Consider the following 57527-nt stretch of genomic DNA (forward strand, 5'->3'; position numbering starts at 1 on the left):
ACGGCCTCGGCCTCGAACCCGGCCGCAGCCTCCAAGAACTCCAACACCGCATCCTCGAACACGACACCAAAATCCAGGTACCGGCGTTGGTGGGGTGAGCGACACCCACGCGAGGGCCGTGGCCGCCTCCGCCACGCGGACGCGTCGACCCGGCCTTCTCCCCCGCGCCGCCGCGACGACAGCCGGGCACGGTCAGGCGCGGCAGTTCCCGGCGGTCGGTCGACCGTCGCGTGCTGCCGCGCCTGACCGTGCCCACGCCACCGCCCCGGCCCGGGTCCCCGGGCCGGGGCGGCGCGGTGGTCGCCTAACCGTGTCGCAGCAGCACCGGCAGCGACGCCACGTCGTTCGCCATGAACGAGCGCAGCGGCTCGATCTCGTCCGGCGGCACGGCCAGCGCGAGGTTCGGGAAGCGCGCGAACAGCGCCGGCACCGCGACGGCCGCCTCCAGTCGCGCCAGGCGGGCGCCGGGGCAGAAGTGCGGGCCCGCCCCGAACGCGAGGTGCTCCTTGTTCTCCCGGTCGATGTCGAACACCCCCGGGTTCTCGTGGACGGCCGGGTCGCGCCCGTGCGCCAGGTAGCTGATGAGGATGGCGTCGCCCGCCCGGATGACGATCCCCTCGCCGAGGTCGATGTCCTCCTTCGCCCAGCGCATCGGCAGCGCCGCCACCGGGCAGTGCGCCCGCAGCGCCTCCTCGATCGCGTCCGGCCAGCGGGCCGGGTCGGCCAGCAGGGTGGCCAGCTGGTCCGGGTGGGCGAGCAGCTCGCGGACCGTGTGGTCGATCAGCGTCACGGTCGTCTGGCTGCCGCCGCCGATGAGCAGCAGCAGCATGTCGACCAGCTCCTGCTCGCTGAGCGGCTCCTCGCCCTCCACCCGGGCCGCCATCAGGAAGCTCGTCAGGTCGTCGGAGGGCTCGCGGCGCTTCAGGTCGATCAGCGTACGCATGGCGACGTTCATGTCGACGTAGACGGCGGCCGACTCCTCCTCCGGCACGTTGTCGGTGTTCAGCACCACGCGCAGGATGCGCAGCACCTCGGACCGCAGATCGTCCGGCACCCCGAAGAGGTCGCAGATCACCCTGGTCGGCAACTGCTGCGAGTAGATGGTGTGCAGGTCGACCGGCTCGTCCGACGGGCGCGTGGCCAGGTCGTCGAGCAGCCGTTCGGCGACGAGCTCCACGTGCGGGCGCATCGCGTCGATCCGCTTCGGTGTCAATGCCGGCGCCACGAGCTGCCGCAGGCGCTGGTGCTCGCGGCCCTCCGCCGTGGACATGGACTCGACGTCCACCCACGGCGACAGCCACTTGATCTCGCCGGGGGTGTAGCTGGGCACGTTCTTCGTGACGTTGCGGGAGACCCCGGGGTGGGTCAGCAGGCGCCGGACCACGTCGCCGCGGGTGATCGACCAGGCCAACATGCCTTCCGGCAACTCGACGGCCACCGCGGGGCCGGCGGCGCGAAACTCGTCGATCTGCGCGTACAGGCACTTGCCGCCGCGGCTGTCGATCTGGGTGGTGGGGGCAGCGCTGAAGTCGACCATAGTGCGCCTCCTAGCTGATGAGTTAACGCAAAAAAAGGTAACTGTCGATCGGGAACTGCCGGGTAACGACCTTCTCGCGCCCGCCACGAATTCGACTGGACAAAGGCGCAGATCATTGCGTCGGCACAGCGGCCCAACCTATCGTCCTTCCACGACACTTGTCAGGGAGCGGCGATCCCGCCCTACTCACCGAAATCCGCGGCAAACCATTTGTTAACGCGTGTGCGGAGGCAGAAACATGGACAGGATTCGCCGGATCGGCGTCGTCGGGTGCGGGGTCATGGGCGCCGGGATCGCCGAGACGTGCGCGAGGGCCGGGCTGGACGTGCTCGTCGCGGTGTCGCGACCAGCCTCCGTCGCGCCGGGTCGGGCGCGGCTGACCGCGTCGCTGGACCGCGCCGTGAGCCGGGGCAAGCTGAGCGAGGCGGACCGGGACGCGGCACTGGCCCGGATCGCCTTCACCGCCGACCTGACCGACTTCGCCGACCGCCAGTTGGTGATCGAGGCGGCGTCGGAGCAGGAGTCGATCAAGCTCGACGTGTTCGCCACGCTCGACAAGGTCGTCGAGGACGAGGAGGCGATCCTCGGCTCGTGCACGTCGTCCTTCCCGATCGTGCAGCTCGGTGGCGTCACCAACAGGCCCGAGAAGGTGGTGGGCATCCACTTCTTCAACCCCGCGCCGGTGCTCGCGCTCGTGGAGGTCGTCGGCTCGGTCCGCACCGACCCACGGACGGTCGACACGGTGGACGCCTTCGTCACCGACGTGCTCGGCAAGCAGGTCGTCCGCGCCAAGGACCGGGCGGGCTTCGTGGTGAACGCGCTGCTGATCCCGTACCTGATCGCCGCCGTCCGGATGGTGGAGTCCGGCATGGCCTCGGTCGCCGACATCGACAAGGCGATGACGCTCGGCTGCGCGCACCCGATGGGCCCGCTGCGCCTCGTCGACCTGATCGGGCTCGACATCGTGGCCGCGGCCGGCGAGTCGCTGTACAAGGAGTTCCGGGAGCCGCTCTACTCGCCGCCGCCGCTGCTCGCCCGCATGGTGGCCGGCGGTCTGCTCGGCAAGAAGTCCGGGCGGGGCTTCTACGAGTACGGGCGATGAACACCTACCAGCGGCTGACCGGTCTGCTGGAGTCGCACGACGCGCGGTTCCGGCTCATCCCGCACGAGCCGCAGGGCGTCACCTCGCCGGCCAGCCGGCTGCGCGGCCACCCGCTGTGCCAGGCGGCGAAGTGCATCGTCGCCCGGGTCAAGCTCGGCAAGAAGGTGAACCGCTTCGTGCTGGCCGTCGTCCCCGGTGACCGGCTGGTCGCGCTCGACGCCGTACGGCAGATGTGGGACGGCACGTACGTGTCGTTCGCGACCAGGGAGACGGCGGAGGAGTTGTCCGGCTGCGTCAGCGGCACGATCATCCCGTTCAGCTTCCGCGACGACCTGGAACTCGTGGTGGATCCCCGACTGCTCGACGAGCCCGAGATCTACTTCAACGCCGCCCGGCTCGACATGTCGATCGCCCTGGACACGCGGGACTACGTACGCCTGGCCGGGCCGCGGATCGCGTACATCGCCGGGACGTCCCTCGCGGAGGTGGGCTGAACCATGGACCTCGCCGACCGGCTGCACCGCGTCCTCACCGGCGCGAAGTACCTGTCCCTGTCCACGCTGTCCGCCGACCGCCGGCCGTGGACGTCCGTGCTCCAGTACGCGTGGCTGCCCGACCCGCTGCGCTTCCTGTTCGGCTCCGCGACGCGGTCGCGGCACAGCAGGCACGTGGCGGCCCGGCCGAGGGTCAGCGGGGCGCTCTTCGTCACCGGCGGCGGGCTCACCGAGGTCGACGGCGCCCAGTTCACCGGCACCTGCCGGGAGCTGACCCCCGACGAGGTGCGCACCCACCACGCCACCTTCTACGACGCCCTGCTGCCCGACGAGGCGAGCAGGGCGGAGTACACGCTGCCGGTGTCGGCCCTGCTGCCGCCGGCCGAGCACCGCATCTACCAGGTCACGCCGGACCGCGTGTGGCTCGTCGACACCAGCACCTGGATCGAGGACCGGATCGACCGCCGGATCGAGGTGGACCTGCCCTGATGGCGGGTCCACCCCGGTCCCGGCCTCACCCGGTCATCGTCGCCCAGAACACCGCCTCGTAGGCGTGCACCATCCGCGCCGCGCGCAGGGCCTCCACCGGGTCGTCGCCCGCCGCCAGCCCCGCCGACACCACGCCGGCCGCCTGCTCCAGCACCTCGGCCGGCGTCTCGGCGAAGTAGCGGAAGTGGGCGACCGCCGCGTCCGAGAAGCCGTACCGCGCCTGGAGGGCGTCGGCCACCCGGGCGTAGAAGCCGCCCGACTCCTCGACGTTGACCAGCAGGGCCAGCGGGATCGCCGAGCGCGGCCCGAACACGGCGGTCCGGACGATGAAGGAGGGGTACGCCTGGGCCAGCGGCCGCGGCTCGTACGCCCGCAGCTCCTTCTCCCCCACTCCCACGGCGGCGGCGAAGTCCGGCAGCAGCCCCAGCGCCTCCTCCTCCGCGCCGGCCATGGCCAGGAACAGCGGCTCGGGGAAGCGGGCCGCCAGGAACGCGAAACTGCTCCGGTCGCTGGACACCAGGTGGTGCAGCTCGCCGGCCAGGGCGGCCAACCGGTCCACCGGCACCTCGCCGCGTTCCAGCTGCTCCAGGAACCGGTTGGGCGCCATCTCCAGCGACCGTCGGCCCTGCGCCACCAGCTCTGCCACGTGTTCGTCCACGGGTCACCTCCGAATCGTGCGGTGCAGGTTCGGGCGGGTCGCCGGTCCCGGTGCGGGCTCGGCGATCCACGGCCCCTCGATGGACGCGTCGAGCACGCCCTCTTCCAGCCAGGTGAAGTCCCCGCCCAGCACCCGCCGGGCGAGCGCGACGTCGTCGCCGTCGGTGTCGTCCCGCAGCCGCCGGCGAAGCTCCGCCACCCGCTGCCGGGACTGCCGGCAGAACGCGTCGGCCAGCTCGGGCGCGGTGCCGCCGAGCGCCCTGGCGTACACGCAGGCGGCGGTCATCGCGTACAGCTCGGCGGCCACGTCCACGACGCGGCCGAGGAACAGCTGCCGCTCGGCCACCGCCTCGCCCCACCGCTGCCGGCCGTCGGCGAGGTGCCGGGCCAGCTCGGCGCTTGTCGCGTCGACGAACGACAGGTGCCCGGCCAGGTCGCCGAAGCCGGGCGGCGGCGTGACCGGCGCGCTCCGCTCGCCGGGGGTCTCCTCCTCGTCGGCCAGCGCGTCGGTGGCGACGAACACCCGCAGCGCCTCGCTGGAGCCGTCGAAGATGCGGCCGACGCGCAGGTCCCGGAAAAGCTGCTCGACGGGGACGCCGCGCTCACCGCGCGCAGCGGCGGACTCCGCGGTCTCGTACCCACGGCCGCCCCGGATCTGCAGGAGCTCGTCGGCGACGCGCCACGCCTGCTCCGAGGCGAACAGCTTCGCCAGCTCGGCCTCCGTGTGCGTGTCCAGCAGGCCGGCGTCGGCGTGCCGGCCGGACACCTCGACCATGGCCTCCAGGGCGAAGGCGGTCGCCGCGATGTACGCGATCTTGCCCGCCACCGCCTCGTGCTCGCCGATGGGCCGGTCCCACTGCACGCGTACGCCCGACCACTCGCGGGCGATCTTCAGGCTCCACTTGGCGGCGGCGGCGCAGACGGCGGGCATCGACAGCCGGCCGGTGTCCTGCGCGGCGAGCGCCACCTGGAGTCCCTGCCCCTCCGGCCCGATCCGGCGGCCCTGCGGCACCCGGACCCCGTGCAGCCGGACGACCCCGTTCTCCAGGCCGCGCAGGCCCAGGAAGGAGCTGCGGTGCTCCACCGTGACCCCCGGCGCGTCGGCCTCGACCACGAACGCGGACATGCCTCCCGGGCCGCTCTCCGACGGCGGGACCAGTGCCATCACCACGATCAGGTGGGCGATGGTGCCGTTGGTCGTCCACAGCTTCACCCCGTCGAGGCGGTAGCCGCCGTCGTCCGTGGGGGTGGCGGTGGTCCGCATCCGGAAGGGGTCGTTGCCGATGTCGGGCTCGGTGAGGGCGAAGGCGGAGATCTCGCGTACGCACCTCGGCAGCAGCTCGCGCTTCTGCGCGTCGGTGCCGAACAGCCGCAGCGGCTGGATGAGGCCGATCGCCTGGTGCGCGCCGAGCAGCTCACCGAGCGAGGAGTGCGCGCTGCTGACGATCATCAGGGCGCGGTGGTAGCAGACCCCGGACAGGCCGAGCCCGCCGTACTCCCGGGGGAGCTTGATGGCGAACGCGCCGAGGTCGCGCAGGCCCTCGACCACCTCGTCGGGGATCCGGTCGTCGCGCTCGATGAGCCGGCCGTCCACCTTATCCGTGCAGAACGCGCGCAGCCGCGCGAGGAACGCCTCGGCGTCGGCGTCGATCCCGGCGTCGGGCAGCGGGTCGAGCAGGTCGATCCGCAGCCTGCCGCGCAGCAGTTCCTTGCCGAAACTCGGTCTGGACATCGTTGCCTCCCCGTCGGCGGGTGCTCTGGTGCGGGACGCGCACGGGCCACGTCCGCCCGCCGGGGCGGTGCGGACGTGGTCCGTCGTCGACGCGTCAGCTGGCCGGCACGGCCTTGATCAGCGAGAGGGGGCCGGCGGCGCCGTGGCCGCACCACTCGACGGTGAAGCCGGTCTCGGCGAGCAGGGACCGGAACTCGCTCTCGGTCCGCTCCCGGCCGCCGGCGGTCACCAGCATGTTGATGTCCGTGTAGAACATCACCGGGTTGTCGGTGTTCGCGGTGTCCGGCAGCACGGATCCGACGATCAGCAGGGTCGCGCCGGCGGGCAGGTGCGCGCGCACCGTGGCCAGCAGCTTGCGGGCGTTCTCGTCGTCCCAGTCCTGGAAGACGCTCTTGATGATGTACAGGTCGCCGTCGCCCGGCACCGACGAGAAGAAGTCGCCCGCGACGATCTCGCAGCGCTCGGAGACCCCGGCGGCGGCGAGCACGCCGGCGGCCTCGGCCACGCCCGCGGCGCTGTCGAAGCACACCCCCCGCAGGTGCGGGTGGGTGCCGAGGATCGCGGCGAGCAGCGTCCCGTCGCCGCCGCCGACATCCACCACCGTACGGACGCCGGAGAAGTCGTACCCGTCGGCGACGAGCTGGGCGGACGCCCTGGACTCCTGGCCCATCGCCACGTTGAACAGCGCGGACAGCTCGGGGTGCTCGGCGAGGTGCACGTAGGCGTTCCTGCCGTGCACGTGGTCGAAGGCGCACTCACCGGTCTCGATGGAGTGCCGCACCTGCTGCCAGGACGAGAACAGCGTCGGGTTGGTGAAGAACCGGGTGAACGCCCACAGCGAGTTCGGCGAGTCGGTGCGCAACTGCTCGCCCACCTCGGTCAGCCGGAACTCCCCCGGCGTCGGCTCGGTCAGCACGCCGACGGCCACGAGGGTCCGCAGCAGCCGGTGCAGCGACGGCGCGTGGGTGCCCGTCGCCTCGGCGAGCTGCGCGCTCGTGACGCGGCCGTCGTGGATGTGGTCGGCGAGCTTCAGCTCGGCGGCGAGCGCGAGCGACTGCGAGGCCATGTACCCGCCGATGATCTCGATCAGCGCGGCACGGTTACGGATCTTGGAGGCCAGGGTGGCCGGAACGGTGCTGGTCATCGGTCATGCCTTTCCGCGAGAGGGTGTCGAACCCACACGTTGGGCTCGACGTAGACGGCGTGGTCGTGCTCGACGTTCACCGCGACCGGGGTCAGGGCACCCGGCACGACGACCGGTCCGCTGGTGTCGAACGGCAGCCCCGTCCAGGCGCGCCACTGCGCGAGGCTGCCGGAGATCGTCATGGAGGCCGGGCAGACCTGGAGCACCCGCCCGCCCGCCCGGACGTGCACGCGCAGCCACGGGTCGACCGGCAGCCCGTCGTCGCGGGTCCGGGCGGCGTACCCCGTCATCGGCTCGTGCGGCTCGGCGTGCTTGCCGCTGGGCCGGACCGGGCCCACGACGTCGCGCAGGCCGTGCCGGCGGGCGTTGTCCTTGACCGCCGCCAGGACGCGTCCCGACATGTTCCGCGCCTGCATCCCCGGCACCACGGCTATCTCCAGCGCGCACAGCGCGGTGAGCTCGCGGCCGGCGGCGGTGTCGAGCATGCTCAACCCCAGCACCGCGTCCCAGCCGGTGTCGGGCAGGCTCGCCGGGTCGCCGTCCCAGGCGAACGGCACGCTGGCCGCGCGGGCGATCACCGTGTCGTCGGCGTCGAGCACGACGAGCTGGTGTTCCGGGTACCGGTCGAGGGCCCAGCCGACCACCATCGGCTCGGGCGGGATGTAGTCGGGCCAGGACGCCTCCATGTGGAGCATCCCGTCGCGCAGGTCCGGTCGCTCGGCGAGCGTCAGCACGCGCATGCGGGTCACCTCCCGTCGGTCAGGCGGCCAGGCTGCGCGCGGGCAGCGGGTCCGCGGGCATGGCGCAGTTGTCGTCGGCGTGCTTGCGCAGCAGCGCCAGGTATTCGGCCCGGGGCACCGCGACGGCGCCGATGAGCTTCGCGTGGTCGCCGTCGTGCTGGACGTCGACCGCAGCGCCGCCGCTGTCCGCGACGCGCCGCACCAGGCACGCGACCGCGACCTTCGCGGCGCCGCTGCGCAGGGCGAACTGGGAGTCGGCGCTGAACAGGCCGCCCACGCGTACGCCGAAGGTGCCGCCGACCAGCTCGTCGCCCTCCCACACCTCGACGCTGTGGGCGTGCCCGGCCGCGTGCAGCTCGCGCAGCGTCGAGACGAGCCGGTCGGTGAGCCACCGGGGCTCGCGGCCGGCGCGGCAGTGCTGCACGACCCGGTCGAAGCAGGCGTCGAGCGTCGTCGTCCACTCGACCTTGTTGCGCAGCTGCCGCCGCAGGCTGCGCTGGATGCGGGCCTGGTCGACGTGGATGACCGGACGCGGGTCGGGCGAGCACCAGGCGACGGCGTACGGGTCGGCGCTGCCGGCGAGGACGGCGATCCGACCGGCGGCGACGTCCGCCTCGTAGGTGAACTCGCTGACGATCTTCCGTTCCTCGGTGTCGGCCGGGAACGGGAACAGCCCGTGCCGGTACGCGTCCAGCAGCGTCGTCGCGGACAGGTCGTCGCCGAACGCGACCGGCCCGTCGGCGGGGGCCTCGGTGAGGTCGAGCGTCTCCCAGCCCATCACGCGGCCCGCAGGAACTCGGTGCGGGTCAGGTAGCCGATGTAGCGGTCGAGCATCCCGGCGTCCACGGTCGGGATCTCGATGCCGCTGCCGTGCAGCGCCCGCTCCACGTTGGTACGCGAGAAGACCGGGAACGTCGTCTCCAGGTACATCTCGGCGACGCTCATCTGGCCGGTCGCGCAGCGGTCGATGAACAGCGGCGCGAAGGGGGTCATCGGGTGGTCGGGCTGCTCCACCGCGACCCGCACCATCTCGTCGAGCCACTCGGCCCACGGCACCTCGCGGATGTCGTGCCCGTGCGCCCGCAGGCGCTCGACCAGCACCGAGATGTTGACCTTCCCCGGGTTGGTGAGGTGGTAGACCTCGCCGGCGGGGCGGGACGCCCGGGCGATGTGCGCGACCGCGGCGGCGAAGACGTCGACCGGCGTGTAGTCCAGCGGCAGTTCCGCGACCGGGGCGGTGCCCGTGTCCACCACGAACTTCTTCATGGCGCACATCTCGGTGGCGATGTTCCACGCGCCGTTGACCCGGTCGCCGGAGATGTCGGCGGCCCGGTAGATCGCCACCGGCAGCCCCTGCTCGGCCGCCCGGTGCAGCAGCGCCTCGGCCACCCACTTGCTCTCCACGTACCCGACGGAGAGGTGGTCGGCGTACGCCAGCGGGGTGTCCTCGTCGACGTGCCGGACGCCGCCGGTGCCGAAGCCCGCGACGACCGCCATGGTCGACGTGTAGTGGATCGGGACGTTGCGGTGCCGGGCGGCCATCCGGATGATCTCGCGGGTGCCGTCGACGTTCGCCGGCCGCATGTGCGAGTACGGGTAGATGAAGTTGACGGTCCCGCCGGGGTGGTGGATGACGTCGACGGTGCGCGCCAGCTCGTCGAAGGCCGCCTCGGACAGGCCGAGCCCGGGCGTCGCGAGGTCGCCGGGGACGGCGACGATCCGGCCCGCCGCCCGGTGACCGGCGAGGTCCTCGCCGAAGTAGTGCCGCGCGTTGGCCTGGATGCGGGCCAGGCCCTGCTCCGGGCCGCCGGCGCGGACGAGGCAGTGCACGACGGCGTCCGTGGTGTCCAGCAGCTCCCGCAGCAGGTAGATGCCCAGGAAGCCGGTGGCGCCGGTGAGGAACACGTGGCGGGGGTCCTGCCAGCGCGGCTCGTCGGACACGTCGCGCCGGATCTCCACGTCCAGCCGCGTCTCGGCGGCGAAGTCGACCCGCTTGCGGGTGTCGTCGCCGGCGAGCGTGCCGGCCCGCGCCTCGCGTACCGCCCGGGCCAGGCCGCGCGGCGTCGCGTCCTCCAGCAGCAGCCGGATCAGCGGGCGCACCTGGGTGATGAGCACGCCGAAGGAGCCACGGATCTTCGCGAGCAGCTCGGCGGCGAGGATAGAGTTGCCGCCCTGGGCGAAGAAGTTGTCGTCCGGCAGCACCCGGGGCACGCCCAGCACCTGCCCCCACAGCCGGGCCACGCCGCGCTCCACCAGGTCGACGGGGGTGTCGTCCACGCTCTCCGCCGCGACCGCCGTGGCCTGCGGCGCGGGCAGCGCGGCCAGGTCGACCTTGCCGTTCGCCTTCAGCGGCAGCTCGTCGAGGGCGACGAACGCCGTCGGCACCATGTAGTCGGGCAGGTAGCGGCCGACGAACCCGCGCAGCTCCGCGACGTCCAGCGGCCGTGGGCCGGTGTGGTACGCGACCAGGCGCCGCTGGCCGTCGTGCTCGTACGTGGTGACCGCGACCGTGTCGACGCCGTCGTGCGCCGCCAGCGTCGCCTCGATCTCGCCGGGCTCCACCCGGAAGCCACGGATCTTGACCTGCCGGTCGATGCGCCCGACCACCTCGAGGTTGCCCTCGGCGGTCCAGGCGCCCAGGTCGCCGGTGCGGTACATCCGCGCCCCGGGCTCGGGGGCGAACGGGTCCGGCCGGAAGCGGCCGGCGTCGTCCTCGGTCAGGTAGCCGCGCGCCACGCCCCGGCCGCCGATGTGGATCTCGCCGCGCTCGCCGGGGGCGACCGGTCGGTCGTCGGCGTCGAGGACGTACACGGCGGTGCCGGGCAGCGGCCTGCCGACGGGGGCGGCGCCCCGGTCGGGCAGCACGTCGGCGGTCAGCTCCATCAGGCAGGAGGTGATGGTGGTCTCCGTCAGCCCGTAGGCGTTGACCAGCCGCACCCCGGGCATCAGCGCCAGCGCCGTACGGCAGTCCTCCGCGTTGACCGCCTCGCCGCCCACGATGACCATGCGCACCGGCAGGTCACGGGCCTCCGCGCCGGCCTCGGCGAGGAAGCGTCGCCAGTACGCGGGGGTCAGGTCCATCACGGTGACGCCGTGGTGCCGCAGCCGCTCCGGCAGTTCGCTGGGCGCCCAGCTCAGCTCCGGCAGCACGAGCGTCGCGCCGCCGAGCAGCGCGACCGTGATCTGCTCGATGGAGGTGTCGAACGAGAGCGCGCCGAACTGCAACACCCGGTCGTCGGGCGTGACGCCGTAGCGGCCGGCCAGCTCCCCGCACAGGTGGCTCAGCGAGTGGTGCTCGACCACGACGCCCTTCGGCGTACCCGTGGAGCCGGAGGTGTAGATGACGTAGGCGGCGTCCCCGCCGCCCACCGCCACGGCCGGGGCCGTCGCGACGCCGGCCGCGACGGTCGCGGTCAGCGCCGTGACCGGCAGATCCGCGAAACGCGCCACGTCCCGCTCGTGGGTGATGACGATGGTGCAGTCGGTCTCCTTCACGAACGCCTCGACCCGGCTGTCCGGCAGCCCCGGGTCCACCGGCAGGTAGGCCGCGCCCGCCTTCCAGGTGGCGAGCAGGCCGACGACGGCGTCGATGGACCGTTCCAGGTGGACCATGACCACGGAGTCCGCGCCGGCGCCCCGGTCGACGAGGTGCCGGGCCAGGCCGTTCGCCCGGCGCTCCAGGTCCGCGTAGCTGATGCGCGCGTCGCCCTGCACGACCGCGATCCGGTCGGGCTGCGATGCCGCGCGGACGGCGATAAGTTCGTGGACACGCGGTTGCGTACGGATGTTCATGTTTTCCCTCGGGTGTGAGCACGGTCGTACCCGTGGATTTACCTGCCGCTGACCCAACGAATTTCGATACGGGCGACACTACTGCCTGGCGGCGGTTCCCCCGACTACCAGAATGAGCACCCGACCGATTCGGCACTACTCATCAGGGTAGTCATTCCGGCACGGTCGAACCCAGGTCGAATTCGGCTTGAACGGCGCCGGAAAACGCGATGTGGCGGTGGCGCCCGGAGGGTCGGACCGCCGCTACGCGGCGGAGGAGAGCGGCACGTGACGCACGAGTTCCGCCCGCGAGGAGATGCCCAGCCGGCGGAACAGGCCACGCAGGTGGTAGTTGACGGTGTGCGGCGACAGCCGTACCCGGGTCGCGATCTGCCGGTTGGTCATGCCCTCGGCGACCAGGCGCGCGATGGCCCGCTCGACGCCGCTGAACGACTCCCACGCGCCGCCGGCGTCCGGGCGGCGCTCCCGGGCGGCGGACGCGGAGCGCAGCCCGATCCTGCGTCGCAGGTCGGCGGGGGCCACGGGCTCCGCCGACGGCTCGGCGACGCGGGGCGCACCGGCCACGGCCCGGCGTCGGCGCAGGCGTTCGCGGTCGGCGCGCAGCGCCTGCCGTACGGCGGGCGGCAGGGCGTCGAGCACCGCCCACCACACCAGCTCGTACCGGAAGGCGAGGTCGTCACCCGCCCAGTCGAGCAGGCCGGCGTCGAGCAGCGCGTCCAGGTCGGGCAGCATCTGGGCGGTGTTCCGGCCGGTCATCGCCGCCAGCTCCGCGAGCTGGCAGCGGCGGCCGAGCACGGCGGCCACCCGCAGCAGCTGCCAGGAGCCGGTGGGCGTGCCGCGCAGCATGGCCCGGACCACCTCCTGGACCCGTCTCGGCGTCCGCGCCCGCCCGGGCCCGTCGGTGACGCCCTCGGCGCGGATCCCTTCGAGCAGCGCCGTCAGCAGCAACCGGTTCCCCGCCGCGGCGGCGACGAGCACGTCCACGGTCGGCTCCACCGCGATCCCCGACGCGTCGGCGACGAGCCGACCCACGGCCGCCGCGGGCAGCGGGCGGCCCGCCTCGGCGAGCGTCCCGACCATCTGCGACACCTGCTCGTCCTCGTACGCCACAACGCAATGGTGCATGTGAATGTCTGTCGCTCTCAACATTGCCTTACCGCCAGGTGCGTCGAGCAATTACCCACACATGGGGGAGGCGGGGTCGCGGCGAATTCCCGGCCGGTGACCGGGGATTGCTTCGATCAATGTATTGACATCGCTAGAGAGGCGGGCAGCTGTGGAACCCGTTGTGGTCCAGGATTTCGTACCGGCGATCGACCTGTCGGGCCGCGCCACCGCTGAGGGGCGCGCCGCCATCGCGGCGGCCATCGGCAAGGCGTGCGAGAGTTCGGGGTTCTTCACCGTCGTGGGGCACGGCGTGCCCGACGACCTGGTGAACCGCATGTACACCACCACGAAGGGCTTCTTCACCCGCCCGGAGGAGGAGAAGGACCGGAGCGCGAACCGCGGCTCCGGGGTGTCGGGGCTGCGCCGCCCCGGCGGCCCGTACGAGGCGTTCGCCGCGCACGTGACGGGCGACCTGAGCGACGAGGAGCGCGCGGCCCTCGGCACGCACCCGGCCACCTGGAAGGTGGCGAACATCTGGCCGGACGACGACTTCAAGGCGGTCTGGCACGAGTACATCGCCGCCATGACCGAACTGTCGGCGGACATCATGCGGCTGTTCGCGCTCGCCCTCGGGCTGCCGGAGGACTTCTTCGACAGCAAGTTCGACGAGCACGTGTCGCTGATCATCGCCAACTACTACTACCCGGCACCCGACGACGGCGTGCTGCGGCGGGAGATGCACACCGACTGGGGCAGCCTGACGGTGCTCTACGTGGAGGACGAACTGGGCGGGCTCCAGGTGCGGCGGGACGACGACGACTGGCTGGACGTGCCCGCCATCCCCGGCAGCTTCGTGGTGAACATCGGCGACCTGATGGCGTTCTGGACCGGCGGCCGGTGGGCGTCGACCGTGCACCGGGTGGTCAACCCGGAGGGGACCGACGCGCCCTCGCGCGTCTCCATCCCCTTCTTCTACCTGCCCAACCACGACACCACCATCGAGCCGATGCGCCCGCTGGCGCAGGAGAGCGCCGAGGCCGGGCTCGACCGGGTGACCGTCGGCGAGTGGTTCTCGCACAAGATGCAGTCGACGTACCAGGCGTCCGCGTAGCCGTACCGGCCGGAGCGCCCTCCCGCGCTCCGGCCGGTGGCGGGCCGGGTCGCCGGTGGGCCCGGGCCGTCGCCGACCCGCGCCACGCGGTCGGCACACCCGCCGGGCGTACGCGTTCGCGCTATCCGTCGACGCGGTAGGCGGCGAGGACCGTCTCGGAGATCAGGCGCGGGGCGTCCGCCCGGTCCACCTGCCCGCTGGCCACGTCGACGGCGGCGCCCTTCATGATGTGGTGCAGGACGCTGGTCAGCCAGCTGGCCGGCAGGTCGACCCGGAACACCCCCTCGTCCTGGCCCCGACGGATCAGCTGGTCGACGCGCCGCGCCGGCTCGGCGTGCAGCTCGTGCACGCGCTCGGGCGGCAGCGACGCCTGCGCCGCCTCCAGGACGGCGCTCGACTGGGCGATCAGCAGCCAGCTCGACCGGATCAGGACGCGCAGCGCGTCCCGCGGGTCGCCGGTCAGGTCGAGGCCCGCCAGGAGCTCCTCCCCCTCGGCCAGCACCCGGGTCAGCGCGGCCTCGACCAGGGCGTCCCGCGACGGGAAGTGGCCGTAGAGGGTCACCCGCCCCACCCGCGCCGCCTGCGCGATCTCGCTGACGCTGGCGTCGGGGTCACGGCTCAGGCAGCTCACCGCCGCCTCCAGGATTCTCTCGACGTTGTGCTGGGCGTCGGCCCGACGGGCCGGCTTGGCGAGTGGGCGTGTCATGGAACTTCCCCTAAGTCGAACAGGCGTGCATGAGTTAACGTGTCTCCGTAACTTGAACACTACCGTTCAACTTGGCGGAGGAGCCTGGCAGCCATGGCGGAACCTGTGACCGCAACCGAAACCACCACACCCGCGAGCCCGCACCCGCAGCGCTGGCGGATCCTGGGCCTCGTCGGCATCGCCCAGCTGATGCTGATCCTGGACGTCACCGTCGTCGCGATCGCCCTGCCGCACATGGGCGCGGACCTGGGGCTGGAGCGGGAGGCCCTCACCTGGGTCGTCAGCGGGTACACCCTCGCCTTCGGCGGCCTGCTGCTGCTCGGTGGCCGCGCCGCCGACCTGTTCGGCGCCCGACGCCTCGTCCTCGCGGGGCTCCTGCTGTTCAGCGCCGCGTCCCTGACGGCCGGGCTGGCGACGAGCGGCCCCCTGCTGTTGGGCGGTCGCGTCGGGCAGGGTGTCGCCGCGGCGATCCTCTCCCCCGCCGCCCTGTCCCTGATCGTCACGATCTTCGACGGCGACGAGCGCAACAAGGCGCTCGGCATCTGGTCGGCGCTCGGCGGCGGCGGCGCCGCCCTGGGCGTGCTCCTCGGCGGCCTGCTCACCGCCGGGCCGGGCTGGCCCTGGGTGTTCTTCATCAACGTGCCGGTCGGGATCATCCTGCTGCTGGCCCTGCGGATGCAGCTTCCGCCCCAGGCGCCCACCGGCGCGACGGCCCGACTCGACGTGCCCGGCGCGGTGCTGGTGACGGCCGCCACCGGTGCGCTGATCTACGCGCTGATCCGGGCCGGCGACGTCGGCTGGGGCAGCCCGACGATCCTGCTGCTGCTGGTCGCCGCCGTGCTCCTCTACGCCGCGTTCGTCGTCCGCCAGCGCCTCGCCGCGAGCCCGCTGATGGACCTACGGCTCCTGCTCCGCCGGCCGGTGGCGGTCGGGGCGCTGCTGATCCTCGTCGCGACCGCGTTGATGATCAGCGTCTTCTTCCTGGGCACGTTCTACCTCCAGGACCACCAGGGCTACGGCGCCCTGCGCACCGGGCTGCTCTTCCTGCCCGTGGCGATCACGACCATGTTCGGCGCGAACGCCGCCGGCCGCGCCATCGGCCGGACCGGGGCGCGCACCCTCGGCGTCCTGGGGCTGCTCGTCGCGGCGGCCGGCATGGCGGTCCCGGCCTTCGTCGACGGGACCCTGGCCCTCGTCGTCGGGGTGGCCGTCGCCGCCGCCGGCACGGGCGTCCTCTTCGTCGTGGCCTCCGCCGTCGCGCTCGGTCAGGTCGCGCCGCACGAGGCCGGTCTCGCGTCCGGCATCGTCAGCACCTTCCACGAGTTCGGCGCCTCGCTGGGTGCCGCCGTGGTGTCGAGCATGGCCGCGGCCAGCATCGCCGGCACCAGCACCGCCGGCTTCTCCCGGGGCTTCACCACCGGCGCCGTCATCGCCGTCGTCGCCGCGGTCCTGACCTTCGTCCTCACCCCGCGACCGGCCCGCTGACCCCGGACCGGTGGTCGGCGGGGGCCCGCCCGCCGACCACCGGTTCGGACACCCCGCGCCGACCGTACGCCCGGCCCGCCGTGCGCTCCGGCCCTGCCGGCGCCGAAGCAGCCCCGCGATGCCCGACAGCACGTGCCTCAACTCCCGGAAGCCCACGACCACCGACCACCCAGCGGCCGGCAGCGATCACCGGCGGACCCGGGGGGCGATCCAGGCGCCGATGCTGTCGCCGTGGCACTGGTCGAGGTTGTCTGCCGCACCGGACAGGTGGTCAGGCGGTCGGTTGCGACAGCGCCACGGCGATCGCCGGTCCGAACGCGACGCTGAGCAGGTAGGCGAGGTTGAACAGACCCAGGGCTTCGGCCCGCCGGGCGGCGGGCACGACGCCGGTCGCGTGCAGGGCGAGTACGCCCTGGCCGGTCGCGGCGGCCAGGGAGGCGAGCGTCATCGCCACCAGCAGCAGCGGTACGGCGGTGGTCACCGCCGCCAGCAGCGGCGCGGCGGCGCCGGTGGCGAGCAGCGCGGCGGCCGCGACGCGGCGTGGCACCCGCGCGGACGCCGCGACCAGGAACCCGGAGCAGAAGCCGCCGATCAGGTACGGCGCCAGCAGCACCACCCCGCTCCGGGCGCCTGCCCAGCCCGCGTGCTGCCGCAGCAGGTCCGGCGCGGCGTAGAGCAGGGCGAAGTTCACCACTCCCAGCGCGAAGGCCAGCGCGCACGCCGCGAGGAACCGGCCGTCGCGCGCCACCGCGGCAGGCAGGAAACCGTCCGGACGGACCCTGATCCAGGCCACCAGCAGGAGCAGCAGCGCGACGGTGGCCGGGCCGGTCACCAGCGGCCGGTGCGGGACGAGGACGGCTGCGGTGACCAGCAGCGCCAGGAGAGCCATGCCGAGGGGATCGAACGGCGTCGGCGCCGCGTCCGGCGGGGCGCTGCCGCGGCGGGCCGCGGGCACGGCGAGCACCGCCAGCAGCGGCAGCGCCAGCGCCGCCTGCCACGAGGAGATGTCGGCAACCAGCGCGCCGGTCAGCGGACCGGTGGCCCCCACGACCGCCAGCGACGCGGCGACCACCCCCATCTGCCGGGCGGAGTCGGCCAGCTTCATCGCGGTCACGGTGAGGCCGGCGGAGCCCAGTGCCTGCACCGCCGCCCCGATGACCAGCGCGGGCACGGTCGGCACCAGCACGAGGACGAGCGTTCCCGCGGCCACCAGCGCGGCCGCGGCGGTCAGGGCCGCCCGTACGCCGCGACGGGCCAGCAGCGCCGCCAGCAGCGGCGTACCCAACGCGATCCCCCAGCCGAAGGCCGTCACGCCGGCCGCGGCGGCCCGTTCCCCGGTCCCGGTCGCGCGCGCCAGGTCGTCGAGGAGCAGGGCCGGTGCGGCGATCCCGTACGACAGCGGACCGGCCAGCAGGGCGAGCCAGGGTGTGGTCACCCGCCCCGGTGCGGGCTGCCCGTGGCCGTGAGCGGCTCCGCGCCGCTGAAGACGATCCATCTCATTCCTCCGGTGTCGGGTCGGTCGAGCCTGTCCGGCACCCCTTACCGCCGACTGATCGTCGGCTGACGGACGCGTCGGTGACGCCGGCACCGAGCCCCGGTGGGCGGCCCGGCGGCCGACGGACGTTCGCGGAGCTGGGAGAGCTGGCTGGCTAATGTGAGGCCGTGAGGTTCGGAGTGCTGGGCGAGATCGCGGTGTGGACGTCGGACGGCACACCCGTCCCCGTGCCCGGCCTGAAGGTCCGTGCCCTCCTGGCCGACCTGCTGGTCCATGAGGGACGGCCGGTGAGCGCCGACCGGCTGATCGAGGACCTCTGGGGTGACGCGGCGCCGGGCAACGCGCTCGGGGCGCTCCAGACCAAGGTGTCGCAGTTGCGTCGGGCGCTGGAGGCGGGTGAGGCGGGTGGCCGTGCGCTGGTCGAGTCCGGCGACGCCGGCTACCGGCTGCGGACGTCGTCGGAATCGGTCGACGCCGGCCGCTTCGCCGCTCTGTTGGCACGTTCGGGCGCGCAGCGGGAACCGGTCGAACGGGCGGCGGCGCTGACGGAGGCCCTGTCGCTGTGGCGCGGTTCCCCGTACGCCGACTTCCGTGACGAGCGGTTCGTGCGCCAGGCGGCCGAGCGGCTCGACGACCAGCGCCTGGCCGCGCTGGAGGAGCTGGCCGAGGCTCGGCTCGATCTCGGTGAGCACCACCTGCTCGCCGGGGAGCTGGCCGACCTGGTCGAGCGCCACCCGTGGCGGGAGCGGCTACGGGCCGCCCACCTGCGCGCCCTGTACGGCTCGGGACGCCAGCGGGAAGCCCTGTCCGCCTACGAGCGGTTCCGTCGGCAGCTGCGCGACGAGCTCGGCATCGATCCCGGGCAGGAGTTGGCCGAGCTGCATCGGGCGATCCTGCGCCAGGATCCCGCCCTGCACCCCTCGGCGCCGCCGACGGCTCCGGCCCGGACCAACCTGCCGGCACCGCTGTCCCCTGGCCCGTACGGCGGACTGATCGGGCGCGAGACGGCCGTCGAGGCGGTACGGGAGCGGCTGACGAGCGGGCGGCTGGTGACGCTGACCGGCTTGGGCGGGGTGGGAAAGAGCAGGCTGGCGCTCGAGGTCGCCCGCGTGCTCGCCGGCACCTTCCCCGCCGGAGTCTGGCTCGTCGAGCTGGCCGGCCAGCCGCGCTGCGGCGATGAGACGACCTGCACCGACATCGTCGACACGGTGGCGGCGACCCTCGAGATCCGCGACGACGGCCTGGCCGGTGACCGACCGCGTGAGCCGATGGACCGCCTTCTCGCCGCGCTGCGGGACCGGCGGATGCTGTTGCTGCTCGACAACTGCGAACACGTGGTGGCGCCGGTCGCCCGGCTGGCCGAGAGACTTCTCGGTGCCGCGGCCGGCCTGCGCATCCTGGCGACGAGTCGCGAACCGCTCGGGATCCCCGGCGAGGTCGTCCTACCGGTGCCGCCGCTGGCCCTGCCGAAGCCCGGAGCTGACGCGGAACAGATCGCCGTGGCCCCGGCGGTCCGGCTCTTCGTGGCCCGCGCCCGCGCCGCCGAGCCAGGGTTCACCGTCGACCAGCGGAACACCGACACGATCGCCACCATCTGCCGGCGCCTCGACGGCGTACCGCTGGCGCTGGAACTGGCCGCGTCCCGGCTGCCCGTGCTCGACCCCGGCGAGCTCGCGGCGCGGCTCGACGACCGTTTCCGGCTGCTTTCCTCCGGCCGGCGTACCGCGCCCGCCCGCCAGCAGGGCCTCCGCGCCGTGCTCGACTGGAGCTGGGAGCTGCTGTCGCCTCCCGAACGCGCGGTGCTGCGCCGGCTGGCGGTCTTCGCCGACGGCGCCACGCTGGCAGCCGCCGAGCAGGTGTGCGCGGGCGGGCAGGTGGCCTCGGACGAGGTCCTCGACGTGCTGGCGCGGCTGATCGACCGGTCGCTGGTCATGGTGCGCCACGGCGAGAGTCCGCGACGCTACCGGCTGGCGGAGACGGTGACCGCCTACGGCCTCGATCAGCTCGACAGCGCCGGCGAACTGCCCGCGACCCGTCGCCGGCACGCCACGTGTTTCGCGCGCCTCGCCGAGCGGGCCGCCGGGCGGCTCCGTGGTCACAACCAGAGTCTTGCGCTACGCGAACTCGACGCCGAGAACGCGAACCTGCGGGCGGCCCTCGACGTCGCCGCCGCCGAGGGCCAGGCCGGCGTGGGCCTGACGCTCGCCACCTCGTTGGCCTGGTACCGGCTGCTGCGGGGCCGGTACGGGGAGATGAGCAGGTCGCTGCGTGCGGCGTTGGACATCGTCGCCAGGAGCGAGGACGACCTCGCACCGGACGCGCTGCGGCGGCGTGCCGACATGTGGCTGGCCGCTCTCGCCACCCGTGACGGGGACCCGACCGCCCCCCGGCAACGGATCCTGAAGTCCTACCAGGACGCCGACGGAGCAGAGAGGGCGTTCGCGCAGTGGTTGTTCGCGTCCATGATGCTCGGTTCCGGAGATCCGGACGAGGCCGGCGTCCTGGTCGACGCGGCGCTGGCCGCGTTCCGCGCCGACGGGGACCGGTGGGGCATCGCAGCCGCCTGCGCCACCCGGGCGGACCTCGCAGTCGTACTCCGCAGCGACCTGGCCGCCGCGCAGCGCGACTGCGAGACCAGCCGGTCGTTGTTCGGGCAGCTGGGCGACCGTTGGGGACAGGTGCATCCGACGAGCCTGTTGGGCACCCTGGCCGAGATCCACGGCGACTACGACCGCGCCGCCGCGCACTACCGCGAGGCGCTACGCATCGCCGAACACCTGCGGCTGTGGACGTCGGTGTCCCGGCAGCTGGCGTGCATCGGCCGGCTCGCCCTGTTGCGCGGCGACCTCGACGAGGCCGCCGCCAGTCACGACCGCGCGCTACAGGTCGCGCGGGAACAGTCGAGCCGCTCCGCCGCCGCCTTCGCCGGCACGGGCCTGGCAATGATCGCGCGACGGCGGGGCGACCTCGACGCCGCCGAGACCCGGCAGCGGGACCTGCTCGACTGGAACCGCAGCGCCGGCTACCTGCCGGGCTGCGCGCTCGCGCTGGCCGAGTTGGGGTTCATCGCGGAGCATCGCGGTGATGCCGTCCTGGCCGAGCGCCGCCACCGGGAGTCGCTCGACGCGGCGCGCGCCACCGGGGACCACCGGGCGGTCGCCCTGGCCTTCGAGGGCCTGGCCGGGGCCACCAGCCTCGGCGGTGACCATCGCGCCGCCGCGCGGCTGCTCGGTGCGGCCCGGGCGCTGCGCGAGGCCGTCGGAGCGCCGCTGCCCCCCGGCGAGCAGCATGACGTCCAGCGCATCACCCGCCGCCTCCGGGAGGCGCTCGGCGGCGAGGACCTCGCCGCCGAGACGAGTCGCGGCGCACAGCTCGAACTCGACGAACAGGCGCTCGGCGGCGGCGGTGAGGGGATGGTCAGCGAACGGTAAGCCTGCTCGGCACGGTTGACCGGGAACCGAGCCGACCCCGGAGGAAACCATGCAGACCCGCGCCAGGATCGCCGTCATCTACTACTCCGCCACCGGCACCGTGCACCGCCTCGCACAGGCATTCGTCGACGGAGCCGCCGACGCCGGCGCGGAGGTCCGCCTGCGCCGGGTGGCGGAGCTGGCACCGGAGCACGTCGTCGAAGCCAAACCGCAGTGGCGGGCCCACCTCGACGCCACCGCCGACATCCCGCTCGCCACCCTGGACGACCTGCGGTGGGCCAACGGGTACGCCTTCGGCACGCCGACCCGTTTCGGCAACGTCTCCTCCCAACTGCGCCAGTTCCTCGACACCACGACCGCCCCGTGGCAGGCGGAGGAGCTGGCCGACAAGCCGGCGACCGGCTTCACCGCCACCTACGAGGAACACGGCGGCCAGGAGGCGACCCTGCTCAGCCTCTACCAGACCTTCCACCACTGGGGAGCGATCGTCCTGCCCACGGGCTACCTCAACTACGACACGGCGCACGCCGCTGGCGGAAACCCGTACGGCGTCAGCCTTGTGGAGAGCCGCGCCGGCCGGGATCCCGAGTACGCCAAGGCTGTCCTCGAGACGGCCCGCTTCCAGGGCGCGCGCCTCACCCGCCTGGCAGCCGCCGTCGCCGCCGCACGAGCGGACGGCCAGCCCGGTGCTACCTGATGGACCGCCGGACCGCTGGGATGGGTCGGGTGGACCCCGGTGAGTCGGGCGGGCCGACGGCAGGGCTGCCGCACCGGCACGACGGTTAGTCTGCCGTCATGGCGAGCGGGGAACTGGATGAGTTGATCGTCGCGGACGCCGAGGCGCTGCGCGCGTGGTTGTCGGCCAACCACGCCACGTCGCCCGGCGTCTGGCTCGCCCTGACCAGGAAGGGCGGCACCGTCACGAGCCTGACCTGGCAGCAGGCGGTCGACGAGGCCCTGTGCTTCGGCTGGATCGACGGGCAGGCCCGCAAACGGGACCAGGAGACCTCCTGGATCCGGTTCACCCCTCGCCGGCCCCGCAGTTCCTGGTCACAACGCAACGTCGCCCACGTGGCCCGGCTGGAAGCCCAGGGGCGGATGCTGCCCCCGGGCCGGGCCGCGGTGGAGGCCGCGAAGGCGGACGGGCGGTGGGCGGCCGCCTACGCCCCGCCATCGGAGGCCGAGGTGCCGGCCGACCTCCTCGCCGCCATCGCCGCCGAGCCCGCCGCCCAGGCCATGTTCGACGTCCTCACCAAGACCAACCGGTTCGCTCTCATCCACCGCCTCAACGCCGTCAAGCGGGCACAGACCCGCGAGCGGAAGATCGCCGAGTTCGTCGCCATGCTCGCCCGCCACGAGACGATCTATCCGCAGAAGGCCATGCCTCCGCGCTCGCCGTCATCGTGATCAGACCCGCTCGTTCGAGGCCTCACGCACGGGCAGGGCACTCTGCGTGGATACCAGGGCAACGGTAAGGTACCGCGGTCAATGTGGAGCGGGCACTGGGACGGGGTATCACCGTTGAGAGAACAACGGCTTGCGCAGCTGCGGGACCGCGTGCAGCGGCACCTCACCACCCGCGCCCCGGAGCCGGTACTCGCGCCGGAGGCGATCGGCGAGTTGGTCGACCTACTCTGCTCGGTGCCGGACCCTCTCGACGACCTCCCGGTCACCCAGGCCGCAGGGCTGTTGCTGCTGACCCAGGTCTCCGCCGCTGCCAACGCCGATGCGGTGCCAAAGGCGATGGTGGCGCTGGAGCTGCTCGCCCCTGTGTACCTGTGCGGGCATGAGGTGCCGGACGTGGTCCGCGAGCAGTTCGAGCGCCATCCGCCGGCAGAGCCGGACACGGCCTCGACGCTGGCGTCGCTCGGCCGACTGCTGTACGGGCGGACGCTGTCCAGTCCTGACGAGAGAACCCTGGACCAGGCCGTCGCCCTGCTGACCCGCGCCGTCGCGCTGGCCGAGCCCGACCACCCCGAGTATGCGCGCAGCCTGACCAACCTGGGCAGCATGCTGCTGACCCGATTCGAACGCGCAGGCGACCTGGACGACCTGGAGTTCGCGATCAACCTCACCGGGGCGGCCGTCGACGCCACCGCACCCGACGACGCCGAGCGCGGAACCTATCTGAGCAACCTGGGCAACGCCCTGCTGACCCGGTTCGAGCAGCTGGCGAGCGAGGCCGACCTGGACGCCGCGATCGAGGCGCATCAGGCGGCAGTGACCGGCTGGCCCGACGATCCGGAGCACGCCGGAATGCGGGCCAACCTCGACCTCGCTCTGCGGGCCCGGGCCCGGTTCCGCGACCAGGTCAGCGAGCTGGACCGGATGATCGAACGAGCGCGGACCGGGTCGGCGGAGCAGTTGAGCGATCTGCTGCAGACCCGGTTCGACCACGCCGGCGATCGAGCGGATCTGGAGGAGGCGATCCAGGTGCGTCGGGCCGCCCTCGCCGCAGCGGTCAACGACGCCGAGCGGGCCGAACACCGGTCCCGGCTCGCCGATCTCCTCCTGAGCAGGTTCGTTCACCTCGGACACAGCGAGGACATCGAGGACGCGGTCGCCCACGGCCGCGCGGCGGTGGCGGCGACCCCGGCCGGGGATCCGGAGCTTGCCGGGCACCAGTCGCGTCTCGCCAACGCACTCAATCGCCGGTATCGGGTGACCGGTGGGCTGGATGACATCGAGGAGGCCGCCGTGCTCGGCCGCAGGGCCGTGGACGGCACGCCCGCCGCCGACCCCAGCCGCGCCGCGCGCCTCTCGTCGCTTTGCGTAACCCTGTGCTCGTTGGCCGAGCGCACCGGCCGAACCGCCGACCTCGACGAGGCGATCGCGGCGGGGCGGACTGCCGTCGACATCGCGCCGCCGCACACCCCGCACCGGTCGGCGTTCCTGGGCAACCTCGGCGCCGCCCTGCTGGCCCGGTTCCGGCAGACGGGCGGTCAGGCCGACCTGGCCGCATCGCTGGACGCGCTGCGCCTTGCCGCGCTCGCCGCGCCTGCGGCCAGTCCCGAGCGGGCGACCGTGCTGGCCAACCTCTGCGGCGCCCTGCAGATCAGCTACGAGTCGCTGCGCCGACGCGAGGATCTCGACGAGGCGATCGACGCGGGCCGCTCGGCCGTCCAGCTGACGCCGGCCGGTCACACGGCCCTCGGAACGCGGCTGTCGAATCTCGCCGTCGCGTTGCGGGCACGGTTCGAGGTGGGCGCGGACGTCGCCGACCTGGACGAGGCGGTCGACGCGAGCCGGTCGGCGGTGCGGGCGCTGCCGCCGGGCCATTCGGGCCGGCCCGCCGCACTGTCGAACGAGTCACTCGCCCTGCGCAGCCGATACGAGCACCTGCACCGGCCGGACGACCTCGACGAGGCGGTGCGGGCGGTGCGGGCCGCGATCGGCGAGACGCCGGCCGATCACCCGTACCACACCGCGTATCTGCTCAACCTGGGCCAGACGCTGCGCCAGCGCTGGACCCGGACCGGCGACCCCGCCGATTTCGACCAGGCCATCGCCGTGTCCCGGGAAGCGGCGTCCGCGGAGGTGGGACCGACCCGGTTCCGGGCGGCGGCAGCGGCGCTCCAGGCGAGCCTCGCCGCCGCCGCGGGCCGCTGGGCCGACGCGATGACGGGGTACGCGGCCGCCGCCGACCTCACGGCCCGGACCGTTGCCCGGCACATCACCCGCAGCGACCGGGAACACCTGCTCGACGGCATGGGCGGCACGGCGGCCGACGCCGTCGCGTCGTGCGTGCGGGCCGGTGCGATCGGCCGCGGCGTCGAGCTGTTCGAGCAGGGACGCGGCATACTGCTGAGTCAGGCGCTCGACAGCCGCACCGACCTCACCGCGCTCGCCGAACGCCACCCCGAGGCGGCCGAGCGGTTCACGGCGCTGAGCCAGGAGCTCGACTCACCCGGCCCGGCGGGCGACGCCGTGGCGCTGCGCACGGCGGCCGCGGCATTCGACCGGCTCGTCGCGGACATCCGGGACCTGCCGGAGTTCGGCGACTTCCTGCGTCCGCCAACGGTCGAGCAGCTCCGGCCGGACGAGGGCCACGCGGTGATCGTGACCGTGTCGGCGTTCGGCTCCTACGCGGTCGTCCTGCCGGCCGCCGGCAACCTCACCGCCGTCGCGCTGCCCGAACTCACGCCGGACGGCCTGCTGACGGAGGTCCTCGCGTACCTGGACGCGTTGGACGACATCGACGCGAACGCGGCACGGCAGCGGGCGCGCGGCCAGGCGCAACTGGGCCGGACGCTGGGCTGGCTGTGGGACACCATCGCGGGCCCCGTACTCGACCACCTGGGCATCACCGGGGCGCCGGTCGCCGGGCAACGCCCGCCGCGGCTGTGGTGGTGCCCGGCGGGCCTGCTGACGCTGCTGCCCCTGCACGCCGCGGGCCACCACGACACGGCCTCGGGCGCGGCGCCGCGGACGGTGCATGACCGGGTGATCGCGTCCACCACGCCGACGCTGCGAGCCCTCGCTCACGCCCGCCGCACCGGCGCGGATCGGACCCGGAACCTCCGGGGACTCGTGGTGGCGATGCCATACACCCCCGGCGGCACCGCCGACCTGTTCGGCGCGGAGACGGAGGCGGAGATCGTCGAGGAGTACTGCCCCGGCAGCGTCGATGTCCTCAGCGGTACGGCGGCGACGCGCGACGTCGTGCTCGCCGCCCTGACCGAGGCGCGGTGGGCGCACTTCGCCTGCCACGGCTACACCGACCTGTACGACCCGTCGAGCAGCCGGCTCCTCCTCGCCGACCACCACGACCGGCCGCTCACCGTGGTGGACGTGGCCGGGCTGCGGCTCGGCGGCGGCGAACTGGCATACCTGTCCGCGTGCTCCACCGCGCAGCCCGGCGCCCGACTGAACGACGAGGTGATCCACCTGGCGTCAGCGTTCCAGCTGGCCGGCTTCCGGCACGTCGTCGGCACGCTCTGGCCGGTCGGCGACCGGCACGCAGTGGACGTCGCCGAACTCGTCTACGCGGCACTCGCCGACGGCGCAGACATCGCCACCGCCGTGCACGGCGCCACCCGGCGCATGCGCGACCGCTGGCCCGACAACCCATCGGTCTGGGCGTCACACATCCACATCGGCCCCTGACCTACGGCCCAGCACCAGCGTCGCCACGCACTCCGCATGGTCCTCGTCCGCGGCCGACAGCACCATCCCCCCGGTAGTGCCACCCTCGACATAGGCCACGAGGGCCGGGTGCGCACCAGTCCCCGACGTGCGGTGTACGAACACGAACCGGCCCTCCACGACCGTCACCAGGGCGATCCCATGGGCCCGCGCGAACGCGACCGCCCCGGACTGGTACGGCGCGGTCGCCACCATGACGCCCTTGTGCGCGCCGACGCTCTGCACCTTCTGGTAGAGCACCTGGACGAGCTCGCGCTTGATCGGATTGCGGTGCAGCTTCGCCTCGACGATCACCAGGAACGCCAGGCCCGCGAACCGGTACCGGACGGTCCCATCCAGCTCGTAGCCGCCGTCCAGACCGGTGACCTTGTCGTGCAGCGTGACCACGAGGTCGTCCACCTCCGGCCCGGCGGATCGCAGCAGCTCCTCGGCGACGAAGGCCTCGAACCGCGCCGGGGTGATCTCGGCCGGCGGAAATCGCACCACGGCGTAGTCATCCTCGATCACACGCGAACGCTACCCGTTTCGCCGCACCGCAGTCAGGACAGGACGATCCCGGCGCGACCGCCCGGTCAGCCGGACACATGGCATCGACATCGACACCTGCCCTGTCGGCAGCAGTCCGCCACGGATCCGAGACCGAAGCCGGTCCTGGCACGACCAGCGACACTCCGCCTGAGGCCCGGTGCGGGCTGGCCACCTCAGAAATGACGATGAGCGCGGGCTTGCACGGAACAACGACGTGCCCCGGCAGCGCCAGCCCGGCCCAACGACTCCCGAGCACCCACCGAGCGACCACCCACCGCCCACGTACGCGAAAAAGGCTCCGGCCGGGTGGAAACCACCAGGCCAGAGCCTTTATTGCTGGTGCGCCGCCAGGGACTCGAACCCCGAACCCGCGGATTAAGAGTCCGCTGCTCTGCCAGTTGAGCTAGCGGCGCTCGTTGGCAACGGGGAGAAGATTAGCACGCCTCCCGAGCGGGGTTCCAATCCGATCCCCGGGTCCCCCCTTCGGCCGAGCTTAACGGGCATCCACGGACAAAACCTCCCGCCGGACGATGACAGGGGGCGGACAAGGGGCGAGCATGCGGCACGATGTGCGCCAGGTACGCGAGAACAGAGGTGGGGATGGGCATGTTCGCGCGGGCCGGGGCGATGGTGGGCGCCCTCGGCCTGGTGGCGTCGCTGGCTCTGACGGGCTGCGGCACGGAGCAGAAGAAGAACGCGCAGTTCGTCGGCGGCACGCCGGCCACGTCCGCTGCGCCGGATGCGTCGGGCACGCCGGCGGAGCCGGGCACCCCGGCCGCGCCGAGCGGGCCGCCGCTGACGGTGAGCCCGGCCGACGGGGGGAAGAACAGGCCGGTCAGTTCCGAGATCAGCGCCGAGGTGCCCGGCGGCGGCAAGGTGTCCAGCGTCACGCTGACCGCCGCCAACGGCAGCCGGGTGGAGGGGCGCCTGCGCGCCGACGGCTCCTCCTGGGTGCCGTCGAAGCCGCTGAAGTTCGGCACCCGTTACACGGCCACGGTCACCGCGACCGGCTCCGACGGGGTGACCAGCCAGGGCACGAGCACCTTCACGACGATGGCGAAGCCCAGGTCGGTGATCAGCTCCGGTCTCTACCTCTTCGACGACAAGACCTACGGCGTGGCGATGCCGGTGGTCACCGAGTTCCACCCGGGGATCCCCAAGAAGGACCGGGCGGCGGTGCAGAGGCGCATGTTCGTGCAGACCGACCCGCCGCAGCCGGGCGCCTGGCACTGGGTGGAGAACGGCACCCAGGCCTACTACCGCGCCCCGGAGTACTGGAAGCCCGGGACCACGCTCACCGTCCGGATCGCGCTGGCCGGCATCCCGCTCAGCAACGGCCGCTACGGCAACGTCGACCGTACGGCGACCGCCAAGATCGGCCAGGCCTTCGAGATGAAGGTGGACAACGCCACCAAGAAGATGACCGTCTACGAGAACGGCCAGGTGGTGCGCACCCTGCCGGTGAGCCTGGGCAAGAAGAAGACCCCCTCCTCCAGCGGCACGATGGTCGTGATGGAGAAGAAGGAGTCCACGGTCTTCGACACCCGCGACGATCCGGACCCGGCGAACCGCTACGTCACCGAGATCGACTTCGCCCAGCGACTGACCTGGGGCGGCGAGTACATCCACGCCGCGCCCTGGTCGGAGCACGTGCAGGGCCGGCAGAACGTCTCGCACGGCTGCGTCAACGTCTCCACGGCGAACGCCCGCTGGCTGTTCGGCAAGACCAAGGTGGGCGACCCGATCACCATCAAGGGCACCGAGCGCACGCTGGCGCCGGGCAACGGCTGGACGGCGTGGAGCCTGACCTGGTCCGAGTTCGTCAAGGGCAGCGCCGTGCCGGTACCCGAGGCCGGCGAGGGGTCGCCCTTCTGAGGCACGCCCCAACGGCGATCCGGCGACCGGCCCGCGCCAGCGGGCCGGTCGCCGTCTTCGTGGGCCCGCTCCGGGTCGGCGGCGCCGCGCGAGCCGCGCGCGGGCCGGCCGCGGTGGGCGTACGCCGGAAACGAGATCCTCTCGGGAAATCCCCGGATCTTATCAACATCCGGACATCTCGTACGGCGTGTTTCGGTTCACCTTGCGGAACGGGTACCTGTCCCCGTGCGTCAGTGAGGGACGATGGGCAACCGGGGACCACAACTGTGAGGGAATCATGCGAGCTGTCCACAACCAGCTGATCCGGCGCGGCGACGACCGGCGGGACGGCCGACGTCGCGGGTTCGCGGCGGCGGTGCTCGCCGTGACGCTCGCGCTGGCCTCGGGCTGCACCGACGGTGGCGGGGGCAAGCCCGCAGGCTGGCAGAACGGCGCCGACCAGCCCGCCGCGCCGAAGGCGGCCGCCGCCATCGTCGAGCCCAGGGCCGACGCGAAGGACGTGCCCGCGTCGACCGGCATCACCTTCACCGCCACCGAGGCCGAGGAGACCAGCGTCGAGCTGAAGGACTCCGCCGGCGCGGCCGTCGAGGGCGAGCTGGCGGCCGACGGGAAGAGCTGGCTGCCCGCCGGCGCGCTGAAGTACGGCGAGACGTACACCGCGACGGTGACCGCGACCGGCGACGACGGCAAGCCGGCCACGGCGACCAGCACCTTCACCACCATGGCGAAGCCCGGCAAGCAGGTGCGGATCAGCAGCTTCCTCGGCGACGACCAGGTCGTCGGCATCGGCATGCCGCTGATCGTCAAGTTCAGCCGGGCCATCCCGGAGGACTACCGCGACGACGTGCAGAGCCGGATGACGGTCACCTCCTCGCCGGCGCAGGAGGGCATCTGGCACTGGGTCAGCCCGACCGAGATCCGCTACCGCCCGAAGGAGTTCTGGCGGGCCGACAGCGAGGTCACCTACCGGGTCCAGGCCGGCGGCCTGCCGCTGGGCGACGGCTGGTACGGCCGGGCGGACCTCAGCGTCGGCATCAAGATCGGCCCGGCGGTGGTCATGACAGTGGACAACAAGACCAAGCGGATGACGGTCACGAAGAACGGCTCTGTGATCAAGACCATCCCGGTCAGCCTCGGCAAGAAGAGCACCCCCTCCTCCAGCGGCACGATGGTGGTCATCGAGAAGCTGCGCAAGACGGTCTTCGACACCTTCGAGGAGCTGGGCCCCGAGGAGGGCTACCGCACCAAGATCGACTATGCCCAGCGACTGACCTGGGGCGGCGAGTTCATCCACGCCGCGCCGTGGTCCGAGGGGCAGCAGGGCCGGGTCAACGTCTCGCACGGCTGCGTCAACGTCTCGATGGCCAACGGCGCCTGGCTGTTCGCCAACACCCGCGTCGGCGACCCCATCACCGTCAAGGGCACCGAGCGCAGGCTCCAGAACGGCAACGGCTGGACCGACTGGAACATGAGCTGGGAGCAGTACGTCAAGGGCAGCGCCCTGCCGTACGAGCCGCAGAGCGACGTCGCCCCGGGGGAGAGCGGCGAGCCCACGGTCACCCCGACCAGCTGAGCCCGGAACGCCGAAGGCCCCCTCCGCGAGGAGGGGGCCTTCGATTCACCGGGTGACTGATGGGAATTGAACCCACGACAACCGGGACCACAACCCGGTGCTCTGCCAACTGAGCTACAGCCACCATGCCGTTCACACCCGATGGAACCGCGCCCGGTCGATCGCCCCGGGCGGGGTGCGGACCAATAATAGCCCCACCCCCGCCCGCCGCGTCCAGCGGGTTCCGCCGGGCCGGTTCAGAGCTCGGCGGCGATCGCCTTGGCGGTCTCCACGTCCGGCCCGGGCAGCGGCACGAAGACGGTCCGCCGGTAGTACTCGAGCTCCCGGATGCTCTCCCGGATGTCGGCCAGGGCCCGGTGCGCGAGCCCCTTCTGCGGCTGGCCGAAGTACACCCGGGGGTACCAGCGGCGGCACAGCTCCTTGATCGACGAGACGTCGATCATCCGGTAGTGCAGGTGCGCGTCGAGGCGCGGCATGTCCCGGGTGATGAAGCCCCGGTCGGTGGCGATCGAGTTGCCGCACAGCGGGGCGGTACGCGGGTCCTTCACATGGCTGGCGACGTAGTCCAGGACCATGTCCTCAGCCTCGGCGAGGCTCACCGTCGAACGCCGGACCTCCTCGGTCAGCCCCGACTTGGCGTGCATCGTCGCCACGATCTCCGGCATCGCCTCCAGCGCCGCCTCGTCGGCGTGGATCACCACGTCGACGCCGTCCCCGAGCACGTTGAGGTCGGGATCGGTGACGAGCGCGGCGACCTCGATCAGTTTGTCCCTGCCGAGGTCCAACCCGGTCATCTCACAGTCGATCCAGACGAGAAGATCAGCCACCGGGACAGCCTACGCGCAGCCCACCCGGCCGCGCGCCCGCGCACCGGGGCGCGAGGTGACCGCTAGGGTTTCCCCCGTGCCAGCCGAACCCGCCGCACCGCCCGCCGTCACCGACGACGATCCCGGTGGCCGTACGGTCCGTCGGCTCGTCGCCGTCCTGGCGCTGGTCGCCGTGCTGCCGGCGCTCTACCTGCCCGGCCTGGTGCACGACTTCTTCGACCTGAAGATCTACATGCGGGCGATGGACTGGTGGTCGGCCGGGAACCCGCTCTACGACTACGCGCAGCCCGACCGGGTCCAGGGCGAGCTCTACTTCACCTATCCGCCGTTCAGCGCGCTGCTGCTACGCCCGTTCGCGCTGCTGCCGCTGGGCGCCACCGTGGCGATCTTCACGGTCCTCACCGGGTTGGCGGTGGTGGTCACCACCCGGTGGCTGCTCGCGCCGGTGATCGCCCGACACGGCCTGCCCCGTGTGTTCAGCCTCACCGTGGCGGTCCTGCTCGTGCTGGCCGTCGAGAGCACCCGCGAGACGATCACGTTCGGTCAGATCAACATGCTGCTGGTCGTGCTGATCCTGGCGGACCTGCTCTTCGCCGTACCCCGGGCGAGCCGGTGGGCCGGCGTGGGCGTCGGCCTCGCGACGGCGCTCAAGCTCTTCCCGGGCATCTTCATCGTCTACCTGCTGGTCACCCGCCGGTGGCGGGCGGCGCTGGTGGCGAGCGTGACGGCCGCCACGGCGACCCTGCTCGCCGCGGCGGTCGCGCCGCGCGACTCCTGGCGGTTCTGGACGCACGAGCTGTGGGCGACCGACCGGGTCGGCCGCACGGACTACACCGGCAACCAGTCGCTGTTCGGCCTGCTCAGCCGCATCACCGCGCCCGAGAAGCCCAACCAGCTCATCTGGCTGCTGCTGGTCGCGGTCGTCGCCGCGTACGGGCTGTGGCGCGCCGCGCGGGCCGCCCGCGCGGGGGACGCGCTCACCGGCCTCGCCCTCACCGGGCTGGTCGGCGCGCTGGTCAGCCCCATCACCTGGACCCACCACATCTACTGGTTCATCCCGGCCGTCGTGGTGCTGGTGGACGCGGCGCTGGGCGCCGAACCCGCGACCGGCGAGGGCATCCGCCGGCGGCGTGGGCTGGCCGCGCTCGCCGTCGGCACCTCCGCCCTCATCGTGTACGGGGTGGTGACCTTCCACGACTGGGGAGTCGCCCCGGTGCGCACGGACTCGCCGGGCGAGTTCCTGGTGCGCAACACGTACGTGCTGCTGAGCCTGCTGCTGCTGGTGGCCCTGCCGGTGCGACGCGAGTGCGGGAAGTCACCTCATTTGGACAGTCTTCCCAAATAGCGTCCTTCATCGCTAATCTGGTCGCAACTACCTCAGGCGTCTCTCGGGTAGCACCGATCCCCCGGTGAGGACGGCCCTCCGCGTCGGCAGCGCGGAGGGCCGTCCGCCGTCGTGGCTCAGCGCCCGTCGTCCGGTGGCCGCCGGTCGGGGTCGAGGGTGGCGGTGTCGCCGGAGGCGGCAGGCGCGACGGCGGCGTCGGGGGTCTCGGGGACGGCAGGGGCGGCGGGGCGGAGGCGGGCCTCCGCGGCGACGGGGTCGGCCGCCTCCTCGGGGGCGACGGGCGGCCAGGCCAGCGTGAGGTTCACCTCGGGCGGCCGGAGCGCCGGATCGCCCCCGGCGAGGTCCGCGAGCGTCGCGGGCCGACGGGCGGGCACCGGCCCGATCGCCGGTCGGGCCCCCGGCGCGGCGGCGCCGACCGAGGCGAGCTGACGCCCGGCGAGGCGGGACCGGTCGCTGTCCCGGGTCGGCTGCGCGCCGAGGCCGCTGAGCGAGGTCACCCCGAGGCGGCCGGCGAGCACCGGCACCTGGTCGGGCTCGACCACGAAGACCACCTCGCGGGGGCGCACCGGGCGCAGCAGGAGCAGGGCCAGCACCACGGTCAGCACCCCGCCGGCCAGCAGCCCGGCGGTCACCGGGGCGGTCCAGCCGGCCCGCAGCCCCGCGCGCAGTTCCAGGGTCAGGTCGGCGCGCCCGTCGGGGCGCATCACCACCAGGCTCAGCCCCCGGTCGGCCAGCTCCGCCGGGGTCCACTCCAGCCCGCCGATCCTCTCGCGTACCCAGAAGGGCTGCCCGATCGGCGCGGGAGCGGCCGACGGAGCGGAACCGGCGGACGGCGCGGGACCGGCGGACGGCGCGGGACCGGCGGGCTCCAGCCGGACCGGCAGCGGCCCCCGGGCCAGCGCCACCCGGCGCACCTCGGCGTGCGCGTACGGGTCGAGCCAGCGCCGCACCTCGTCGGTGGGGGCCAACCCGACGAAGGCCGGGCCGTCGGGCGTCCGGGCGTCCAGCCGGAGCCGGGCCTGCCCGGCGCGGGCGAACGGCGCCTCGGCCCGCAACAGCTCGTCGACGTCCCGGACGACCACCGCGTGGCCCGGGGTCTGCACGGTCTCGAACCGGGCGCTGAAGGCACCACCGGGGTCGGTCTGCCGGGCGAGCAGCGCGAGCGCCCCACCGGTGAGCAGCCCCGTGATCCCGACCGTCAGCAGCAGCATGGCGGCGAGCACCCGCACGAACCGCATTCGCCTCGTCCCCCTCCGTAGCCGGATACCCGGCCGACCTTACCGACGAGGGGCGACTGATCAGCGGATATCCACGGCACGGGCCCGGAAAGCAGCCGGCCCGCCGGTGCTCCGACGGGCCGGCAGCGGTGCGGGTGGGTCACTCCCGCGACGTCGGCGCCCGCCGCGTACGCGAGAAGGCGAGCCCGCCGAGCAGCAGGCCGCCCACGCCGGCGACCAGGCCCGCGACCGCGAGCCCGGTGGCCACTCCGTCGCTCTCGGCGTCGTCATCGTCGTCGGCCTGCGGCGCGGCGGCGCCGGTGGGGGCGGCCGACGGCGAGGCCGCCGTCAGGGTGAGCACGGGGGCGGGGGTCTCCGGCTCCTCGCCGCCGGGGAGCGGCTCCTCGATCCACCGCTGCACGTTGCCGTCGGAGTAGGTCTGCAACGTCTTGAAGACCATCGTCTCGACCTGCGGCAGCGGACCCATCGAGACCGGGAACTCCTGGAACTGGCCGGGCTTGACCCCCGCGTTCCCGGCCGCCGTCCAGGTGATCTTGGAGACGACCTCGCTGAGCTGGCTGCCGTGCACCTCGACCGGCGGGTCCACCTTGCGCTTCTCCACCGCCACCGTCCAGCCGGGCACCGGCATGGTCGACACGGAGCCGACGGGCGCGTTCTCCGGCAGCACCACCTCCAGCTTCGTGGTGGAGGCCGTGTCGCTCTCGTTCGGCACCCGGAAGGCGAACCGGCCGTAGCCGCCCTGCGCGGCCTCCTGCGGGTCGACCGTGACGTGGGCCGAGGCGGGCGCCGCGAAGCCGAGGACGGCGGTGGCGACGGCGCCGAGCGCCAGGGCGGCGGCGCTTGCGGTACGCCGGAGACGGATCATGGTGCGAGCCTTCCTGTTACCTGATCGGCACGGTGGCGGTCACCGTGGCCTGGTCGATGTCCGACGTGCGGACGGTGACGCGCAGCTGCCACTCCCCGGCCGCCGGGAAGTTGATCTCGCCGGTGGCATGGTTGTCGGTCAGGGGCAGCAGCGGGACCTGGATGGGCTCGATCCCCGCCGTCGGCAGGGCGACCGTGGCCCGCCACTCCACCACCGGCTGGGGCCGGTTGTCCTTCGTGTACGCGTAGAAGTGCACGGTGTTGTTGCCCCGCTCGGCCGGGTCCAGCTCGATCTGGAGCGAGTAGTTCGGGCTGGACAGCGTCGTGGAGAAGTAGCGGGGCGTCGAGCCGGCCACGTCGGCGCCGGCGGTGCGGGCGGGGGTGGTCTGCACCAGGACGGCGGACAGGCCGAGGACCACCGCCGTGATCGCCAGCTCCGCCCAGACCGCCCGCCGCATCGACGTCGGCCGGCCGGCCGCGGTGCGCCGGCGCACCAACTGCCGGGAGTACGCGGCCACCGCGATCACCAGCACGAAGAGCGCGATCTTGCCCAGCACCAGCCGCCCGTAGAAGGTGTCGACCAGCGCGCGGGGGGTGGCCACCTCGATCAGCGCCTGTACGGTGCCGGCGAGCAGCAGCGCCGAGACGGCCAGCGCCGCCCAGCGCGACCAGATCGGCAGGATCGCGCCCAGCTCCCGCTCGTCGGCCCGGGGCAGCAGGAAGACGGCGAGCAGCACGAGCCCGCCCAGCCAGACCGCCATGCCGCCCAGGTGCACGGCGTCGACGACCACGGAGACCGCCGGGGCGGGCGAGGCCGCCGGGTGCCCGGCCAGCGGCCAGGTCACCAGCGCCGCCGCACCGAGTACGCCCAGGATGACCAGGTCGCTGCGTTCGACCGGCCCTGCCATCAGGGGCCGGAGCAGGAACGCCGCCGCCGCCAACAGGCCCAGCCGGACCAGGTGCGCGGCGCCGAAGGCGCTGCCCAGCACGTCGCTCAGCCCCTGGCCGGTGACGTCGAGCACGCCGCCGCCGGCGGTGTAGGGCACCTGGAGCAGGAGGTTCGCCACCGTGGAGGCCGCCAGCAGGCCGAGCCCCGCCCAGGCCAGGCGGGCCGGGCCCCGCCGGGGCAGCCGCCGGGGCCAGAGCGCGGCGAGCACCAGCGCCGAGCCGACGAGCAGCAGCAGGCCGACGTAGCCGGCGTACTTGGCGACCTTGACCGCGTTGCCGACGACCGGGTCGGCCCGGCTGTCGTCCCCGCTGTCGACCGGGGGCGTCGAGGGCGCGCCGACGGAGTAGGTGAACGCGCCCGAGACGGGATGGCTGTCGGCGGAGATCACCCGGTAGCTGACCAGGTAGGTGCCGCGCGCCCCGGCGGGGTCGACCGGCACGGTGACCACGGTGCCCTCGAAGGTCGGTTCGCCGCGGTCGGCGCGGGACCCGTCCGGTGCGATCACCCTGATCTTGCCGGGCACCTTGCGGACGGACTCGCTGAACGTGAGCACGACCTCCGCCGGCGCGTTCGACACCACGGCCGAGGCGATCGGGCTGCTGCTCACCAGTACCGCGTGGGCGCTGGCGGGACCGGCGGGTGCGATCAGCAGGGCGACGACGGTGACCAGCAGGCCGGCGATGGCGAGCAGCCGGGCGATCGGGCGGCGGTTGGCGACGTTCATGCCGGCAATGCTCTCGAATCCGACCGGTCCGGCGCGACTCCAACCATGCCCGACGCCGCCGGCGCGACCGCGACCGACGATGCCGGTACCCGCCCGGCCGCGCGCACGTCCGGCGGGATCGCGCCCGGCCCGGCCGGCGCGGCGTCAGCCATGGCGGGCCAGGAGGGCGGCCGACGGCCGGCGGTCCGGCTCGTCGCTGACCCGACCAAGCGCCCAGAGCAGCCCCGCCTGCACCACGGCGGCCAGGTGACCGACCTCGTGCACCAGGGCGGTCGTCGAGTTCGCGATGTCCACCGCGCTGGTACCGGCCAGGCAGACCGCCAGCACCAGTGCCACCGGCACGAACGCGCGGGCCCGCTCGGGCCGCCACGCGGCGAGCGCGAAGCCGACGGCCAGCGCCACGTCGAAGGAGGCCATCTCGCGGCTGGTGTGCGGATCGACGCTCACGCCCAGCCCGGCGAGCAGCACCGGCAGGGCGATCGACAGCTGGGCGACCGCGGCCACCGCGACCGCCACCCGCAGCACCTGCCGGCGGGCCGCCCGGGCCGCCGCCCGGGTACGTCCCGCCGCGAGCGGGTCGGCGGCGACGGCCGCCAGCACCGACGCGGTGAGGTCCGGCACCGCCACCGCCTGCACCCGGACCAGCCGGGTCACCTGCTCGGCCCGGGCCAGCCAGGCCCGGCAGCCGGGGCAGCTCTCCGCGTGCGCGTCCAGCACCGCCGGCGCCGCCAGCGGGTCCTCGCCGTCCAGCCGCGCCGACAGCGCCGCGCGTACGTCGTCGCATGTCATGTGGGGGTAGTCGGACGGCGCGACGGAATAGTTCCCGAGGTGGCGCAGGCCATGGAAGGGCCGAAGGACCCTCCCGGCCCCGGCGCCGCCGCGTAACCTGGATTGTCGTGATCCCCGCCCCGCGCGAGACCCCCGCCGCCAGTCCGACCGGTGACGCGGGCGCCACCGCGCGGGAATCGGCGACCGAGTGGGCCCTGGCCGCCCGCGACGGGGACCCCGTCGCCCAGGCCGCGTTCGTCCGGCTGACCCAGGCCGAGGTGTGGCGTTTCACCGCCGCCCTGGTCGACCCGGACAGCGCCGACGACCTGACCCAGGAGACCTACCTGCGGGCGTTCCGGGCGCTGCCGGCGTTCGAGGGCCGCTCCAGCGCACGCACCTGGCTGCTGGGCATCGCCCGCCGGGCCTGCGCCGACCACCTGCGCACGGTCGTCCGTCGCCGCCGGCTCGGCGAGCGGCTCGCCGCCAACGCCTGGACGGACCGGCCGCACCCGGACCCCGCCGGCCAGTTCGGCGCCGCCGACCTGGTGCGCCGGCTGCCCGCCGAGCGACGCGCGGCGTTCGTGCTCACCCAACTGCTCGGCCTGTCGTACGCCGAGGCCGCCGCCGTGGAGGGGGTGCCGGTGGGCACCATCCGCTCCCGGGTGGCCCGGGCCCGCAACGACCTCGTCGAGGCGGTCGGCGACGCCCTCGCCGGATGACCGGGAACTTCCACCGGGGACGGGACGACCAATGATCGTGACCGCACCGCACACCCGGGTCGCCCGCTGGCCCGCCGTCCGCCCCTGGCTCGGGGTCGCCGTCCGGCTGGGCCTGGCCGCCGTGTGGCTGGTCGCCGGCGGCAGCAAGGTCGGTGACCTGGCCGCCTCCGGCCGCGCCGTCAACGCCTACCAGGTCATGCCGTACGACCTCGCCACGATGATCGGCGCGGCGCTGCCCTTCGTCGAGCTGGCGCTGGGCCTGCTGCTGCTGATCGGGCTGGCCACGCGGCTCTCCGCCGGGATCTCCGCGGCGCTGGTGGTGGTCTTCATCGTCGGCATCGTCTCGGCCTGGAGCCGGGGCCTCGCCATCGACTGCGGCTGCTTCGGCGCCGGCGGGGAGCTCGCCGAGGGCCAGACCCCGAGCTACCTCCCGGAGATCCTCCGGGACCTGGGCTTCCTGGCACTGGCCGGGTTCCTGCTGATCTGGCCCCGCACCCCCGTCTCCGTGGACGGCTGGCTGGCGGGGGACGCATCCGTGGAGGACGAGGATGAGTAGTCGCAAGGGGCAGAAGGGCGCCGCCCGGGTGGTCCGCGAGCAGCTGGCCCGGGAGCGGCGGCGCAAGCGCACGCTCTGGGTCTCCGTGGCCGCCGTGGCCCTCCTGGTCGTCGCCGGCCTCATCGGCTGGAGCGTCTACTCCAGCCAGCGCTCGGACGACTTCACCGCGCCCACCGGCTCGAACGAGGCCGGCACCGGGATCGTCGCCGGATCGGGCCCGGTCACCGTGGACATCTACGAGGACTTCCTCTGCCCGGCCTGCAAGCAGTTCGAGCAGGCCAGCGGCCCGACGCTCGACCAGCTCATCAGCGAGGGCAAGGTCCGGGTCGTCTACCACCCGGTGGCGTACCTGAACCGCTTCTCCACCACCCAGTACTCGACCCGCTCCTCGGCCGCCTCCGGTTGCGCGGCGGAGGGCGGCCGGTACCGCGAGTACGCCAAGGCGCTGTTCGACCGGCAGCCGCCGGAGGGCGGTGCGGGGCTCAGCGACGCGGAACTGGTCGACATCGCGGTGGGGGCCGGCCTCGACCGGGACGGCTTCGCCTCCTGCCTGCGGGAGGGCACCTTCAAGCCGTGGACCGAGCACGTGACGGAGGAGGCCAGCAAGGCCAACATCACCGGCACCCCGACGATCCTGGTCGACGGCGAGGAGATCGCCGACCGCAGCCCGGAGGGGATCAAGGCGGCGGTGGAGGCGGCCGGCAAGTGATCCGCCACCTGGTGACGCGCGCCGGGCTGGTGCTCGTCGGCGCGTTGGCCGCGACGGCCGCGTTCGCCGGGCCGGCCGCCGCGCACGGCGCGGACGCCCCCGACGGCACCGACTACCGCGCCGAGGTGAGCGCCGTCACCCCGGCCCGCCCCGGCCTGAGCGTACGGGTGATCGAGGCGGGCGCGCGGCTGGAGCTGACCAACACCGGCGACCGCCCCGTCGAGGTGCTCGGTTACTCCGGCGAGCCCTACCTGCGGGTCGGCCCCGACGGCGTGTACGAGAACACCCGCTCCCCCGCGACCTACCTGAACCGGACCATCGCCGGGGACACGCGGCTGCCGGCCGAGGCCGACCCCGCCGCCGCGCCCGACTGGCGGCGGGTCGACGACTCCGCCACGGTGCGCTGGCACGACCAACGGGCCCTCTGGCGGGAGTCGGCGCCGCCGCCGCAGGTGCGTGCCGCCCCCGACCGGGAGCACCGGGTGCGGGACTGGACGGTGCCGCTGCGCGCCGGCACCGAGGCGGGGGAGATCCGCGGCACTCTCGACTGGGTGCCGCCGCCGGACGCGTACGTCTGGTGGGTGGTCGCCACGGTCGGGCTGCTGGCCGTGGGGGCGCTCGGGCTGTTGCCGGCCCGCTCCGGGCCGGGCGCGCGGGCACTGGCCGGGCTCGGCGGGCTGCTGGTCCTCGGCGGGGTGGCCGCGGTGGTGTTCACCGTGGGCCGGGAGCTGGACGCCGGCGCGCAGGGCGTGGGTGGGGTGCTGACCGGCCTGCTGGGCGGCCAGGTCTGGGCGCTGCTGACCGGGCTCGGCGCGATCGCCGCCGGGGTCTTCGCGGTGGCCCGCCGGCCGGCCGCCGACTTCGCGCTGGCGCTGGCCGGGGCCTGCCTGGCGCTCTTCGCCGGGGTGGCGAACGCCGCCGTCTTCGCCCGCGCCGTCGCCCCCGTGCCCTGGCCGGCGACGACGGCCCGGATCCTGATCGCCCTGATCCTCGTCGCCGGTGCCGGCGCCACGGCAGCCGGCGCCCTCCGCCTCCACGCCGCCTCCCGCCCCTCCCCCTCTCCCCGCCCCTCGTCCCCGCCCCCCGCTCCACCCCTCGTCCGCTGACGGTCAGGGGACGGCGTGCCGCCCGGGGCCGGCCGGAGGCGGCGGTAGGGTCGTGCCATGACCGCGCCCGACCGCCTCTCCCCCGGTGACCCCGCTCCGGAGTTCAGCCTCCCCACCGACACCGGCGAGACGCTCTCGCTGGCCGACCTGCGCGGCCGAAAGGTCGTCCTGTACGCCTACCCGGCGGCCATGACGCCCGGCTGCACCAAGCAGGCGTGCGACTTCCGCGACTCGCTCGCCTCACTCCAGGCCGCCGGCTACGAGGTCGTCGGGATCTCGCCCGACAAGCCGGAGAAGCTGGCGAAGTTCCGCGAGCGCGACGCCATCACCTTCCCGCTGGTCGCCGACGTCGACAGGTCCGTGCTGACCGCCTACGGCGCGTACGGCGAGAAGCAGTCGTACGGCAGGACGGTGACCGGCGTGATCCGCTCGACCTTCGTGATCGACACGGACGGCAAGATCGAGCGCGCGCTCTACAACGTCAAGGCCACCGGTCACGTCGCCAAGCTGCGCCGCGACCTCGGGCTGGACTGAGGTCGCGGCGCACGCCGTCCGCCCGGTTCGCGGCCTCGGGGCCCGGTCGCGCCGCCGGCCGGGCACCCGGGGGTCGATCCCGTGGCCGGGCCCACCACGGATGCGGCGCGACACTCTAGACTTTGCGGGTCGGCGGGAGTGGCGTAACGGCAGCCGCGGTAGGTTTAGGTCCTATTGTCCGAAAGGACGTGGGGGTTCGAATCCCCCCTCCCGCACCGAGCACCCCTGTCGCGCGCATCACGATCGGGGGTCGACGCGGTCCCGCACGGTGAGGATTACCGGGTGAGCCTGCGCTTCGTCCTCGATCCCGAGCTGACCCCCGAGCTGCGCGAACGGATCGTCGACCTCTGGGTCGACGTCACCAACGCCGGCGGCGCGGTCGGCTTCGTGCCACCGGTCGCCGCCGCCGACGTCCGGCACACGGCGGAGCCCACCTTCGCCGGCATCACCGACGGCCCCGACCGCCTCCTCGTCGGGTACGCGGGCGGGCGACCCGTCGCCGCGCTGATCTTCTGCGACAACCGGTTCGGCCTCAAGGCACACTGGTGCGTACTGAAGCGGGTGATGGTCCATCCCGACACCCAGGGCCACGGGTACGGCGCCGCGCTGATGCGCGAGGCCGAGCGCCTCGGCCGCACGATGGGCTGGGAGGCGCTGCACGTGACCGTCCGCGACGGGCTGGGGCTGGACCGGTTCTACCGGGGACTCGGTTACCGGGAGATCGGCCGGCTGCCCGGCGCGCTGCGGGTCGCCCCCGGCGACGACCGCGACGAGATCCTCATGTGGCTGGACCTCACCGCCCCGCCGGCACCCGCACGCTGAGCCGCGAGCCCGGCCTCATCCCCCGCACCTGCGCGGCGACGTGGACCCGGGCGCGGAAGGCGCGACCACCGCGCCCGGGGCTTGCCGCTTGAAGACGCGCGGGGCTCCAGACAGCGGAGCCCCGCGCGGAAAGCGAGCCGTACCACCCCGAGAGCAACCCGAGGTCTCAGGACACCGACTGGCTGTCCGGATCAGCCCGTGACCCGCAGCTCGAGCAGGACGGCAGGGGGCAGGGTGTCGTCTTCTCCCACCCCGACACCGACCCAACCGTTCTTGGGGAGGGCAACCGTCTGGGTTTCGCCGTCCACGCTCACCCTGGCGGATGCCGTGTGACTGTCACCACGGATCTGGTAGACATCCGAGATCTCCAGGGTCAGGTAGCCGGGTGCGCCCTTGACCGTGAAGCAGTATCCGCTGAGCTTCGCGTAGCTCCGGACGATGATCTGGTTGGTGGCGCCGGTCACGCACTCGGCAAAGATGATCTTCCCGTCACCCTTGATCAACTTGATGCCGTCGCTGGCTTCGATCTGGGCGGCCCCCGGGTAGCTGAAGTCCTCCTCGATCGAGGGCGGCGCGTCCTCCAAGGCAGCGCTGGCGGCGCCGGAGACCAGCGTCATGCCGCCTGCGACGGCGACGCCGGCGACCAATCCGGTGACGAGCAGCGCCCGAAAGTTCTTCACTCTTGACCTCGCTTACCTCGAACATGGCCCAACAGGATCGGTGGCTTGGTGTTGGCCGCCGTCGTCGCGACGCCCGCAGTCCAAATCGGGCGACGGACGCTCCGGGGAGAAGCGCCGACCATCCTATCGATGCACATGAGTTATCAGAGGCCCCCCGTGAAGCCTCGGAACAAGCTGCGATCGTCGCAGGATTCCGACCTTAGAGCACGCCAGGCAACGCCGCTGCCCCGTCGATCGCCCCCGGAATCGCCCTCCGCACGGGCGAGGAGGGGCGGCGTTCAGGTCACCTAAGGAGATCGACGCTCGCCACAGCGCTCACGCGCGGCCGCCCTCGGCGCAGCCCCCCGCTGGCAGCGGACCCGGCAACGTGGTGCGGCGGAGCCCGCGTGCGCCCAGCTCACGCGGGGCGATCGGGCACGAGCGGATCGCCGACCGCGATACTGCCCGTTTCCTCGGGAACCAGGTGCAGTCCGAAGAGGAGCTTCCGGTCGACGTTGCGGTGGCGGCCCAGGGTGCGCAGTGGTTCCTTCCCGCGTACGCCCGTCTCCTGGTCGGTGGTCGTGACCACACAGCGGTCGCACGGCCCGGCGGCGCGGAAGCGGACGCCGCCGATGCGCAGCGGGCGGCCGACCCAGTCGTCCTCTGCCCAGGCCGACGCACCCTCCACCACCAGGTTGGGGCGGAACCGCGCCATCGGCACGGGCTCCTCGCCGGCCTCGGCGAGCCAGCCGTTGAGCGCGTCGAGCGAGGCGACGGTGGCCAGCAGCAGCGGATAGGCGTCGGCGAAGCTGACCCGGTCGCCGGTGTCGTGCTCCCGGTCCCCCGGCGGGATGTGCCGGGTCGGTCGGGCGAGCCAGACCAGCCGGGCGGCGCGGCCCAGGACCTGACCGACCCAGGCGTCGGCCGCCGGCCCGGCGGAAAGCGCGGGCACCGGCAGCTTCCGGTTGCGGAACGTCCGCACCGCGACGGGCTCGCCGCCCGTCGGCTCGGGGACGTCCAGCTCGGGATGCCCCTCGGCGCGCAGCAGCAGCCCGCCGCCGTGCGGCGTGGCGTGCAGGGCGACCAGACGCACGGTCTCCCGCTGGGTGACGCCGACGCCCTCGGCGTCGACGATCATCCAGCGCCGGTCGCCGGCCAGGCCCCACGGCTCGACCCCCGCGACGTCGTGGTCGAGCCGGTGGCAGCCCTTGACGGGGTACGTGTGGATGGCGCTCAACCGCATGCGCCCACCCTGCCACGGCCCGCCGCCGACCGGTGCCCCGGAGAGTGCTGGGCTGCTCACCCGGGCGCCCGCGCCGAGCCTGAGGGGCACCTCACCAGGCGACGCCGATGCCGTCTCCCGGGTACCAGTGGTTGGCGGGCGTCTCCCGGTAGGCGAGGAACCGCCGGCCGGTGCGCTCGGCGTGCTCGGCGAGGACGTTGGTGGCGGTGACGTTGTCGGTGAGCAGGAACGCCCCCGGCGCCAGCCTGCTCTCGACCGCCTCGAACTCGCGCTTCTCGTGGGCCCGGCTGTGGTCGCTGTCGTGCAGGAAGAGGTCGACCGGCCGGTCGAGCGCGGCGATGGAGGCGATGGAGTCGCCGATGACCAGGTCGACCACCTCCGACCAGGGCGCGGTACGGGCGAGGTAGCCAGCCTCGGGGTTGATGTCCAACGAGGTGACCCGGCCGGGGTGGCCGTCGGCGACGTTGCGCAGCAGCGCGGCGGCGAGCACGCAACTGCCGAGCCCCTTGTCGACGCCGGTCTCCACGACGTGCGTCGGCTTCGTGGCGCGCACGATGGCGTACCAGCCGATGCGGCGGGCGTAGCGGACCTGTCTGTCGGCCAGGCCCCGGCGGGCGGCGCCGGCGGTGGCGGACTCGATGTGCCGGCGCAGCACGTCGTCCGACTCGATCTCGGCGAAGTACGCCCGGACCTGCTTGACGGGCACGTCGCAGACCACGCTGACGAACCAGGCGAGGTGGTGGCGGCTCAGTTTGGTCAGCTCGTACGTGTAGTTGTGATGCTCCCGCGAGGTGACCAGCCAGCGGGCCGACGTGCGCAGCACCTTGGCGTCGTGGCGGGCGACGCGGGCCAGGCGCTTGGGGAAGGCCGCGACGGGGGCGAGGCGGGTGCGGGCGATGGCCCGTCGGAGCTTCGTTGCGTCCACGGAAGGGTTCTACCAGCCGGAAGCGAACAGGTGTAGGGGAAAGCTCCGTTGGCCCGGATGAGGTGGACCGTGTACGACGGAATGGGACGGGTCGGCACGGATGGGGGCCGTCACCAGCCGGATGAGGGTACGCGCACACCCCTGCGGATAAGTAGCATCGCCGCCATGCCAGTTCCACAACAGTTCGTTGAGCCGAATCCGGTCGCCGACCAGACCGGGCGCAAGCCGGGGAAGCACGCGGAGCCTCGTCGCCGGTGGCGGCGCGTCGCCCTCATCAGCCTGCTGGTGGTGGCGCTGCTCGGCGGCGGCGGCCTGATCGCCGGCGGGCTCTACCTGCGATCCGTGGAGTCGGACATCGAACGCGTCGACGCCTTCGCGGACGTTCCCGAGCAGGGGCGCCCGCAGGCGGTGGCCAAGGGCGCGATGAACATCCTGATCCTGGGCAGCGACACCCGTGACCCGGAGAGCACGTCGGGCTCCCGCACGGACACGATCATCCTGGCCCACCTGCCGAAGGACCGGTCGAGCGCCCAGCTGATCTCGATCCCCCGCGACACCTGGGTCCCCGTGCCCCGGTCGAAGGACGGCAGCCAGGGCGGCCGGGACGCAAAGATCAACGCCGCGTACGCGTGGGGTGGCGTGCCGTTGATGGTGCAGACCGTCGAGAAGTTCACCGACGTGCGGATCGACCACGTCATGATGGTCGACTTCGCCGGCTTCAAGGAGATCATCGACGCTCTGGGCGGCATCGACATCGACGCGGAGAAATCGTTCACCTCGATCCACCCTCCGTTCCGCACCTTCCGGCAGGGGGTGCAGCGGATGGACGGTGAGACGGCGCTCGACTACTCACGCCAGCGCAAGCAGTTCCCGGACGGGGACTTCGCCCGCATCCGGCACCAGCAGCAGGTCATCAAGGCGATCCTGGACCGCGCCGTGTCCGGGGGCATCGTCACGAACCCGGGGAAGCTGAACTCCTTCGTCAAGGCGACGTCGAACGCGGTGTCGGTGGACGAGAAGATGTCCCTGTTGAGCATGGCGACCGACCTGCGTGGACTGCGCGGCGACAACCTGCGCTTCATCACCAGCCCGACGAAGGGCACCGGTCGGGTGGGTAGCGAGAGCGTCGTGTTCGCGAACACGGAGAAGGCCAGGTCCTTCTACGACGCGGTACGACGAGACGCCGTAGCGGAGATCGTCAACGCCGGAAAGTAGGAGGTCGTACTGCCGTCCCGGCTCTGGTGACACGCGCGGACCGGTCGTATCCTTCGTTCGCCTCGAAGCTGCCGCGTGCCGCCGGGGCAGTCAACGGGGAAGGACCGACCATGTCCAGGCAACAGGCGATGGGCCACCACGCCACCACACCGCAGCGCGACGACATGGCGGCGCAGGGCATGAGGGCGGAGGTGCGCGGCGGGACCGACGCCGGAGGCGGTGCCACCGGAGCGCTGCCCACCTCCACGCCGCCGGCGGGCGGTCAGGCGAGCGACGCCCCGCCCCGCCCCGGCCTCGACGTGACGGCGGTGCTGCCGTACGCGAGTTCCCGTGCCTCCACGCGCACCCGGGGGCTGCGGGCCTGGATGATGACGGCGCCCGTCGACGTGGCCGCCCTGCTGGCGCCCCTGCTGATCAGCCTCCAGTACTGGCGCGGGACGCTGGCCATGGCCGGCCTGACGGTGGCCATCTTCGCGGCGGGCGGGCTCTACCGGGCCCGTCGCCACGTGAGCATCCTCGACGAGCTGCCGAGCCTCTGCGGGCGGCTGCTCGCGTCCGCGGCCGTGATCACCATCGTCGCGGCGCTGCGTCACGACTCCGCGGAGTACGTGGGCGGGTTCGCCCGCGGGGTGATCATCGCGGCCGGGCTGGTCATCGTCGGTCGTGTCTTCTCGCGGGAGTTCGCCACCATCGCCCGCAAGCGCCGGTGGGTGGAGCACAACGCCATCATCATCGGCAGCGGGCCGATCGCCGTGGAGCTCGCCCGGCTGCTGCGCCGCTATCCCCAGTACGGGCTGCGCTTCGTCGGCTGCGTCGACTCCACGCCTCCGCAGGTGTCGGCGGCGCTCCCCCTGATCGGCACCCTGGACCAGCTGGAACCGCTCGTCCGGATGGTCGAGTGCGACGTGCTCCTCATCGCGGACCCGAGCTGCCCGGAGCTGACCCTGATGGAGGTCCTCCGCCAGCCGAGAAGCGCGAGCTGCGACCTGTGGGCCGTGCCACGGCTCTGGGGCTCCCGCTCGCACGGCGACCACATCGGCGCGATCCCGATCGTCAAGGTCGGCGACATCACCCTGTCCGGGCCCCGCTGGGCGCTCAAGCGTGCGTCGGACATCCTCTTCGCCGCCACCGCGTTGCTCCTGCTGAGCCCCGTCCTCCTGCTCTGTGCCGTCGCGACGCTCCTCGACGGCGGCCCGGGCATCTTCTTCTACCAGGAACGGATCGGCCGTCACGGCAAGCCGTTCCACATCATCAAGTTCCGCTCGATGCGTCCCGTCGACGAGCACGAGTCGCAGACGAACTGGTCGATCGCGCACGACCAGCGGGTCGGACCGATCGGCCGCTTCATGCGCCGCACGTCGCTCGACGAGCTGCCGCAGCTCTGGAACATCCTGCGGGGCGACATGAGCGTGGTCGGGCCGCGCCCCGAGCGGCCGTACTTCGTCGAGAAGTTCTCCGCCGAGTACCCCAACTACGCCATGCGCCACCGGGTCGCGGTGGGGCTCACCGGGCTGGCACAGGTCAGTGGCCTGCGCGGCGACACGCCGATCTCCGACCGGGCGCGCTTCGACAACTACTACATCGAGAACTGGTCGCTGTGGCTCGACGCCAAGGTGCTCATCCGGACGGTGGCGGAGGTATTCCGCGCTGGGGGTCGTTGACAGGCACGGCCGACGCCAGCCGCGGCCGGCCGCGTCGCCGCCTCAGTCGAAACCCCCTAGTGGAGGGTGTCCAGCGCCCGGGTGAGGGCCGAGCGCCAGTCCGGCAGGGGCGGCAGGCCTGCCGCCGCCCAGCGGTTGTGGGCCAGGACGCTGTACGCGGGACGGGAAGCCGGGCGCCGGTAGCGGTCGCTGGTGGTCGGTCGGATGCGGTCGGCGTCGAGGCCGCGGAGGGTGAACACGGCGCGGGCGAGGCCGTACCAGGTGGTCTGGCCCGACGCGGTGCCGTGGTAGACGCCGGGGGCGGCGCGGCCGGCGAGCACCGCGTCGGCCAACGCGACGAGTTGCCCGGCCAGCGCGTACGACCAGGTCGGCTGCCCCCGCTGGTCGTCGACCACGTCGAGATGCTCGCGCTGGTCGGCCAGCCGCAGCATGGTCGCGACGAAGTTCGGTCCGTGTTCGCCGTAGAGCCAGGCGGTGCGCACGATGTAACCGGCGTCGGGGAGGAGCCGGGTGACGGCGAGCTCCCCGACGAGCTTGCTGCGCCCGTACGCGTTGACCGGGGACGTGGTGGCATCCTCCGCATACGGCTCGGTGGCGTCGCCGGAGAAGACGTAGTCGGTGGACAGGTGGATCATCCGCGCGCCGGTTGCGGCACAGGCTTCGGCGAGGTGGGCGACGGCGTGGCCGTTGACGGCGGTGGCGGCCTCCTCCTGCGCCTCGGCCCCGTCCACGTCGGTCCACCCGGCGGTGTTGATCACCACGTCGTGTCCGGCGACGGCGGCTCGCACCGCCTGCGGGTCGGTGATGTCGAGCTCGGCGCGGGTGGTGGCCCTGACGGAGAGGTCACCTCGGGAGCGCAGGACGGCGACCAGGTCCCTGCCCAGCATGCCCCCAGCGCCGGTGACCAGCAGCCGGCTCACGGGGCGATCAGCGGCTTGGTGCCCGCCTTCAGCGGCTCCCACCAGGCCCGGTTGTCGCGGTACCACTGCACGGTCTGCGCCAGGCCGCGCTCCAGGTCGATGCTCGGGGCGTACCCGAGCTCAGTGCTGATCTTGCTGATGTCCAGGGAGTAGCGGCGGTCGTGGCCCTTGCGGTCGGCGACGCGCACGACCTGGTCCCAGCTGGCGCCGCAGGCCTCGATCAGCCGGCCGGTGAGTTCGAGGTTGGTGAGTTCTGTGCCGCCGCCGATGTGGTAGACCTCGCCGGCGCGGCCCTTCTCCTGGACCAGTGCGATGCCCCGGCAGTGGTCGTGCACGTGCAGCCAGTCCCGGATGTTGCCGCCGTCGCCGTAGAGCGGCACGGTGCCGCCGTCGAGCAGGTTGGTGACGAACAGCGGGATGACCTTCTCGGGGAACTGGTACGGCCCGTAGTTGTTGGAGCAGCGGGTGACCACGACGTCCATGCCGTGGGTGCGGTGGTAGGCCAGCGCCAGCAGATCGGAGCCGGCTTTGGAGGCCGAGTACGGCGAGTTCGGCGCCAGCGGCCAGTCCTCGGTCCAGGAGCCCTCCGCGATGGACCCGTACACCTCGTCGGTGGAGACGTGCACGAACCGGGAGGTGCCGTGCCGCAGCGCGGCGTCGAGCAGGTTCTGGGTGCCGAGCACGTTCGTGGTGACGAACGGGGCGGCGCCGTCGATCGACCGGTCGACATGGGATTCCGCGGCGAAGTGCACGATCACGTCGTGGCCGGGAACGACCTCGTCGACCACGGCGGCGTCGCGGACGTCCCGGTGCACGAAGCGCAGCCGGGGATCATCGGCCACCGGTGCGAGGTTGGCGAGGTTGCCCGAATACGTCAACACGTCGAGCACGGTCACCGCCGTGGGTTCGACGCCCGACCCCCTGGCGGCGTCCCCACCGGGCACGCCCAGCAGCATCCGAACGTACTCCGACCCGATGAAGCCGGCACCGCCGGTGACGAGGATCCTCACGGGTCGGAGAGTGTACGCGAAACCCCAGGACAACCGGGGCAGCGAGCCCATTCTCAGGCGCCCGCCGGTGCGGGTAGTCTCGCCCGGTGCGCGGAATCCTTCTCGCCGGTGGCACCGGGTCCCGGTTGTGGCCGATCACCCGTGCCGTGTCGAAGCAGCTGATGCCGGTGTTCGACAAGCCGATGGTGTACTACCCACTCTCCACCCTGATCATGGCAGAGGTGCGGGAGATCCTGATCATCACGACGCCGGAGGACCAGCCCCAGTTCCAGCGGCTGCTCGGTGACGGCAGCCAGTGGGGCCTGCGGTTGGAGTACCGCACGCAGGCCCGCCCGGAGGGAATCGCGCAGGCGTTCCTTCTGGGCGCGGACTTCATCGGCGACGAGTCGGTGGCCCTCATCCTCGGCGACAACATCTTCCACGGCGTCGGCCTGGGCCGGCAGCTCCCCGGCCACGGCGACCTGGTCGGTGGACGGATCTTCGCCTACCCGGTGGCCAACCCTCAAGAGTACGGGGTGGTCGACTTCGACCCGGCCGGGCGCGTGCTGTCGATCGAGGAGAAACCCGCCCGCCCCAGGTCCCGCTACGCCGTGCCCGGCCTCTACTTCTACGACAACCGCGTGGTGGACATCGCCGGCAAGCTGACCCCCAGCGCCCGCGGCGAACTGGAGATCACGGCGGTCAACGAGACCTACCGCGAATGGGGCGAGCTGTCGGTGACGGTGCTGGACCGGGGCACCGCCTGGCTCGACACCGGCACCTTCACCTCGATGATGCAGGCCGCCGAGTTCGTGCGGGTCATCGAAGAACGCCAGGGCCTGAAGATCGGATGCGTCGAGGAGGTCGCCTGGCGGGCCGGCCTGATCGACGACCACCACCTCCGGACGCTCGCCCAGTCCCTGAGCAAGAGCGGATACGGCGACTACCTGCTCGGCCTGCTCGCCGAACGCCAACCCGGGGACACCCACCGATGAAGATGCGACCGCTGAGCATCGACGGGGCCTGGGAGATCAACCCACAGCAGCACGGCGACCCACGCGGGCTGTTCATGGAGTGGTACCGCTTCGACCAGCTCGCTGCCGCGGTCGGGCATCCACTCCGACTCGCCCAGGGCAACCTGTCGGTCTCCGCGCGCGACGTGGTCCGCGGCATCCACTTCGCCGACGTGCCACCCGGCCAGGCCAAGTACGTGACCTGCGTACGCGGTGCCGTCATCGACGTGGTCGTGGACATCCGCGTGGGCTCGCCGACCTTCGCGCAGTGGGAGGCGGTCCGCCTCGACGACGTCGACCGGCGCGCCGTCTACATCGGCGAGGGGCTGGGCCACGGCTTCTGCGCCCTCACCGACGACGCGACCCTGAGCTACCTCTGCTCCACCACGTACAACCCCACCGCTGAGCACACCGTGCACCCCCTCGACCCCGAACTGGCGATCGACTGGCCGGCGGAGTCACCGCAGTTGTCGGCCCGGGACGCAGCCGCGCCGAGCCTGGCCGAGGCGCGGGAATCGGGACTGCTGCCGGACTACCGGACCTGCCGCGCGTTCACCGCCAGCCAGCGGATGGGAGCTGACCCCGCCTGCGGCGGAAGATAGCCACTTCCACCCTCGCGGTGACCGGCGTCCCTGACGGGTGGGCGGGCCGGTGTGCGGTGTTGCGCCCGCGGCGGGACCCGTGATCGTCGCCGCGCCCGGCAGGGCCTCACCAGGGGCCAGGTCTCAGTCGCGCGGGAGGAACGGCAGCATCTTCGGCCCGTACCCGCCGAGGTAGCGTGCCGGGTCCGCATCCAACACCGAGGCCAGCAGCGTACCGAAGACGTCTCGGAAGTCCGTCGTCGCCTTGAGGTCGCCGTCGTCCAGGTCGGTCAGGCTCGGCTGCTCCCCGTAGAGTCCGCCCGCGACCTGAGGACCCAGAACGAAGACGGGCCCGGCGGTTCCGTGGTCGGTGCCGTCGGAGGCGTTCGCCCGAACCCGCCGACCAAACTCGCTGTACACGACCACGGAGACCCGTTGACCGGCCTCGGTCTGCGCCAGCCGGCCCGCGAAGCTGGTCAACGCCTGATCGAGCTGGCGCAACAGCAGCTCGTGGCCGGGCCTCTCCGCCGCGTGCGTGTCGAATCCACCGAGGCTCACCGAATACACGCGGGTGGGGACCCCGGCTTCGACGCAGTGAGCCACCCGGGAAAGCTGTTCGGAGAGGAGATTCGCCCCGCCCGTGCCCGTTGCCGCGATCTCCGGCTCGGCGGGGACGTCCGCTCGGGCGTCCACCGCTTCGGCATCCCGGATGAGCTGGTCGATCTTGATGAGGTTCGCATAGGCGTCCGCAGCCCGTGCCTGCATCTCGGATTCGTTCGGCTCCCGCCGCCCGAGCACGCCGATCATGTCGGTGGTGACCCCGGCCGGCAACTTGAGCCCACCGATACTCACACAGGCTCCGGTACGGGTCTCTCCCACGAGCAGGGGCGGGAGCATGGGCTCGAAGCTCACCGCGGCCTCCGGCGCGGCCCTGATGCCGTCCAACCATCGACCGATCCAGCCGGAGGTGGCCGGATCGCTCGGTGAGGCGGTCTGCCAGATGTCCATGGACCGGAAATGACTACGGTCCGGTTTGGGATACCCGACCCCGAGGACGACAGCCAGGCGCCGCCCGCTCCACAGTCGACTCAGACCCTTCATCACCGGATTCAACCCGAGCGAGTCGTCGATCCGGAGCACCCGGTCAGGCTCGTAGGCCAGCTCGGGTCGGGCCGCGTAGTACGCCGGGTCCGCGTAGGGGACGACCGTGTTGAGCCCGTCGTTGCCGCCGTACAGCGTGACGATGACCAACTTGCGTGTCTTCCGGTGATCATCGCTGGCAGACGCGTCGCCCGCGGTCCGCAGGAGCTCCGCCAGGCCCAGACCCCCCACCCCGGCGGCGATGGCGCTGCCGCCGACGACGCCGGAGGCCAGGAGGAACCTGCGCCGGGTCAATGCGTCCATGTCACGTCACCAGATATTCCGGGCTGGCCAACCCGAGGGTCAGCAGACGCTGCGGATCGGTGGTGCCCTTCAGGGCCGAGTACGTCCTGTTGGTCCATGTCTCGATGGCCAGGACGTGCGCCACGTCTTCCGGAGTCAGCCGCTGGGCCGGGACCAGTTGGGCGATCCGACCGGCAAGGTTCAGGCGGACCTGCGCCGCCCCGACCGTCAGCCACTCCGCTCCGGCGGCCCACCCCTCGACGCTCGGGGGCGCGAACGGCAACTGCCCCATTCGATCCAGGGCGTTGAGGGCGTACGTCAGCATCTCGTCGGACAGCCTCCCCGGCCGCAGACCCAACTGCCGCATCGCGCCGACGAACCACTCCGTCGGCTGCTTGACCAGCCTGCCGGCGCTGGCCTGGAATGCGTCGTCCTCGAAGAGCTTCCGCAGCATCGCCATCGAGTCCGGGAACGCGCGAACCATGTTGTCGCGGGTGGACATCGGGATCAGGTCGGCCGACGAGGCGTACCGGAACCACAACCGCTCGGCGATGAACCCCGGGCAGGCCTCGTGCTCGAGCAGCAGATCCACCAGCGAGTGGGCATCGAAGTCCTTCGTGACGCCGAGGATGCTCTTCCTGCCGCCGTCGTGTGAGGCAGGACTGAAGTACGCGCGGCCGCTGTCGTAGTCGATCTTCCAGCCGGTCAGCGCACGGCCCGCCTCCTTCACGTCCCGTTCGGTGTACCTGCCGATGCCGAGCATGAAGAGTTCCATCAACTCGCGGCCGAGATTCTCGTTGGGCGCGGTCCGTGTGTTGAGTTGCCCGTCGAGCCAGTAGATGAGCGCCGGGTCGGTGATCATCCGATGTGCCATGGTCGCGAAGTCGAGCGAGCTGCGCAGCGTCCTGTGCTGCTGGAGCATCAGTTGCGGGCGGATCACCTTCCGGACCGAGGTGGCCCAGTGCCCGTGCCAGAAGAACCACAGCTTCTCGCGGGTCTGGTGGTCTGCGACAGTGAGGCGATCCAGCCACCACTGGGTGATCCGCTTCGTCTGCTCCCGCCGCTTCTCATCGCCCTTGCTCCGCTGGCTGGGAGTGGGGTTCGACAACCCGGCGAAGGGATCCGGGCCGAGTCCCGGCACGGGAGCCTTCAGCGCACCCACGTCCGGCGCTGTCGGCGCTGTCAGGGCGGCGACCGTCGCCTCGTACCCTGCCTTCTTCGCGGCGGCCAGCTCGGCGGACGTGGGACCGAAGCCGGCGCGGCGAAGAAGCAACGAGGCGTCGGCCATGCAGCAAATGTATGCGAAGCCCTTGGTGCGGGCGGACCCCGGGGCCGGGTACCAGCCGGTCGCGCCCGGAGTGTCGCGGTGACGCGGATGGGCCGCCGAGACGCGCATCGCACGTGTCTCGACGGCCCACTGACCCTGCCGCGTCAGGACGGGATCTTCAGTCGCCGGTCACTCAACCGACCTTCAGGACCTCGTAGGTGAACATCGTCGAGGGGCCCGGGTCGGCCGCGAACGGATCGAAGTTGGCGATCAGCGCCGAGTTGCCGTTGTTCGGCGCCTGCACCAGGTTGTAGTTGGTCTGGGACTGGAACAGCAGGTTGCCGTCACCCCAGTGGTAGAGCCAGAAGGACTGCTCCGTGCCGATCGCGGTGGCGTTGGCGATGAGTGGCCGGGTGCCGCCCGACGGCGCGCTGACGTAACGCTGGTTGACGTGGGAGCGCAGTGCGACGGCGTCGGCGCCCATGTCGAGCATGTCGAACTTCTGCCAGTCGGTGGTCACGGTGGAGTTGGCGATCAGGGGACTCCTGCCGGCGTCCGCCGCGGTGACGAACCTGCCGTTGACGGCCGCGCGGAGCACGACGACCGCGGCGGGTGAGGCCCAGATGAACTTCTCGGGTCCGCCGATGGTGGTGGCGTTGTTGATGAGTGGCAGGGTGCCGCTGGACGGGGCGGTGACGTACTTGCCGTTGATCTTGGCGATCAGGCTAGTGGTGCCGTCGCCGTTCATGACGACCTGGAACCGCTGGGCGTCGGTGATGGTGCTGCTGTTGGCGTACAGCGCGGCGGTGCCGCCGGCGGTAGCGGTGACGTACTTGCCGCTGGCCCAGGACCCGAACGCGACGTAGCCGCTGCCGGCGTCGACCACGGTGAACTTCTCCGAGTCGCCCATCTGGTTCATGGGCTGGGTGGGGGTCAGCGGCTGGGTGCCGCCGGCGCCGACCGAGACGTTCTTGCCGTTGGTCAGGGACCGCAGGCCGGTGACCTGCGGCACGGCGGTGGTGCCGATGCGCAGCATCACGTCGCTCGTGTTGTAGGCGGCGGTGTTCCGCACGACCCGCCGGGTGCCGCCGTAGACGATGACGTTACGCACCTGGGTGGGCGCCCAGGACGGGTTCGCCGACAGCAGCAGCGCGGCGGCGCCGGCCACGTGCGGGCTGGCCATCGAGGTGCCGCTGTACCGGCCGATCGCGGTGTCGCTGGTGGCCACCGAGGACGAGATGTGGTGCCCCGGCGCGTGGATGTCCACACACGGCCCGTAGTTGGAGAACGAGGCGCGGAAGTCGACCTCGTCCGTGGCGCCCACCGTGATCGCCGAGGCCGCGCGGGCCGGCGAGTACGAGCAGGCGTCGTCCTGGCTGTTGCCGGCGGCGACGGCGTAGGTGATCCCGGAGGCGATGGACGCCTCCACCGCGGCGTCGATCGCGGCGCTGACTCCACCGCCGAGGCTCATGTTCGCCACCGCCGGCTTCACCGCGTTCGCCGTGACCCACTCGATGCCGGCGATGACACCGGCCTCCGTGCCGTTGCCCTCGCAGTCGAGCACCCGCACGCCCACCAGCTGCACGGCCTTGGCCACACCGTAGTTGGTGCCACCGATGGTGCCCGCGACGTGCGTGCCGTGCCCGTCGCAGTCGTTCGCGACCGGGTCGTTGTCGATGAAGTCGTAGCCGTTGCTGGCGCGCCCGCCGAACTCCTGGTGCGTGATCCGGATGCCGCTGTCGATGACGTAGGCGTGCACGTTGCTCGCCGTGTTCGGGTACGTGTACCGCTTGTTCATCGGCGCGAAGATCTGGTCCAGCCGGTCCAGCCCCCACGACGGCGTGTCCAACTGGGTGTCGCTCTTGGACACCTTGCGGTTCTGCTTGACGTAGGCCACCTCGGGGCTGGCAGCCAGCCGCTTCGCCTGCGCCTCGTTCATCCGCCCCGCGAAACCGCGGATCGTGCGCGTGTACGTACGCGACACCGTGCCGCCGTACCGCTTGGTCAACGCGGTGGCGTTCGCACCGACCTGGGCCGGCGTGGCCTTGCCGTCCTTGAACACCACGATGTAACTGTCCTTGATGGCCCCCATGTCGGCGGCACCCAGGATTCCCGCAACCTTCTTGTCGTCCGGCGGAGCCGCGGACGCGGCACCCCCGCCGGACACGGTTGCCGCGGTCGCGACAGCGGCGAGCGCGAGCCCCGCCACAACCGACCGACAAGCTCGACGAACTTGATACACGCCAGACTCCCCGTGGGATGAACGTCCACCGTTGACAATGGACAGCGTTGCCCTTCGGCACAGACGCAGCCCATCTTCGTCGATCAACGTCATCGGCGGCTCAGCCGTTCGGACTAACTGGTGGCGAATGCCAAGGGGTGCGCCCCCGGCCCCTATTACCAAGTAGCGGACGAAGACGACGGATGATTACCACCGAGCTCGACTCAGAATGCGAGCGGCCTGCCTATTGCTCGCGCAACCGGTACCGACGACTCACCCTCGGCAGGTCGCCGATCGGTCCGACGACCGGCACCACGGTCGCGGCCGGATGCCGCGCGCCGGCGGGCCTGGGCCCGCCGGCGCGCGGCGTCGTCATCCAGCGTCCGCTGGCTCGGCTCACCGGCCGGGCGCGCCGTCCATCCGCGCACCGGTGGGAAGCGAGGCGTACGCCGCCTGCAACTGCAGGCGAACCGCCGCCGAGCTGTGGTGTGCCGCCACCCACTCCCGTCCGTTGGCGGCCAGTCGCGCGGCGGTCTCGGGCGCGGACAGCAGCCCACTGACCGCCGCGATCCAGCCAGCCCTGTCGTCGGCGACGCGGACGTGGACGCCGTCCGCCACACCCGCGCGGTCGGCCACCATGCTTGTCGTCACGCTCGGAACTCCGGCCGACATGGCCTGGATGAGCTTCAGCTGGACGCCGGTACCCCGGAAGATCGGCGCGATGGCGACGGCGGCATCCGCGTAGTGGGGCTCGACCGCGGGCGCGTTGGCGTGGAGTTCGATGCCGTTCCCGACCAGCTCCTGGACCGCCTTGGGCGGGTCCGTGCCGACGATCCGGAGCCGCGCGTCCGGGACGGCGTCACGGATGCCCTGCCAGCACTCACGCACGAACCACATCAGGCCGTTGACGTTCGCCTCGTAGCTGAGCCGACCGACGAACAGGACCGTCGGTGCGATCGGGCCCGCCTGCCGCTGGACGGAGAAGTCGCAGGGGCTTCTGACGAGAAAGGTGTTGGGCCGCTCCTGGCCGGGCAGGGACGGAGCGGAGAGCATCAGGGGAACCCCCATGCCGACCAACTTGTCCTCCCGGGCCCGCATCCGGGGTGCCTCCACGCGGCCCAACGCCCGCCAGGCGGGGCTGGGCCCGTGCGAGGCGAGCTGCTCGTAGTACTCGCTGCGGAACTCGTCCAGGTCGACGATGACCGGCGTCGAGCCACAGGCCTCGACCAGGTGGACGGTACGGAAGACATTGAGGTGCACGACGTCCGGCCGGAAGTCGTCCAACTCCCGCCGCAGCGCGTCGGTGAGCGCCTTCGGGCTCGCGTACCCCGTCTGCAACGAGACCCCGGTGCCGAGTGCTCGCGCGGAGCGCAGCATGGAACCGACGCGTGGGTTGGGGACGAGGGTGCGCTCCTTGACCGGCAGGAGCTCCGCCAGCCGCGCCTCTTCCTCGTCGTGCACCAGCCCCAGGAAGCGGACGTCGTGCTCGGCGGCGAGCATCTCCAGGATCACGAGGCTGCGCGGGCGGACCGATGCCGGGATCCACGGCGCTACAAACAGAATCTTCAAATCGGCAGTCTCCTCAGGGCGGACGCGAGGAGTCGCTGACCCCGCGTGCCATGCTTCGCGAAATAGACATACATACCGGACCGGTACAGGGGGTTCTTGCCGACCGCACCGGTGCTGGTGCTCTCCTTGTGTTCGGCGACACTCGTCCCGACCGACGCGACACCCCAGCCACTGGCGCGCAATTGCGTGCACAGGTCGACGTCCTCGAAGTAGAGGAAGAAGCGGGGGTCGAACCCACCGATGGACCGGAACGCCTCAGCTCGTACGAGCATGCAGAACCCGGACACCCAGGCGGTTTCGCGCACCTGGCCGGTTGGTTCGACATCGAGATACTCGAGCATCTGGAACTTCTTACGCAAGGGTGTCGCCCGAGCCAGATACTGCTTCAGTCGCCTCGGCACGAGATGGTCGACCTTCAGCGCCGCCAGCCATTCCTTCGCGATGCTCGGCTCGGGGCCCGCCGAGATTCCGAAGCGCCCGTCCGGGTATCGCATCAGCGGCGCGACCACACCCAGCTTCGGGTCGGCCCGCAGCGCCTCCACGAGGTGCGCGAAGGACTCGGGGTCGATGTGGCAGT

At 72.6% G+C, this 57527-nt stretch carries 48 protein-coding genes and 3 tRNA genes (1 of these 51 running past the window's edge); 23 read left to right on the forward strand and 28 right to left on the reverse strand.

Going from position 1 to position 57527, the window contains the following annotated elements; translation table 11 throughout:
- Nucleotides 1–304: 304 nt before the first annotated feature.
- Complete coding sequence (locus AC5L34_RS07550) at nt 305–1537, reverse strand: cytochrome P450 family protein (protein ID WP_357714802.1); 1233 nt, start codon at nt 1535–1537, stop codon at nt 305–307.
- Between the two features lie 238 nt (nt 1538–1775).
- On the opposite strand from AC5L34_RS07550, the gene AC5L34_RS07555 reads away from it, so the two are divergent.
- Genes AC5L34_RS07555 through AC5L34_RS07565 form a run of 3 tightly spaced genes read left to right on the forward strand, consistent with a single transcriptional unit; the run spans nt 1776 to nt 3622 of the window.
- Complete coding sequence (locus tag AC5L34_RS07555; protein WP_441178097.1) at nt 1776–2639, forward strand: 3-hydroxybutyryl-CoA dehydrogenase; 864 nt, start codon at nt 1776–1778, stop codon at nt 2637–2639.
- Entirely contained in the window at nt 2636–3133 is a 498-nt protein-coding gene (locus tag AC5L34_RS07560) for a YbaK/EbsC family protein (RefSeq protein WP_089001724.1), read from the forward strand. Before AC5L34_RS07555 ends, AC5L34_RS07560 begins: the two co-directional genes overlap by 4 nt.
- Before the next feature lie 3 nt (nt 3134–3136).
- On the forward strand, nt 3137–3622 hold the full coding sequence (locus AC5L34_RS07565) for a pyridoxamine 5'-phosphate oxidase family protein (protein ID WP_494824229.1): 486 nt from the start codon (nt 3137–3139) through the stop codon (nt 3620–3622).
- 25 nt (nt 3623–3647) lie between these two features.
- Here the strand turns inward: AC5L34_RS07565 and AC5L34_RS07570 are convergent, their stop codons facing one another.
- The 7 genes from AC5L34_RS07570 to AC5L34_RS07600 form a co-directional block, all read right to left on the reverse strand.
- Nucleotides 3648–4280 carry a hypothetical protein gene (locus tag AC5L34_RS07570; protein WP_494824231.1) on the reverse strand — a complete coding sequence of 211 codons (633 nt, stop codon included), beginning with the start codon at nt 4278–4280 and terminating at the stop codon, nt 3648–3650.
- 3 nt (nt 4281–4283) lie between these two features.
- Nucleotides 4284–6011, reverse strand: coding sequence for an acyl-CoA dehydrogenase family protein (locus AC5L34_RS07575; protein ID WP_441178100.1), 1728 nt, complete (start codon nt 6009–6011; stop codon nt 4284–4286).
- A gap of 94 nt (nt 6012–6105) precedes the next feature.
- The gene (locus AC5L34_RS07580; RefSeq protein WP_441178101.1) at nt 6106–7155 is read right to left on the reverse strand and encodes a methyltransferase; all 1050 of its coding nucleotides are present in this window, start codon (nt 7153–7155) and stop codon (nt 6106–6108) included.
- Entirely contained in the window at nt 7152–7895 is a 744-nt protein-coding gene (locus AC5L34_RS07585) for an N-acetyltransferase (RefSeq protein ID WP_441178102.1), read from the reverse strand. The genes AC5L34_RS07580 and AC5L34_RS07585 overlap by 4 nt, the downstream gene beginning before the upstream one ends.
- A 19-nt stretch (nt 7896–7914) precedes the next feature.
- Nucleotides 7915–8673, reverse strand: a complete 759-nt coding sequence (locus AC5L34_RS07590) for a leucyl/phenylalanyl-tRNA--protein transferase (protein WP_441178103.1) — start codon at nt 8671–8673, stop codon at nt 7915–7917.
- A complete protein-coding gene (locus AC5L34_RS07595) occupies nt 8673–11687 on the reverse strand; it encodes a non-ribosomal peptide synthetase (protein ID WP_494824233.1) in 3015 nt (1004 codons plus the stop codon). Before AC5L34_RS07595 ends, AC5L34_RS07590 begins: the two co-directional genes overlap by 1 nt.
- Nucleotides 11688–11930: 243 nt before the next feature.
- Nucleotides 11931–12797 carry a helix-turn-helix transcriptional regulator gene (locus AC5L34_RS07600; RefSeq protein ID WP_494824235.1) on the reverse strand — a complete coding sequence of 289 codons (867 nt, stop codon included), beginning with the start codon at nt 12795–12797 and terminating at the stop codon, nt 11931–11933.
- Nucleotides 12798–12963: 166 nt separating this feature from the next.
- Here AC5L34_RS07600 and AC5L34_RS07605 point away from each other — a divergent pair, with 166 nt between their 5' ends.
- The gene (locus tag AC5L34_RS07605) at nt 12964–13905 is read left to right on the forward strand and encodes an isopenicillin N synthase family dioxygenase (protein ID WP_494824236.1); all 942 of its coding nucleotides are present in this window, start codon (nt 12964–12966) and stop codon (nt 13903–13905) included.
- A 121-nt stretch (nt 13906–14026) separates the two neighbouring features.
- Here the strand turns inward: AC5L34_RS07605 and AC5L34_RS07610 are convergent, their stop codons facing one another.
- The gene (locus AC5L34_RS07610) at nt 14027–14611 is read right to left on the reverse strand and encodes a TetR/AcrR family transcriptional regulator (RefSeq protein WP_441178106.1); all 585 of its coding nucleotides are present in this window, start codon (nt 14609–14611) and stop codon (nt 14027–14029) included.
- 105 nt (nt 14612–14716) lie between these two features.
- Between AC5L34_RS07610 and AC5L34_RS07615 the strand changes: the two genes are divergently transcribed.
- A complete protein-coding gene (locus tag AC5L34_RS07615; protein ID WP_441178107.1) occupies nt 14717–16096 on the forward strand; it encodes an MFS transporter in 1380 nt (459 codons plus the stop codon).
- A 271-nt stretch (nt 16097–16367) separates the two neighbouring features.
- Here the strand turns inward: AC5L34_RS07615 and AC5L34_RS07620 are convergent, their stop codons facing one another.
- Nucleotides 16368–17531, reverse strand: coding sequence for an MFS transporter (locus tag AC5L34_RS07620; protein ID WP_441178108.1), 1164 nt, complete (start codon nt 17529–17531; stop codon nt 16368–16370).
- Nucleotides 17532–17758: 227 nt separating this feature from the next.
- On the opposite strand from AC5L34_RS07620, the gene AC5L34_RS07625 reads away from it, so the two are divergent.
- From AC5L34_RS07625 to AC5L34_RS07640, 4 genes are all read left to right on the forward strand, one after another.
- The gene (locus AC5L34_RS07625) at nt 17759–21022 is read left to right on the forward strand and encodes an AfsR/SARP family transcriptional regulator (protein ID WP_494824239.1); all 3264 of its coding nucleotides are present in this window, start codon (nt 17759–17761) and stop codon (nt 21020–21022) included.
- Nucleotides 21023–21071: 49 nt separating this feature from the next.
- Nucleotides 21072–21719, forward strand: a complete 648-nt coding sequence (gene wrbA, locus AC5L34_RS07630) for an NAD(P)H:quinone oxidoreductase (RefSeq protein ID WP_441178110.1) — start codon at nt 21072–21074, stop codon at nt 21717–21719.
- 98 nt (nt 21720–21817) lie between these two features.
- Nucleotides 21818–22429 carry a YdeI/OmpD-associated family protein gene (locus tag AC5L34_RS07635; RefSeq protein WP_494824240.1) on the forward strand — a complete coding sequence of 204 codons (612 nt, stop codon included), beginning with the start codon at nt 21818–21820 and terminating at the stop codon, nt 22427–22429.
- Between the two features lie 114 nt (nt 22430–22543).
- Nucleotides 22544–26128 (forward strand): CHAT domain-containing protein, encoded by a 3585-nt coding sequence (locus AC5L34_RS07640; RefSeq protein ID WP_494824242.1) that lies wholly within the window; start codon nt 22544–22546, stop codon nt 26126–26128.
- Here AC5L34_RS07640 and AC5L34_RS07645 read toward each other — a convergent pair.
- Together AC5L34_RS07645 and AC5L34_RS07650 are read right to left on the reverse strand one after the other, a co-directional pair.
- A complete protein-coding gene (locus tag AC5L34_RS07645; RefSeq protein WP_494824244.1) occupies nt 26105–26674 on the reverse strand; it encodes a restriction endonuclease in 570 nt (189 codons plus the stop codon). The genes AC5L34_RS07640 and AC5L34_RS07645 overlap by 24 nt on opposite strands.
- A 358-nt stretch (nt 26675–27032) precedes the next feature.
- Nucleotides 27033–27108, reverse strand: a tRNA-Lys gene (locus AC5L34_RS07650).
- A 187-nt stretch (nt 27109–27295) separates the two neighbouring features.
- Between AC5L34_RS07650 and AC5L34_RS07655 the strand changes: the two genes are divergently transcribed.
- Together AC5L34_RS07655 and AC5L34_RS07660 are read left to right on the forward strand one after the other, a co-directional pair.
- Nucleotides 27296–28570, forward strand: coding sequence for a L,D-transpeptidase (locus AC5L34_RS07655; protein ID WP_494824246.1), 1275 nt, complete (start codon nt 27296–27298; stop codon nt 28568–28570).
- 277 nt (nt 28571–28847) lie between these two features.
- Nucleotides 28848–30143, forward strand: coding sequence for a L,D-transpeptidase (locus tag AC5L34_RS07660; protein ID WP_441174122.1), 1296 nt, complete (start codon nt 28848–28850; stop codon nt 30141–30143).
- Between the two features lie 51 nt (nt 30144–30194).
- On the opposite strand, the gene AC5L34_RS07665 is transcribed toward AC5L34_RS07660, so the two are convergent.
- Nucleotides 30195–30267 (reverse strand) — tRNA-His (locus AC5L34_RS07665).
- Between the two features lie 112 nt (nt 30268–30379).
- The gene (gene orn, locus AC5L34_RS07670; protein ID WP_441174123.1) at nt 30380–30970 is read right to left on the reverse strand and encodes an oligoribonuclease; all 591 of its coding nucleotides are present in this window, start codon (nt 30968–30970) and stop codon (nt 30380–30382) included.
- Nucleotides 30971–31046: 76 nt separating this feature from the next.
- Here orn and AC5L34_RS07675 point away from each other — a divergent pair, with 76 nt between their 5' ends.
- Nucleotides 31047–32315 carry a glycosyltransferase 87 family protein gene (locus AC5L34_RS07675; RefSeq protein WP_494824248.1) on the forward strand — a complete coding sequence of 423 codons (1269 nt, stop codon included), beginning with the start codon at nt 31047–31049 and terminating at the stop codon, nt 32313–32315.
- Between the two features lie 116 nt (nt 32316–32431).
- Here AC5L34_RS07675 and AC5L34_RS07680 read toward each other — a convergent pair whose 3' ends face one another.
- The 4 genes from AC5L34_RS07680 to AC5L34_RS07695 form a co-directional block, all read right to left on the reverse strand.
- Nucleotides 32432–33553: a hypothetical protein gene (locus AC5L34_RS07680; RefSeq protein ID WP_494824249.1), complete on the reverse strand. Its 1122-nt coding sequence runs from the start codon at nt 33551–33553 to the stop codon at nt 32432–32434.
- A gap of 139 nt (nt 33554–33692) precedes the next feature.
- Nucleotides 33693–34418: a YcnI family copper-binding membrane protein gene (locus AC5L34_RS07685; RefSeq protein ID WP_494824251.1), complete on the reverse strand. Its 726-nt coding sequence runs from the start codon at nt 34416–34418 to the stop codon at nt 33693–33695.
- 16 nt (nt 34419–34434) lie between these two features.
- Entirely contained in the window at nt 34435–36099 is a 1665-nt protein-coding gene (locus AC5L34_RS07690) for a copper resistance CopC/CopD family protein (protein ID WP_494824656.1), read from the reverse strand.
- Nucleotides 36100–36234: 135 nt separating this feature from the next.
- Nucleotides 36235–36879 carry a zf-HC2 domain-containing protein gene (locus tag AC5L34_RS07695; RefSeq protein ID WP_363898101.1) on the reverse strand — a complete coding sequence of 215 codons (645 nt, stop codon included), beginning with the start codon at nt 36877–36879 and terminating at the stop codon, nt 36235–36237.
- A gap of 107 nt (nt 36880–36986) precedes the next feature.
- Between AC5L34_RS07695 and AC5L34_RS07700 the strand changes: the two genes are divergently transcribed.
- The 7 genes from AC5L34_RS07700 (at nt 36987) to AC5L34_RS07730 (ending at nt 41304) form a co-directional block, all read left to right on the forward strand.
- Nucleotides 36987–37577 (forward strand): sigma factor-like helix-turn-helix DNA-binding protein, encoded by a 591-nt coding sequence (locus AC5L34_RS07700; RefSeq protein ID WP_441174127.1) that lies wholly within the window; start codon nt 36987–36989, stop codon nt 37575–37577.
- Between the two features lie 31 nt (nt 37578–37608).
- Nucleotides 37609–38133 (forward strand): MauE/DoxX family redox-associated membrane protein, encoded by a 525-nt coding sequence (locus tag AC5L34_RS07705; protein ID WP_494824253.1) that lies wholly within the window; start codon nt 37609–37611, stop codon nt 38131–38133.
- Nucleotides 38126–38842, forward strand: coding sequence for a DsbA family protein (locus tag AC5L34_RS07710; RefSeq protein ID WP_441174130.1), 717 nt, complete (start codon nt 38126–38128; stop codon nt 38840–38842). The genes AC5L34_RS07705 and AC5L34_RS07710 overlap by 8 nt, the downstream gene beginning before the upstream one ends.
- A complete protein-coding gene (locus tag AC5L34_RS07715) occupies nt 38839–39948 on the forward strand; it encodes a hypothetical protein (RefSeq protein ID WP_441174131.1) in 1110 nt (369 codons plus the stop codon). Before AC5L34_RS07710 ends, AC5L34_RS07715 begins: the two co-directional genes overlap by 4 nt.
- Before the next feature lie 57 nt (nt 39949–40005).
- On the forward strand, nt 40006–40482 hold the full coding sequence (bcp, locus tag AC5L34_RS07720; RefSeq protein WP_494824255.1) for a thioredoxin-dependent thiol peroxidase: 477 nt from the start codon (nt 40006–40008) through the stop codon (nt 40480–40482).
- A gap of 132 nt (nt 40483–40614) precedes the next feature.
- Nucleotides 40615–40697: transfer RNA gene (locus AC5L34_RS07725), tRNA-Leu, on the forward strand.
- 67 nt (nt 40698–40764) lie between these two features.
- Nucleotides 40765–41304: a GNAT family N-acetyltransferase gene (locus AC5L34_RS07730; protein ID WP_494824257.1), complete on the forward strand. Its 540-nt coding sequence runs from the start codon at nt 40765–40767 to the stop codon at nt 41302–41304.
- Between the two features lie 191 nt (nt 41305–41495).
- On the opposite strand, the gene AC5L34_RS07735 is transcribed toward AC5L34_RS07730, so the two are convergent.
- From AC5L34_RS07735 to AC5L34_RS07745, 3 genes are all read right to left on the reverse strand, one after another.
- A complete protein-coding gene (locus AC5L34_RS07735; protein ID WP_441174135.1) occupies nt 41496–41984 on the reverse strand; it encodes a hypothetical protein in 489 nt (162 codons plus the stop codon).
- Nucleotides 41985–42381: 397 nt separating this feature from the next.
- A complete protein-coding gene (locus AC5L34_RS07740) occupies nt 42382–43206 on the reverse strand; it encodes an MOSC domain-containing protein (RefSeq protein WP_494824259.1) in 825 nt (274 codons plus the stop codon).
- Between the two features lie 91 nt (nt 43207–43297).
- Nucleotides 43298–44131 carry a class I SAM-dependent methyltransferase gene (locus AC5L34_RS07745; RefSeq protein ID WP_089001751.1) on the reverse strand — a complete coding sequence of 278 codons (834 nt, stop codon included), beginning with the start codon at nt 44129–44131 and terminating at the stop codon, nt 43298–43300.
- A 165-nt stretch (nt 44132–44296) separates the two neighbouring features.
- Between AC5L34_RS07745 and AC5L34_RS07750 the strand changes: the two genes are divergently transcribed.
- Nucleotides 44297–45346, forward strand: coding sequence for an LCP family protein (locus tag AC5L34_RS07750; RefSeq protein WP_441174138.1), 1050 nt, complete (start codon nt 44297–44299; stop codon nt 45344–45346).
- Nucleotides 45347–45456: 110 nt separating this feature from the next.
- The gene (locus AC5L34_RS07755) at nt 45457–47007 is read left to right on the forward strand and encodes a sugar transferase (RefSeq protein WP_441174140.1); all 1551 of its coding nucleotides are present in this window, start codon (nt 45457–45459) and stop codon (nt 47005–47007) included.
- A gap of 56 nt (nt 47008–47063) precedes the next feature.
- Here the strand turns inward: AC5L34_RS07755 and rfbD are convergent, their stop codons facing one another.
- Together rfbD and rfbB are read right to left on the reverse strand one after the other, a co-directional pair.
- Nucleotides 47064–47927: a dTDP-4-dehydrorhamnose reductase gene (gene rfbD, locus AC5L34_RS07760; protein ID WP_494824261.1), complete on the reverse strand. Its 864-nt coding sequence runs from the start codon at nt 47925–47927 to the stop codon at nt 47064–47066.
- Nucleotides 47924–48937 carry a dTDP-glucose 4,6-dehydratase gene (rfbB, locus tag AC5L34_RS07765; RefSeq protein WP_441174143.1) on the reverse strand — a complete coding sequence of 338 codons (1014 nt, stop codon included), beginning with the start codon at nt 48935–48937 and terminating at the stop codon, nt 47924–47926. The genes rfbD and rfbB overlap by 4 nt, the downstream gene beginning before the upstream one ends.
- Before the next feature lie 86 nt (nt 48938–49023).
- Between rfbB and rfbA the strand changes: the two genes are divergently transcribed.
- Together rfbA and AC5L34_RS07775 are read left to right on the forward strand one after the other, a co-directional pair.
- Nucleotides 49024–49911: a glucose-1-phosphate thymidylyltransferase RfbA gene (gene rfbA / locus AC5L34_RS07770; RefSeq protein WP_441174144.1), complete on the forward strand. Its 888-nt coding sequence runs from the start codon at nt 49024–49026 to the stop codon at nt 49909–49911.
- A complete protein-coding gene (locus AC5L34_RS07775; RefSeq protein ID WP_441174145.1) occupies nt 49908–50531 on the forward strand; it encodes a dTDP-4-dehydrorhamnose 3,5-epimerase family protein in 624 nt (207 codons plus the stop codon). The genes rfbA and AC5L34_RS07775 overlap by 4 nt, the downstream gene beginning before the upstream one ends.
- Nucleotides 50532–50654: 123 nt before the next feature.
- Here the strand turns inward: AC5L34_RS07775 and AC5L34_RS07780 are convergent, their stop codons facing one another.
- The 5 genes from AC5L34_RS07780 to AC5L34_RS07800 form a co-directional block, all read right to left on the reverse strand.
- Nucleotides 50655–51914 (reverse strand): DUF1501 domain-containing protein, encoded by a 1260-nt coding sequence (locus AC5L34_RS07780; RefSeq protein WP_441174146.1) that lies wholly within the window; start codon nt 51912–51914, stop codon nt 50655–50657.
- Nucleotide 51915: 1 nt separating this feature from the next.
- On the reverse strand, nt 51916–53181 hold the full coding sequence (locus tag AC5L34_RS07785) for a DUF1800 domain-containing protein (protein WP_494824263.1): 1266 nt from the start codon (nt 53179–53181) through the stop codon (nt 51916–51918).
- A 172-nt stretch (nt 53182–53353) separates the two neighbouring features.
- Nucleotides 53354–55252, reverse strand: coding sequence for a S8 family serine peptidase (locus tag AC5L34_RS07790; RefSeq protein ID WP_494824264.1), 1899 nt, complete (start codon nt 55250–55252; stop codon nt 53354–53356).
- Between the two features lie 525 nt (nt 55253–55777).
- Nucleotides 55778–56950, reverse strand: coding sequence for a glycosyltransferase family 4 protein (locus AC5L34_RS07795; RefSeq protein ID WP_441174150.1), 1173 nt, complete (start codon nt 56948–56950; stop codon nt 55778–55780).
- A protein-coding gene (locus AC5L34_RS07800; protein WP_441174151.1) for a glycosyltransferase family 2 protein crosses the window boundary here: on the reverse strand, nt 56947–57527 show its 3' portion. 250 nt of this gene lie beyond the right edge of the window; only the last 581 of its 831 coding nucleotides appear in the window; its start codon lies beyond the right edge, outside the window; the stop codon is at nt 56947–56949. Before AC5L34_RS07800 ends, AC5L34_RS07795 begins: the two co-directional genes overlap by 4 nt.

The organism is Micromonospora sp. ZG13, assembly GCF_059359355.1.

Excerpts from the sequence above, each read along its gene's own strand:
- AC5L34_RS07590 (WP_441178103.1), bottom strand. The coding sequence starts at position 8,673 with ATGGGCTGGGAGACGCTCGACCTCACCGAGGCCCCCGCCGACGGGCCG.
- AC5L34_RS07790 (WP_494824264.1), bottom strand. The coding sequence starts at position 55,252 with ATGGGGGCCATCAAGGACAGTTACATCGTGGTGTTCAAGGACGGCAAG.
- AC5L34_RS07755 (WP_441174140.1), top strand. The coding sequence starts at position 45,457 with ATGTCCAGGCAACAGGCGATGGGCCACCACGCCACCACACCGCAGCGC.
- AC5L34_RS07550 (WP_357714802.1), bottom strand. The coding sequence starts at position 1,537 with ATGGTCGACTTCAGCGCTGCCCCCACCACCCAGATCGACAGCCGCGGC.
- AC5L34_RS07565 (WP_494824229.1), top strand. The coding sequence starts at position 3,137 with ATGGACCTCGCCGACCGGCTGCACCGCGTCCTCACCGGCGCGAAGTAC.
- AC5L34_RS07555 (WP_441178097.1), top strand. The coding sequence starts at position 1,776 with ATGGACAGGATTCGCCGGATCGGCGTCGTCGGGTGCGGGGTCATGGGC.
- AC5L34_RS07740 (WP_494824259.1), bottom strand. The coding sequence starts at position 43,206 with ATGCGGTTGAGCGCCATCCACACGTACCCCGTCAAGGGCTGCCACCGG.
- AC5L34_RS07655 (WP_494824246.1), top strand. The coding sequence starts at position 27,296 with ATGGGCATGTTCGCGCGGGCCGGGGCGATGGTGGGCGCCCTCGGCCTG.
- AC5L34_RS07705 (WP_494824253.1), top strand. The coding sequence starts at position 37,609 with ATGATCGTGACCGCACCGCACACCCGGGTCGCCCGCTGGCCCGCCGTC.
- AC5L34_RS07660 (WP_441174122.1), top strand. The coding sequence starts at position 28,848 with ATGCGAGCTGTCCACAACCAGCTGATCCGGCGCGGCGACGACCGGCGG.
- AC5L34_RS07785 (WP_494824263.1), bottom strand. The coding sequence starts at position 53,181 with ATGGCCGACGCCTCGTTGCTTCTTCGCCGCGCCGGCTTCGGTCCCACG.
- AC5L34_RS07575 (WP_441178100.1), bottom strand. The coding sequence starts at position 6,011 with ATGTCCAGACCGAGTTTCGGCAAGGAACTGCTGCGCGGCAGGCTGCGG.
- wrbA (WP_441178110.1), top strand. The coding sequence starts at position 21,072 with ATGCAGACCCGCGCCAGGATCGCCGTCATCTACTACTCCGCCACCGGC.
- AC5L34_RS07775 (WP_441174145.1), top strand. The coding sequence starts at position 49,908 with ATGAAGATGCGACCGCTGAGCATCGACGGGGCCTGGGAGATCAACCCA.
- AC5L34_RS07680 (WP_494824249.1), bottom strand. The coding sequence starts at position 33,553 with ATGCGGTTCGTGCGGGTGCTCGCCGCCATGCTGCTGCTGACGGTCGGG.
- bcp (WP_494824255.1), top strand. The coding sequence starts at position 40,006 with ATGACCGCGCCCGACCGCCTCTCCCCCGGTGACCCCGCTCCGGAGTTC.
- AC5L34_RS07560 (WP_089001724.1), top strand. The coding sequence starts at position 2,636 with ATGAACACCTACCAGCGGCTGACCGGTCTGCTGGAGTCGCACGACGCG.
- AC5L34_RS07695 (WP_363898101.1), bottom strand. The coding sequence starts at position 36,879 with ATGACATGCGACGACGTACGCGCGGCGCTGTCGGCGCGGCTGGACGGC.
- AC5L34_RS07685 (WP_494824251.1), bottom strand. The coding sequence starts at position 34,418 with ATGATCCGTCTCCGGCGTACCGCAAGCGCCGCCGCCCTGGCGCTCGGC.
- AC5L34_RS07710 (WP_441174130.1), top strand. The coding sequence starts at position 38,126 with ATGAGTAGTCGCAAGGGGCAGAAGGGCGCCGCCCGGGTGGTCCGCGAG.
- AC5L34_RS07635 (WP_494824240.1), top strand. The coding sequence starts at position 21,818 with ATGGCGAGCGGGGAACTGGATGAGTTGATCGTCGCGGACGCCGAGGCG.
- AC5L34_RS07750 (WP_441174138.1), top strand. The coding sequence starts at position 44,297 with ATGCCAGTTCCACAACAGTTCGTTGAGCCGAATCCGGTCGCCGACCAG.
- AC5L34_RS07580 (WP_441178101.1), bottom strand. The coding sequence starts at position 7,155 with ATGACCAGCACCGTTCCGGCCACCCTGGCCTCCAAGATCCGTAACCGT.
- AC5L34_RS07610 (WP_441178106.1), bottom strand. The coding sequence starts at position 14,611 with ATGACACGCCCACTCGCCAAGCCGGCCCGTCGGGCCGACGCCCAGCAC.
- AC5L34_RS07595 (WP_494824233.1), bottom strand. The coding sequence starts at position 11,687 with ATGAACATCCGTACGCAACCGCGTGTCCACGAACTTATCGCCGTCCGC.
- AC5L34_RS07585 (WP_441178102.1), bottom strand. The coding sequence starts at position 7,895 with ATGCGCGTGCTGACGCTCGCCGAGCGACCGGACCTGCGCGACGGGATG.
- AC5L34_RS07780 (WP_441174146.1), bottom strand. The coding sequence starts at position 51,914 with ATGGACGCATTGACCCGGCGCAGGTTCCTCCTGGCCTCCGGCGTCGTC.